Below are 57,671 nucleotides of genomic sequence, written 5' to 3' on the forward strand. Positions count from 1 at the left end.
CTTGACATTGTATTTCAGGTAATTCCCCCCAATTTTTACACCTGTTTTCACAAACTGTGTTGCACGCGCAACTTTGGAGGTGGGTATTGATTGTTGTTCTTTCATGGCCGACGATTTTGGTACACAAATTTGGCGAGATCCAGCACGGTATCTACCACCGATTTTCCCATGAGATCAAAGGAAGTATTTACCATTTTTTCAATGGCCGTATCCGAACTTTCAAAACCCCGACTTGTGTCTTTAATCCAGAAATCCAGAATATACAGGCATTGCAGCCACAGGCCATCGACGTAACGATCTGAAATAACGGGGCGAATGACGACTTCTTTACTTTCGCGTCCTTCCAGAACAATCTCGGTGGCATAATTTTGAAATCCGTTTTTGAAAGCGTGCAATACGCCAACGTGCCGGGCCACGGGCTGTGGCAAAGATTTGTAACTATAAACCACAAAACTCCTGTCCTTTTTCAGAATTTCTATAAGGGTATAGTAAAATGACAGAAACTTTTCCCGGACCGAGTAGCCCGCGTAGACTTCGTCAGATTCCAGGGTTTGCAGCGTATCTTTCAAATAGCCCAGCCAGATGTCCGAATCAATCGATTCAAAATTATTGTAGTATTCGTAGAACTCTGCTTCGGGAAATTTTAATTTTTTAGTAAAAATATACACCGACGGGGGTTGAGTTCCGTTTTCGAGGACATAATCTTTGTATGCCTTTTGGATTTTTTCAATCTTTTCCATAGTATATCAATAACCAAAGGTGAAGTAAAAAGTTTTGAAACCGAAGGAATAAACCTTTGTTTTATTTTAGAACACTTTTGACCCCGAAATAAGCGGATCCTGAAAGTTATTTTTACTTTCGATCAATACCTTTTCCCATTCTTTTCGGGTTAAGTAACCCAATTCAGGACTCAATACAAAGACAGTATTAGTGGCCGTAGATAATCGGGCCTTTTGGGGAAATCGTTTGTTTCGTACTATCACCACTTGCGGCTTTTGAGTTTCCGACAATGCATCCATTTGAATAGCCGTACGTGGGGTACGCAACAAAAAACTCTCGTTAAGTTCTTTGGGTGGCAAGTCCAGCCATTCAATAGTTTTGATGCCAAGTGCAGTAAAGTAGTTCGCCAAGTGGTAGTCAAAAGCTCCCGAATCTTTTCGGAATTCGGGATTGGCTGCTACAAAAGCACTTTGCCCCTGCGTAAAAGTCAAAACCGTGTGCCGGGGAATTGCGTGAAAAACCAACCGCGACGTGGCGAAGGAATCAACAAGTTGGACCGTCGTGTAAAAGGCGTACAGGAATAAAACTGCGGCTACCGCTTTAAGATATGTATATTCTCTCGCTGAAAAAAGTTTGTACAGCAAAAGCAGGATGATGAAAAGTAAACCTACCTCAACGAAATCTATATGTAGATTTTTCAAAAGACCATACGGCATGTTTGATGGAATCTGAGCAAATCCATTCATGAGTCGGGCTACAATATCTACCCCGAAAGCGAACATCGTGGCCAACAACTGAAACGAAAGTAGCTGTGAAACCAGAATGGCAATGGTGCCGTAAATTAGAAATGTGGTCAGAAAAATAACGAAAGGATTGACCAGCCAAAAGTAAAGCGGGAATTGATGAAAGTAAAAAACGCTGATTGGAAAGGTAAACAGCTGCGCCGCAAACCCAACTGCCGATACTTCCCAGAACAGTCGGAGGTATTTATTTTCGATTTGAAAAAGATTTTTTAGTAACGGATAAGCCAGCATAATGCCGGCTACGGCTGCAAAAGATAGCTGAAAACCTACTGTAAATAGTGCATACGGATCCAGTAGCAACAAAAAGAACGCTGTTATGGAAAGGGTATTCAGGCCAAATTGCCGGCGTTGAAAAACTTTTGTCAGAGCAAACAGAAAACACATAATCGACGCACGAATGACCGACGCGGGCAAACCGGTAATCAACGCGTAACCACCCAATGTTAGTCCTATAAAAAGTATATACGCATAACGTCCGGTTGGGTGTTTCGCCAAAGGCGCTAACAACCAGGACAATAAGGCAAATAAAATCCCGACGTGGAGGCCGGAAACTGCCAAAACGTGTACAGTGCCCGAGCTAACATAATCATTGAGTTGGTCTTGCGCTAAATCTTCCCGGCGTCCCAGCAGCATGGCTTTTACGAGTCCGTACGCTTTGGGGTTGTTAAGATGATTTTTCAATGCTGCATCCGCATGTTCAGAAACCCGCATGGGCCATGTGGTCCAGGGAGTCTCCCCTCCTTCCAGAATTATGAGCGATTGTTCATTTACGTACATTGTCCAGGCAATCCCCTTGCGTTCCAGGTACGCACGATAATCAAATTCTCCCGGATTTAGCGCTTTGGGTGGTCGTTGTAGTTTCTGATTTTTGACAAGAATCAAATCGCCGGCACGGGGAAATTTCTTTATTTTATCCGAAAGTGAAAGTCGAACGGCTATTCGAACGGGCTTCCAGTTTTCATTTTCCAGGGTTTTTAAGAGTTCAGCTTCAAAGCGATAGGTCGATTTTCTCTTTTCTCCGGGAGTTTTTATTTGAAATACAAACTGGGTTTCTGCTTCTGAAACGGCTGACAAATCGTCCTGAAATTCAATATGTTTAACACCCGTAGCCAGAAAACCAAGTGCCCCAAGTGTTATGGCCAACACAACAGCCCGCTGAGTAGATTTGTTCTCCCAGGCATACAAACCGACACATCCCAAAAAAACAATTCCCCCGCTGAGCTGCAAGGAAAGAGGCAGAAATGCAGGGGAAAGATTCAGAAAATCAAAAGTTAAAATCCCCGCCAACAGCGGAAATAATAGCCGGATGGAGGGATGTGTATCAGACATGCTAATTCACGACAAATCGTTTGGTAACGGTTTCATTGTTCATTTGTACCCGCAACAAATAATTACCGGGAGGAAGTAGCCGAATATCGGGCGAAAGCCTGCGGCTCCACACCTGAGTAAACGATTCTTGGTAAAGAAGCCTTCCATTCAGATCAAAGATTGCGTAAGTAAAATCCTGAAAATCAGGAAATCTAACTTCCACTGTTAAATCTTCATCTGCCGGATTAGGATAAATTTCGACTGTGAGATTGTCCGTTGATTCCAGGCGGCTTTCCCTCGCATACTCAACCAACAAAGCACGGCGCGGACTCAGCGCTAACACTGCACGCATACGTGCAACCTGATCATTGGTGAACACATTCATGCAGGAGTCAGGCGAGTAGTCGAGGTAATTTTCGATCATATTCCGGGTGACCGTTCCATTGCAGTTCGAGAATTTAGGAATACAAACCGTTGTTCGATTCGGTTCTTCGGTCGGTGGAGTATCTGCGCAATAGTCTGTCCCACAAAAAGCATCGCCCCAGGTATGTATCAAACCGAGCCAATGCGCAATTTCATGCGTGGCTGTTCGTCCCAAATTATAAATTCGACTCGTAATCGCACCCGTATTTCTTCCAAAATTCCGGAAATCTATAATAACTCCGTCCGTTTTAGCTTTATTTTGATCAATAGAATTTAAACCATCCACGCCTTCTACCGATGGAAACTGAGCTACACCCAAATAGCTGTTTGTGAGTCGGCAGGTCCAGATATTCAAATATTTCTCCGAAGGCCAATAACTAATAGAGGCCAAAAGTTCGGCATCGTTATACGGATTAAAACTCGTTTTGTCCGTATAAAAATTTCGCGTTATCCCGGTAGTTGGTCTACCATCAGGATCGTACTCCGCCAGGTAAAACTCAATGTAGGCATCAGCGCCAACAGGGCTGGTATTAAAACCCGGCGTACCAGGTTTTCGCCGATAATCTTCATTCAGTACGTCAAGTTGCGAGCGGATTTGCTCATCAGAAATATTGGCATTGTTAAGTCCACCCGTTGTATTTCCGGATTGATTATGAATTACATGCACAACAACCGGAATTCTTATTACCTCTTCAATAGCTCCGTTCCTAAACCTTCGCTCCGACTTCACCCATTGGTTTACCAGTGAATCCAGTCGCTCGCGTTTGGTTTTCCATTGTGGATCAGTAGTTTTGAGCAGTTGATCCCGCTCAAAACTACCGCAACGCTGAATAAACCCTTCGTTAGTCTGAGCCACGGCTTGAAACGATGCCAGAAAAAGCAAAAGATAAATTCCGGATAAATACTGCGCAGACTTACTTTTCGGACGTTTCATAAGCAGCCAAAATATCCTTGACAAGACGATGTCGAACAACATCAGAACCGTCGAGTTCCACAAACGAGATTCCTTTGATGCCTTTCAGGATAGTTAAGGAATCAATCAAACCCGATTTTTGATTTTTTGGCAAATCCACCTGCGACTTGTCACCCGTGATTATCGCCTTGGAATTTGGGCCCATACGGGTCAGGAACATCTTCATTTGCATCGGAGTTGTGTTTTGGGCTTCATCCAGCAAAATAAAGGCATTATTCAGAGTACGTCCGCGCATGTAGGCCAACGGTGCAATTTCGACGATGCGATTTTCGACAAAGAATTTTAGTTTTTCCGGCGCAATCATATCATCAAGTGCATCGTAAATTGGCCGCAGATACGGATCAATTTTCTCTTTCAGGTCGCCGGGCAAAAAACCAAGATTCTCTCCTGCCTCCACGGCCGGGCGGGTTATAATAATTTTTTTTACCTCTTTATTCTTTAACGCCCTGACCGCCAAAGCCACAGCAGTGTAGGTTTTTCCGGTTCCAGCGGGACCTACTGCAAACACCAAATCATACTTGGCGGCAGCCTCCACGAGTTTTTTCTGATTCTCGGTTTTTGCCTTTACCACTACCCCCTTATTCCCATAAATAATGACATCTTCATCATTCTCAGGTTTTTGAGTTTGACCCGTTGTTGACAAATAGCCATTGAGATAACGCACCACGTGGTCGTTTGTAATGCGGCCATACTTCTGATAGTGACTCAAAAGTGAATCCAGAAGGTCTGTAATTTTGACAATTTCGGAGGCAGTACCCTGTATCCGAATTTCATTGCCACGGGAAAGGATTTTACTCTCAGGAAACGCTGCTGCAACTTCCCGAATGTTTGAATTGTGCACGCCCAGAAAATCAACGAGCGAAACATCTTCGAGTGTTATTATTTTCTCTACCAAACGATTAGAATTTTGTTGACTAGTTAATAAGGATAAAATGTAGTAATTTAATTCAACTATTTCATCAAATATAAGACTCAATTTTTTGATAAAATCAACACTCTACCAACGTTAAATAAATGTATGAGGTTCAACACATTCAGAATCAGCTAGTGTAGCGTTTAACAAAAAAAATACTTCTCCTGCCTCCTTTTCATACTCCCCGGCAATTTGTAATATTGTACTTACTATGGACAACGAAAAGACATTCAATTTTTTGAAAAAATCAGGCAGTCCGGCTCAGTCCGCCACTCGCCCGACAGGTGCTAACCGATGGTTAGGCAATGATTCGGGCATGGGCAAACTCCCGCCGCAGGCTGTTGACATGGAAGAAGCAGTGCTGGGAGCTCTGATGATTGAAAAAGAAGCGCTGTCGGCAGTTGCTGATATTTTGAAGCCTGATAGTTTCTACAAAGAATCTCATCAACGTATTTACAGTGCAATTATTAATCTTTTCGTAAACTCCGAACCGATTGATTTACTCACAGTCACGGCAAAGCTGAGAAGTACCGGCGAACTGGAAATAATTGGTGGAGCCTCGTTTATTACCGAACTGACGTCCAAGGTCAACTCTGCTGCTAATATTGAATACCACGCCCGCATTATTTCGCAGGCAGCTATTAAGCGGGAACTCATTACGATTTCTTCCGAAATTCAAAAAGAAGCGTTTGAAGACACAACGGATGTTTTTAAGCTGTTGGATAAAACAGAACAGGCACTTTTTCAAATTTCTGAATCCAATATAAAAAAGAACTATGCTGACATGGGTGCACTCATGCGGCAGGCGCTGGAAGAGTTGGATCAGAAGAAAAATAATAAAGACGGACTAACGGGAGTGCCCTCAGGATTTAGTAGCCTGGACCGTCTTACGTCAGGCTGGCAAAAAACTGAATTGATTATTTTGGCGGCTCGACCCGGTATGGGAAAAACCGCCTTCGTGGTGTCTTCCCTGCGAAATGCAGCCGTAGAGTTTAATATGCCGGTGGCCATTTTTTCTTTGGAAATGTCGTCGGTGCAGCTAGTCAATCGTCTGATTTCTGCGGAGGCGGAGATTGATAGTGAAAAAATAAGAAAAGGAAATTTGGCTCCCCACGAGTGGGCACAAATTCACCACCGCATCGGTCGACTTACGAATGCTCCTATTTTTATTGACGATACGCCTGCTTTATCTATACTTGAACTACGCGCCAAATGCCGGCGTTTGAAGGCGCAGCACGACATTCAAATGATTGTGATTGACTACCTCCAATTGATGTCGGGAGACACAGGAGGAAAGTCAAGCGGAAACCGCGAACAGGAAATTGCCTCGATTTCCAGATCGTTGAAAAATTTGGCCAAAGAACTTGACGTTCCCGTCATTGCCCTTTCACAGCTGAGCCGGGCCGTTGAAACGCGCGGAGGTGAAAAACGTCCGCAACTCTCTGACCTTCGTGAATCCGGTTCGATTGAGCAGGATGCCGACATGGTACTTTTCTTGTATCGCCCTGAATACTATGGGATTACGCAGGACGAAGCTGGTAATTCTGTTGCAGGAATCGGAGAAGTGATAGTGGCTAAAAACCGGGGAGGTTCACTTGATACTGTTCAGTTGAAGTTTATCGGTAAGTTTACCAAGTTTACGGATGTGGATGCCTACTTTGCGCCATCACCAACTCCCACCGACCGCCCTCTGCCACCTGCTTCTACCAATCCTATTCAATCGTTTGAAAATAATTCCGGTGGCGGTGGAGCTACCTTTAAAAGTAAGGCCAATAATTTATCCAACTTTGATTACAAAGGCCCAGCCGAAGAACCACCTTTTTAAAAAATAGACTTGTCATTCAGTCAAAAGCCTGTATTCCAGCAAGGAGAATACAGGCTTTTTTTGGAAAGATTTTTTTGGAAAAATGCTTTCAGATTATTCCTTACGATACAGCAACGTCACATTCTCCACATGGTGCGTATGCGGAAACATATCTACCGGGCGGGTCTTTACAACTGTGTAACGCGCCGAAAGGAGTTCAAGGTCACGGGCTTGCGTAGCCGAATTACAGCTGACGTATACAATGCGCTGAGGCGCTACGGCAAGTAAGGTTTCCACCACTGCCGGATCCATGCCTGCCCTCGGCGGATCAGTAATCACCACATCCGGACGTCCATAGCGGGTAAGGAAGTTTACATCAAGCACTTTTTTCATATCCCCGGCAAAGAACTCCGTGTTGTCAATTCCATTCAGGGCAGAATTTCGACGAGCACCCTGTACAGCTTCTTCAATATATTCAACACCAATTACCTTTTTGGCCATTCTTGCCACAAAATTTGCAATTGTTCCCGTTCCAGTATACAAATCATACACCGTTTCCTGTCCGGTCAGTTCTGCATATTCACGGGCAACCGAGTATAACTGATACGCCTGTTCCGAATTGGTTTGGTAAAAAGACTTGGGACCAACCAAAAACGTCAGGTCTTCCATTTGTTCCCGTATAAACTCCTCCCCTGAAAAATGAACGACTTCCTGATCCTGATAGGAATCATTTCCTTTTTGGTTGACAATATAAAATAAGGACGAAATGACCGGGAAATTCTCCTTCAAAAAATTCATTACCGAAGAAATAACCTCCGTTTGATGTTCGGCAAACTGAACAATCACCAGCACATCACCCATGTTGGATGTACGAATTATGACGTTGCGCATCATGCCTACATTCTTTTTCACATCATAGTATACGTATCCCTGACTTTCAGCAAAGGCATGCAGGCTGTTTCTGATGGCATTGGAGGGGTCGGGTTGTAAATGACATTTTTCAACGTTGAATATTTTGTCAAATCTTCCCGGAACATGAAACCCAAGTGCGTTTCGGGTAAAGTCACGGTCCGAATGAATTTCATCATTGGTCAGCCACCGGCTATTTGAAAAGGTAAATTCCAGTTTATTCCGATAAAACTCTCGATTTTGAGCGGGTACTATTTCCTCAAATAGTACATTTTTGAGTTTTCCAATTCTCTGAAAATGATCTACAATCTGTTGATTTTTAAACCTTAACTGTTCCTCATAGTTAATATGCTGCCACTTACACCCACCACAAACTCCGAAATGTGCACAGTAGGGTTCGGTGCGCAGGCTTGAATACGAATGAAATTTGGTGATGACTCCTTCCCTGAATTTTTTCCGTTTATTGGTAATTTCAATATCCACGACATCTCCCGGCGCGGCATTTCCCTGAATAAAAACTACTCCTTCCTCTGATTTATAGATGCATTTTCCTTCGGCAGCAAAATCGGTTATGGTAATCTGTTCGTATTTTTTTCGGTTAAGCATAAAAATGATACAATTGAATTCACGAAATTTAATAAAATTTTGAATAGACGTGTATGAGGTCAACTTTACTGGTACTTTCTTTTTTTCTGCTATTTATCAAGGTACAAGCCTCTCACATTGTTGGTGGTGAACTGGTTTTTAAAAAGTTAACTGGAAATAATTTAGCCACTCATCAGCTAGGTTTGAATTTGTATTTTGACCAAATCAACGGAATTCCTGCTGCTGAGGATAATTCCGTCACCCTGTTTATTTTTCGAAAAGCAGATAATAGACGGGTTGGCTCGGTTCAGGTTCCAAAAGTAGGTCGAAAAAACATATCCTACGCTAACCCACTCTGTGGAAATTCTGGTTTAAGAACCTTACTAATAACTTACTCGGTTGATGTGGCTCTAAAACCGGAAGATTTTAGTGATCCTGAGGGCTATTACATTGTGTGGGATCGGTGCTGCCGAAACAACGTTATTGATAATATCCGCACGCCGGGCGATGTGGGCAGCCTTTTTCAGGTATTTTTTCCACCACTCATAAAAAATGCCGCAGTTTTTGATAATTCTGCTCCTGAATTTACCGAAATTAAAGGCGATTACGCCTGTTTAAATGCGGACTTTTACATTGATTTTAGTGCTACTGATGCAGATGGCGATAGTCTGGTATACCAATTAACACCGCCTGTAACTGGTTTCAGCAACCGTGCTGTACCTAATCCACAAGCGCTGGGATCGAGTAATTATCCCATAGTTTCGTGGGTTGAAGGAATATCAATGGCCAATGTCATTCCCGGAAGCAAGCCCTTGCGGGTAGATCCTGTAACGGGTCGGGTTTCCTTCAACGCCAGCAAATTAGGCCTTTTCGCCTTTGCCATCACCGTTACGGAGTTTAGAAACGGAGAGAAAATTGGTGCCATAACCCGGGATTTTCAACTCAAAGTGATTGATTGTTTCGAGGTTTTACCACCTGAAATTATTGTGGTGGAATCTGAAAACAGAACCCGCTACTTTACCAATGATAGCATTCAGATTTCAGTGGACGACCCAACCTGTTTCACCATTCAGGTTACAGATCCTAATTTCAATCAGCTCTTACGTATTAAAGGTCGGGCGGTCAATGCACCAACAAATAATTTCTCCCTCTTTCCCACAGAGTTCCGAACCCGGAAAAGTCGTGATACTTTATCTTTTCAGATTTGTCTCGATGATTGTTTTGCCTCGTCAGGCAATCGCCCTGTAAAAATTGAATTAATTGTAGAAGATGAAAGTTGCCCGGTGCCACTGACGGATACGCTAAATCTTTACATATTTCGTAAGGCTGCGCCAAATGAAGTTCCATTAGTTACTACAACCTCCCCACAATCCTTAATTGAAGCATTTCCGGATGAAAGAATTCTCTTCGATGTACTTGGCTCAGATAGTGATTCTGACAGCATCCTCCTGTCAGCGCAGGGCCGAGGCTTTTTACTATCTGAGTATGGTATCAATTTCCCTCAAAAATCGGGTGTAGGCTCTGTCTCACAACCTTTCTCCTGGCTCCCACCCTGTTCACTGAAAGTTTCAGATACCTTAATGGTTGATTTTATTATAACTGATTTGCGCTGCGGAGGAGGCGGACTTTCATCTAGAACCACAATTAAATTTGTAGTTCAAAACCCAATCAATATTCCACCTTCTGTTCAGAGTACTGCTGCAAATGATACAATTGTTTGGCTCTTGGGAGAACCCCTGAATGAAAGGATCTTTTTTGACGTCTTGGCCTCTGACCCGGATTCTGCACAACTTTCTTTATTTGCCCTGGGCCGGGATTTTGACCTGGGATCCGAAAAAATGAATTTTCTTAACAAATTAGGATTCAATCAATTAACGAGTAGCTTCGAATGGATTCCTACCTGCGAATCACTCAAAGGATTACCTGAGCGTTACTTCACGCTTGATTTTATATGCGAAGACCAAAGTTGCCTGGCGGAACGTGATACGATTTCAGTAACGGTTTTGGTAAAAGATCAACTATCAGATGCCATCCTGAACCTACCGAATGTGTTAACTCCAAATAGTGATGGTAAGAATGATTGCCTGGATTTGTCGGTACTTCCACCCAATAACTGCATTGAGCAATTTATCGGGATTAAGATTTTCAATCGCTGGGGTACAAAGGTTTTTGAATCAACTGATCTTTCGCAAACATGGTGCCCCAATGAACTTCCGATGGGCAGTTATTTTTATCATTTATCGTACACCAAACGTACTGTAAAGGGCTCAATAGTGATCATAAAATAAAAGGAAGCAGTTTGCCATAAAATGGGAACTGCTTCCTTTTTGCAGGAAAAATTTCAAAAATATTAGAACTCAACCAACAGCACCTGACCACGGATTTCTCCTGCGGGATATTCAGCCGAATGTATATTTATATACATATTTCCAAGCATTAAAAGATTTTCCTGATCCTGCGAAAGTACCGTCGAACCGGTAATTGGCGATGTGCCGATATTCGCAAACGGTACCTCTACCGGACCTGTTTCCCAGGCTGGCTTTGCCGAGTGAATATGTGCAGCAGTCGGTGTAATACCCTGATAGGTAACATTATAGCTTAACGTATTTGTTCTTTTGTTATATTCCAGAACAGCAGAACCCTGAGCAGAAGAAGTTGACCTCGGTATTGTATTGTTACTATTAATAGTTGATTCAAATCTAACAATATCATCTTTATCCGGCCCTTCCTCTTTACAGCTTAGCGTACTCACCATCAAAGCAGCCCCCATCACTAATAAACCTAAATTTTTAATCGTTTTTCTCATAGAAATAATCAGTTTTGAATTGATGCCGAAATATACGTTAAAACCTAGTTATAACACGCAAACAAGGGTAACTTGTTTCAACTTTTTAGCATAAAAACAAACAGGAGTACTCATTCTAAAAGGATTAACTTTACAAAGCCCATAAATCATTTTCGCGAATATACCCTATTTCTCCATCCCAAATTACCCGTTTCCAACGGTCTCGGTTTCCGATAATCGTTAACTTATTTCCTTTTTGGATCACTTCAACTACCGGCGCTGCCGAGGAAGGAAAGCCTCTCATAAAGGTACGTTCGGTTTTAACGACGCCTGTTGTGTAGTTTGCGGGAATATTAAGCAAACCTAAAAGTGCAATAAGATACATAAATACAGCGATTTTGTGGCGCCTCTGTATCCACTCTCCACTCCGGACTTTTATTACCATAACCACCACTACATACAGCCCCAAAGACAAAAGTAGAATAGGAATGTATCCCCCGTATCTTCGATAGAAGACCATGAAGTAACTCAAATCATTGAATATATATCCATCCAATTGATTCATTTCCGCTATTTGATTCATTTTTTCAAAGAGTGAAATCGTGGGCTTAATCTGAGAAAGCAGGCTCAGATAATAAAGGGTCTTCCCTGGGTCATTAGCCTTCTCAGCCAAAAATGACAGTTTTATGAGTACATTGGGATTGTATTTTTCGCTGTTTTTAAAGTTTTTTTCATAAATTTTTTCAGCTTGTGAATACTTACCGATAGTAAACAGAGAATCAGCTACATTAAGCGCTGAATCCTGCGCAAAAAGTGCATCACAAATTGCGCTAAAAAAGGCCAGTAAGCTGAGTAAGACAAGATATTTATTGCGTAATATTTGCATAATAGGGCATGAAATTCTAATTTTGCATCGCAATTACGGAAAAGGATTACACCTCTCCAAGTAATTTAACGATTCTGTAGCTCAGCTGGTAGAGCAATACACTTTTAATGTATGGGTCCTGGGTTCGAATCCCAGCGGGATCACGATAATAATAAAGAGAGTACAATATTTCAATACGATTCTGTAGCTCAGCTGGTAGAGCAATACACTTTTAATGTATGGGTCCTGGGTTCGAATCCCAGCGGGATCACGATTCTTTGAAAAACATTACGAGCAATACACTTTTAATGTATGGGTCCTGGACGGTAGACCGCTGCCGTTCGAATCCCAGCGGGATCACGATAGTTCTAAAATAAATTAACCAATACTGAATTGCTCCAGTGCACTTTTGTCCAGGTGGTGGAATTGGTAGACACGCTACTTTGAGGGGGTAGTGCCCGTTCGGGTGTAGGAGTTCGACTCTCCTTCTGGACACCCTTGAAAAACCGCATTCAGAGCGTCTGAATGCGGTTTTTATGCTAGAAAATAAAATTGCTGACAAAATACTGACAATTTCGGTCAAGGGATCAACTCAAAAGTTGTGGAGTTGATCATAAATAATCTAAGTATGACATCAACTTTTCGAAATGATCATTAAGAAATAGAGAATTGCCCCCTCACACATAAAACAACTCCTTATTCATAAGGTCGATTATCGACTTGAAATCGTCTTCATTATTTGCAAAATCCATCTCGTTGACATCCAAAACCAACATTTTACCATGTTCGTAGGAAGCAGCGAAGTTTTCGTAATAGCTGTTAAGGTTAAGTAAATACTCTTCCGAAATCTCTGATTCAAAATCTCGGCCTCGTTTTTTAATTTGTTGCACGAGTTTTGGTATATCCGCTTTTAGGTAAATCATCAGATCCGGAGGTGGCACTGCTCCAATGATTGTTTCAAACAACATCAGGTAACTTCTGTAATCGCGCTCAGTCATGATGCCGGATTCGTACAAATTGCGGGCAAAAATATAGGCGTCTTCATAAATCGTGCGATCCTGAATGACAGTGGTGTAAGTCAGCGAGCGGATTTTTTGAACCTGTGCAAACCGGCTGTTCAAAAAATAAATTTGAAGATTGAAGGCCCAACGCTCCATATCTCCGTAAAAATCAGACAAATATGGATTTCCTTCTACTGCTTCGTACAAAACTCCCCATCCATAATGTTCTCCTAATTTTTGGGTAAGAGTAGTTTTCCCAGCCCCTATGTTACCAACAATCGCAATATGCATCTTCCTGAAATGATAAAAAGTTAAACGACAAAGGTACGGGTCGAAACCTAAAAATGCACCTCCGTTTGCGACTTCTATCAGTTTTCTGATTGTGCACAAAAGTTTTCCTATTAGTATCTTTGCACCCGGACACAAAGCGTACCCATTCATGAAAGCGTATCAAGTATTATTATATTATGTCTATGTCCCCATTGAAAATCCAGAGGAATATCGGGACGAGCACCACCTTTTCTGCATTGAACACAACCTTTTGGGCAGGATTATCGTATCGCCGGAAGGCTTAAATGGTACTGTTTCCGGCCTTGCTGCCGATTGTCAGGCCTACATGGACTATTTACATGCAGATCCCCGTTTCAAAAAAACAGCATTTAAAATTGATGAAAGTGAAGGACATACCTTCAAAAAATTACATGTGCGTGTCAAAGATGAAATCGTTAATTCGGACCTTCCTGTCAATCCCATAGTTCGTACCGGAAAGCATCTTGAACCTGCTGATTTTAAGCAATTGCTCAACGATCCTGACGTTGTTCTGGTCGATATGCGTTCGAACTATGAGCATTCTTTGGGCAAGTTTAAAGGGGCCATTACGTTTGACATGGAGAACTTACGGGAACTACCAGCGCATGTTCAGGAAATTGAACATTTAAAAGACAGAAAGATTGTTACCTATTGTACGGGCGGTATCAAATGCGAAAAAGCAAGCGCGTATCTGCTTGAAAAAGGGTTTGAAAATGTGTATCAGTTGCATGGTGGCATCATCCGCTATGGTATAGAAGAAGGTGGAGAAAATTTTGACGGAAAATGCTACGTGTTTGACAACCGCATTGCGGTGGAAGTGAACAAGGTGAATCCTGAAATAATATCTTCCTGTCACGTATGTGGCACTCCCTCGGACCGGATGGTCAACTGTGCCAATGCTGCCTGTAATATTCATGTACCAATTTGTGAAAATTGCGGGGTCACGCTGGAAGGGGCCTGTTCAGATGCCTGTAAAAATCATCCGGACAAACGAGCTTACGATGGCACCGGAAACTACGCTATCCACAGCAATCACTACAACCCTTTGCAAGGTTTCAGAAGTTTAAAAAAGAAAGAAAAAGTGTGAATGGGCTAAAATTCCTGTATACTCGCACTGTTCAACTTACTTTTCTTACTACTATCAAAAACAACTGAATGAATCTCGAAGAAACTATTCCCATTGATCCAAAACGCCCCCTCATTCTGGTCACGAATGATGACGGAATAACATCGTTAGGTATCAGAACACTCGTAGAAGTTATGCTCAAACTTGGCAATGTCGTGGTTGTAGCACCCAATAGTCCACAATCAGGCATGGGGCATGCGATTACAATTGGCGAACCGCTTAGGCTATATTCTACCGAACTTTTTGCAGAAGTTGACGAATATGAATGCTCCGGAACACCGGCAGATTGCGTCAAACTTGCCAAGCACTATGTGTTAAAAGACCGCGCCCCGGACCTTGTGGTGAGCGGAATTAATCATGGAAGCAATAGCTCCATCAGCGTTTTGTACTCTGGCACAATGTCAGCAGCGATTGAAGCAGCAATTGAGGGTATTCCGGCAATTGGTTTTTCTTTGTGTGACTATCGGGAACAAGCCAACTTCGAGCACGTGAAAGAATATGTGTACTCGATCACGAAAATGGCCCTTGAAAATGGCATCCCAAAAGGAGTTGCCCTGAACGTAAATTTCCCGGCGCTGTCCGATGTACCGATAAAGGGAGTTAAAATTTGCCGGCAGGCAAATGCCAAATGGCAGGAAAAATTTGATTATAGAAAAGATCCTTACGGTCGTGGATATTTATGGATGTCGGGCGATTTTGTCAATTTCGATCACGATAAAGAAGACACCGACGAATGGGCTTTGGCCAATAATTACGTGTCGGTGGTACCCTGTCAGTACGATTTAACCTCCTATCCTGCCCTCGAATCAATTGCTCATTGGGTCAATCAGGAAGTAGTTTAAAAATCGAGGAGAGCGATAAACATTTTTGTTTTTAGTTTAAGATTATTTTAAGATATGGCAGTAATTGGAAGTTTGTTAAAAAGAGGAATACGTTTTGGAAATCTGCTGGCAAACCGGGCAAAGATTAACCCTCTGAAACAACAGAAAAAAACGCTTTCCAAATTGGTAGCAAAAGCTCGCTATACTGCTTTTGGCGAAACGTATAATTTTGAAGAAATATTAAGCAGTTGCCTGTTTGGTGAACCTCGGGAATTCTACGAAAAATACAAAGCGAACGTTCCGATTTATGACTATAATAAAATTCATGCCGAGTGGTGGAGCCGATTGCTGGAAGGTGAAAAAAATCTAACCTGGCCGGGTCGGGTCAAGTATTTCGCTTTAAGTTCAGGCACTTCTGAGGCTGCTTCCAAGTACATTCCGGTTACGAATGCAATGTCAAAGGCGATGCAAAAAACCAGTATTCGCCAAATCCTGAGCCTGGGGCAGTATAAGGACCTTCCCGATAAGCTCTATGAAAAAGGTTTTTTGATGCTGGGCGGGAGTACCAATTTACGTGAAAAAGGAAATCACTACGAAGGCGATTTGAGCGGCATCAACGCAAGTCAGATTCCATTTTGGTTTAAACCCTACTACAAACCGGGCGAAAAAATTGCGGCTGAGTCAGACTGGGCTCTTAAACTTGAAGAGATTACGTTACAGGCCAAAGATTGGGACATTGGGTTTGTGGTAGGCGTACCGGCATGGATTCAACTTTTGATGGAAAAGATTATTGATCATTATCAGCTTAAAAATATACACGAGATTTGGCCAAACCTGCTGGTTTTCGGCCACGGCGGTGTCTCGTTTGAACCTTATAAAAAAGGATTTGAACGTCTTCTAGGCAAGCCACTCATTTATATTGATACCTACCTGGCTTCCGAAGGTTTTCTGGCGTATCAAACCCGCCCGAGTGCTACGGGCATGCAATTGGTGCTTGACAATGGCATTTTCTTTGAGTTTGTACCATTCAATGAGACCAATTTTAATGCCGATGGAGAAATTAATCCAAATCCCGAAACACTCATGATTGACGAAGTGGAAGAAGGAAAGGAATATGCACTTTTGATTTCTACCTGTGCTGGTGCGTGGCGTTACCTGATCGGTGATACGATCAAATTTGTGGACAAAAAAAATGTAGAAATCATCATCACCGGACGCACAAAACATTTTCTGAGCCTTTGCGGAGAACACCTGTCGATTGACAACATGAATAAAGCAATTGACCTGGTTTCAAAAGAAATCGGAATAACGGTGAAAGAATTTACTGTTGCCGGAGTTTCGCACGAATCTTTGTTTGCGCATCATTGGTACATTGGAAGCGATGAAATAGTTGACAGTTCCAAAATAAAATCACTCATTGACAACAAGTTAAATGAACTCAATGATGATTATGCCGTCGAACGCAAACATGCGCTGAAAGATATTTTCGTAACAGTGCTGCCCAATTCAGCGTTTTATGGCTGGATGGAAGTAAAAGGAAAACTCGGAGGACAGCATAAATTCCCGCGAGTGATGAAGAAAAACCTGATTGAGGATTGGGAAACATATTTGAAATTAAATGGCTATCAATAGCTCAATTATAAATATTTGTGCTTCAAAGCTTTGCTATTTTAAAAATACCGAATAAGCAATCTGAAACGCAATCCCGATAAACACAACTCCTGTAACTTTATTAAAGATTTTTACCGTTCGTGGGGTAAAAATCTTTTTTAGTTTATGAGCCGACAAAGCGATTCCTGATTCTGTAAGAAATATAGTTACGAGGCTTGCTCCAAAAAATAGTATTACCTGATCCAAAGTATAGGCATAATTTGAACGAATGTAGGAGGCAATAGCGACCCAACTGATGAAATTGACTGGGTTTAAACCATTTAACAAAAAACCTGTGGTAAAATAGTATAGCAAATTCCCGAATCTTGTTTTAGGGTAAGCAAGTTTTGGCTGCTGACGAAAGAGATTATTGAGGCCAAGAATCAGAAGAAAAATAATTCCTGCGCCTGCCATCCATTTTTCGAAATTTTCGATATGCGGCAATAGAGTGGTTCCGAAAATAGCAAAAAACACAAAGATGGCATCGCACACCAAAACGCCAAACGCAATTTTGATACCGCTGCGATACCCGTTGTCTACGCTATTTTGAACCAAAGAAAAAAACACAGTCCCGAAGGTAAAGCATAATACAAAGCCGGTGACTGTTCCGTAGAGAATTGGGGACAGCATATTAGATTCCTTTGAGGCGGGCGGCCATTAATATGGCGCTAACAGAAAGCGAATCCGTGATTTCGGACCGCATCACCATGTCAACAGCTTCTGACAAGGGTATTTTTCTAAGTTGCAGTTCTTCGGTTTCCTCAGGTTCCTGTTCAAATTGACTCAACTCTTCTGCAATGTATAAGAACCCTTCCTCATCGGTCGCTGAATTTGAGGTATGAATTCGGGCCAAAAAAGTCCACTTTTCGGCTACCAGTCCCGTTTCTTCTTTTAATTCACGTTTAGCCGCTTCCAGCGGTAATTCATTAAGCGGTCCGCCGCCTTCGGGAATTTCCCAGGAGTACTCATTAAGCGCATAACGGAATTGACCAACGAGATAAATGTTATTTTCCTGATCCAAAGGAAGTACACCGATTGCCTTATTTTTAAAACTAACTACTCCATAAATACCTTCTTTCCCGGCTGGATTCAGGACGTCGCGGTGATGAATCTTTAACCATGGATTTTCGTATACAACTTTATCGGTCAAGGTTTTCCAGTTATTTTCGGTACTCATAGGAGAAGATAGTTAATGAATTTTCTTAATTTAATCTTAGTAACTTTGTTGCAAAAGGAATTCCTTTGAAGATGCAAATAAACCAAAATAAGCGTAAAATTCGTCTGATTCTGCTTTCTTTCCTGATGAGTATTATCTTGTCGGGCATCAAATTTTTTGCTTATTTCCTTACCCACTCCAACGCGATCCTGAGCGATGCGCTCGAATCCATCATCAACATTTTTGCCAGCGGCTTTGCGCTTTACAGCGTCCGGTTGGCGGCTATGCCCAAGGACAGTAACCATCCCTATGGCCACGGCAAGGTAGAATTTTTCTCGGCAGGTTTTGAAGGTGCGCTCATCATCATTGCATCCTTCATCATTGGGTACGGAGCCGTTTTGCGCCTGCTTGATCCGGCACCTTTATCCAATTTGTCCAGCGGTTCGGGGCTTATCGTTCTGACAGTTATCCTTAATACTGCTTTGGGTTTTATTCTAATTCGCGAAGGACGCTCATTAAATTCACTTGCCTTAACCGCCGATGGCAAGCACCTGCTATCCGACAGTATGAGCAGCGTATTGCTCCTGCTAAGTATCGGACTTGTGTTGATTACCGGGAAAGTTTGGATTGATAGCGTGGCTTCACTTGTTTTCGGAGCTTTGATTGCCTACAACGGGTATCAGTTACTTCGTTCATCCGTTGCCGGATTGATGGATGAAAGCGACCTTACCCTGATGAAAAAAGTGGTGGATACCATTGAAACCCATAAAAATGAAAACTGGATTGACGTGCATAATTTACGCGTACAGCAATACGGTTCTGATTTACACGTAGATTGTCACCTTACATTGCCCTACTATTGGCCGTTGCAGCAGGCTCACGATGCAGTTCATGAGTTTGAAGATGCCCTGAAAGCAAGTCATGCCGGTGAAATGGAAATTTTTGTTCATGCCGACCCATGTTTGCCTCAATGCTGTTACTTTTGCCGGGTGAACAATTGCCCGGTACGTCAGCATGATTTCCAGCTGGATTTGGTGTGGGACGTGGAGAATCTGGCAAAAAATCAAAAACTTTTTAATGAAGTAAAGATTTCCACCTGATTCATTCAGACGAAAACTTTAAATTTTATTTTACTTATTCCGTTTTCCCTTATCTTTTTACCTATCATAACCTCTACAACATGTCTCAATCAAGAAGAGATTTTATCAAGAAGCTCGGCCTCGGCGCCATTGCTTCGACAACACTTACAGATTTGCTGGCCGAATCTGCCAAAAAGAAATTATTTTTTGATATTTCACTCGCCGAGTGGTCGTTGCACAAGGCATTGTTTGCCAAGAAAATCACAAACCTGGATTTCCCTGAACTGGCACGGAAAGAATTTGGTATCGAAATCGTAGAATATGTGAATCAGTTTTTTAAGGATAAAGCGCAGGATACGAATTACCTGAACGAACTTCTGAAACGGTGTAAAGACAATGGCATCAAAAACCATTTGATTATGATTGACGGAGAAGGTGGTTTAGGCGAACTAGATAATGCGACCCGTAACAAAGCCGTAGAGAATCACTACAAATGGGTAGAAGCAGCCAAATATCTTGGCTGTAAAACCATCCGCGTCAATGCATTCGGCAAAGGAACTGCGGAAGAAGTAGCAGCAGCGGCTGTGGATGGTCTTGGTAAATTGGGTGAATATGCAGCCAAGGAAAAGATAAATGTGATCGTTGAAAATCACGGCGGCTATTCTTCGGATGGAAAATGGCTGAGCGGAGTGATGAAGCAAGTCGGACAGAAAAACGTCGGAACTTTGCCTGATTTTGGCAACTTCTGCATTGAACGCAAGCCACGTTCGTTTGAATGCGAAAAATCATATGACCGCTACCTCGGCACCAAAGAACTCATGCCTTTTGCCAAAGGGGTTAGTGCCAAGTCATATGATTTTGATGAAAATGGGAATGTCATTGAAACTGATTACCTGCAAATCATGAAAATCGTGAAAGAAAGCGGTTTCAAAGGAATTGTGGGAATTGAATATGAAGGGAGCAAAGTGGACGAATACGAGGGAATCAAGAAAACCAAAGCCTTACTCGAACGCGTAGGCGCTCAGGTGTAAATCCGATTCTATATAAAAATAGCGGAACGTGGCTTCTCCACGTTCCGCTATTTTTATGTTTGTGCAAAAAATTATTTCAATTTTCCCAAACCACCATCCACTCCCAGGACCTGCCCGGTAATCCAGCTCGCTTCGTTACTTAAAAGAAAAACGGCGGCGGAAGCTATATCCTGCGGATCGCCAATGCGGCCCAACGGATGCCGCTTGGCCGATGCTTCACGCTTATCATCTGAGGCCAGCAATTTACCCGCAAGCGGTGTGTCGGTCAGCGACGGGGCCACGACATTAAACCGGATTCCCGAATCGGCGTACTCTGCCGAAAGGGCTACTGACAAACCTTCCAGTGCACTTTTGGACACCGAAACAGAGGCATGAAAACTCAGTCCGGTGGATGCAGCCACGCTGCTAAAAAACACAACGCCAGCTCCCTGCGCCTTTTTAAGCCGATTGATAACAGCCTGCAAAACAAACACTGCGCCTAAGGTATTAATCTGAAAATCATCCGAAAAATCCTTCACACTCAACCGATTAAACGGTTTGAGATTAATCGTTCCGGGACAATAAACCAAACCATCCAATACAGCAGGCAACGAATCAAAGGCCGCAGAATCGGGTTGGGTAGCGTCCCACGGAACAAACGTTACGTCCAAATCAGGTTTGGATCTTCCTGCCACAAATACAATGGCTCCTTCGGCCAGCAAGTGAGTAGCAATGGCGTGGCCAATACCTGTACTTGCCCCAATAATCAGGATATTTTTTTGTTCAAATCGCTTTGACATAACTACTTAGCATTTAGGGATTAGGTAAAAATCACATCCCCAAATAACTCAGGAATTCACGTCTTGTTGCTTCCTTTTCAAATTTACCACCATAGTAGGACGTAATTGTGGAGCTTCCGGTATCCTGCACGCCCCGCGAATGTACGCACATGTGCTGCGCATCAATAACTACGGCCACATCTTCGGTCTTCAAAACTTCCTTCAATTCATTGGCAATTTGAACCGTAAGGCGTTCCTGTACCTGCGGACGTTTGGAATAATGATGCACAATACGGTTCAACTTTGAGAGGCCAATCACTTTTCCACTTGAAATATACGCCACGTGCGCTTTGCCATGAATGGGTACAAAGTGATGTTCACAGTTAGAAAAGACCGTTATGTCTTTCTCCACAAGCATCTGATCGTATTTATATTTATTGTCAAAAAGAGTAATAGACGGTTTATTCTCAGGATTCATACCGCTAAAAATCTCCTTTACGTACATTTTGGCCACGCGTCTCGGTGTACCTTTCAGGCTGTCGTCGGTCAAATCGAGGCCCATAATTTCCATAATATGCCGGAAATGCTTTTCAATTAACTCTATTTTGAGATCATCGTCCATCTCAAACGCATCTACCCGCAAAGGGGTGTCATAGGAAGTAAGGATATGATCGTGCCCGTTTTCGTCCATATTTTCTTCGGAAAAGGAGGTTTCAGCCATGGGTTGGGTATTCAACAAAATTCCGTTCGGTTTCATAGAGTCGTATTTTCAAATCTAAATTGGTACTAATTTCTTTTCTTAACAAATTGTAAATGACAATAGCGATGTTCTCGGCAGACGGATTTAAATCCTTAAACTCCTCTGTATCAAGATTTAAATTTTTATGATCAAATTTGTCGGTTATATGTTCGCGGATCAAATCGCCCAGAACTTTCATATCAAACACATAGCCTGTTTCCGGATCAACCTCTCCCGTTAACTGAACAATCAGATCGTAATTGTGGCCGTGGTAGTTGTAATTATTACACTTGCCATACACACGTTCGTTCTTATCATCAGACCAATTTGGATTGTGAAGGCGATGCGCAGCATTAAAATGTTCCTTTCGAAACACTGATACCCGTGGTAAAATCATGGATCAATTGATTGAATAGAATAAATGGCTTAAATGTCGTTACAAAGTTTGTGTACAACACATTCGAGGCCTTCGTATCCGTACGTTGCAGACACGTTGGTATATAAATGCACAGTATTAACGGGTGGAGGGAAAGTTTTGTTCAGGCATTTAAGTAAAAGATTAAACAAAACAGTCAATTTTCCCTGACCCTATTCCTTAAATCCTTACTGGTTAAGCAGTTAGAGTTTCACTTTTTTCGGGGATGAATTATTAATAAAAAAAATTAATATTCAGGCAATAACTACTATTTTGCGGGTTCTAATCTCTGATCCTTTTCTGCCCGAATGAACCGAAGAAACTTTCTCCAAAAAGCAAGTCTTGCAACCTCCGCCGGAGCTGTTTTGCCATCCCTGAAATTTAAAAACCCGGTCGTCGCCGACAAAGTTCGTTTGGGCTTTATCGGGGTGGGTATGCGGGGCCGCAATCACGTCGAACAGGCCCTTTACCGCTCCGATGTAGAAATCACGGCAATCTGCGACATTGATCCGCTTTCCGTGCAGGAAACACTCTCCATGATAAGCAAAGCTGGCAGAAAAGCTCCTGCCGTCTACTCTACCGGGAATGAAGATTTTCTGAATATGGTGAAGCGCGACGACCTCGACGGTATTGTGATTGCAACCCCCTGGGAGTGGCACGTGCCAATGGCCGTAGCATCCATGAAAGCCGGAAAATATACAGCCGTGGAAGTTTCGGCAACCGTTACGCTGGAAGAATCCTGGGAACTTGTCGATACCTTTGAAGAAACGGGCTCGCACTGCATGATTCTTGAAAATGTTTGTTACCGCCGCGACGTAATGGCCGTTTTGAACATGATCCGTAAAGGAATGTTTGGGGAAATGATCTATACGCATTGCGGCTATCAGCACGATTTGCGTGAGGTAAAATTCAATAACGGAACACAAGCGTACGGCGGCGGTGTCGAATTTGGCCCAAAGGGTTTTTCGGAAGCAAAATGGCGAACCCAGCATTCCATTGATCGGAATGGAGATATTTATCCAACGCACGGCCTTGGCCCCGTTGCGCATTGGCTGGACATCAATCGGGGCAATCGTTTTACGTATCTGACTTCTACGGCCACCAAAGCACGAGGTTTACATAATCACATTGTCGCCGAAGGCGGGCCCGACCATCCGAATGCGCAGGTAAAATTCAAACTTGGTGATGTCATTACGACGGTCATTCAGTGTATCAATGGTGAAAATATCGTCCTAATTCATGATACTAATTTACCACGCCCCTATTCTTTGGGCTTTCGTGCACAGGGTACCGAGGGGGTTTGGATGGATGATGGCGATGTGATTTACCTGCAAAAAGAAACCCAAAAGAAACATTCCTGGGAGCCTGCCGCTCCGTACCTCACCGAGCACGATCATCCACTTTGGAAAAATTTTGAAAAAGATGCCGAAAGTGCCGGCCACGGCGGCATCGACTATTTTGTCATTCGAGGATTTATTGAAGCCATCAAACGCAAAACCCCTCCCCCAATCGACGTTTATGATGCAGCCGTATGGAGTGCGATCAGCCCGCTTTCGGAGCAGTCTATTGCCCGGGGAAGTTCTCCTGTCGAAATCCCGGATTTTACCCGTGGCAAATGGAAAACCAACAAACGAATTTTTGGGCTTAATGATCAGTTTTAATTAACGTATTTTACTCATAATCATCACCTTTTACTCTTCCTAACCAAATTAATCTAAATTATACAATGACTCAAAAGAAAGAAAATTACCTGGGCCCACTCGTCATTATTGGTGTTCTTTTTTTTATTCTAGGCTTTGTTACCTGGGTAAATGGCACGCTCATCACCTTTTTCAAAAAGGCATTCAATCTTGATAATGCGACTTCGTACCTTGTTACGTTTGCCTTCTTTATATCGTATACCTTGATGGCGATCCCGTCATCGGTGGTTTTAAAAAAGGTAGGTTTCAAAAATGGCATGTCTGTTGGTCTACTGGTGATGGCCGTAGGTACAATCATTTTTATTCCTGCTGCCAAAATGGCGTCTTATTCGTTATTCCTCGTAGGTCTTTTTGGCATTGGAATTGGCCTTACAATCCTGCAAACGGCGATTAATCCGTATGTAACAATCCTAGGTCCCCGCGAAAGTGCTGCCGCTCGAATCAGTTTCATGGGTATTGCCAATAAAGGCGCAGGCATTATCAGTCAGGTAGTATTTGGTGGTCTTTTGCTTGCAGGAACCACCAACACAACACAGGCCGAAGAATTGGATAAAGTCGTGGGACCATACCTTACGCTTACGGCTATTTTGGTAGGTTTGGCTTTATTGATCCGAATGACCAAAGGACTACCGGAAGTTGAAGAGGAAGAAGAGGAAATTATTACCACCGGCGACACGCTTTCCGTTTCAAAAACCAGTATTTTTCAATTTCCCAACCTGATTTTGGGAGTTATTTCGCTGTTTTGCTACGTAGGAGTCGAGGTAATTGCCGGAGACACAATCATCAGCTACGGAGTTTCACTGGGCTTTCCCGAAGAAGATGCCCGGCTCTTTGGCACCTACACGCTTGTAGCCATGATGGTTGGCTATGTGATGGGTATCGTCCTGATTCCCAAGTTTGTATCTCAGCAAGTTTGGTTAAAGTATTCAGCACTATTTGGAATTCTCATTACCCTAATTGCCATCTTCACGACCGGATTTACCTCCGTACTTTGCATTGCCCTGCTCGGATTATCCCATGCCATTATGTGGGGGGCGATATGGCCGTTGGCGATTGACGGACTAGGCAAATTTATCAAAACCGGTGCCGCGCTACTGATTATGGGTATTTCGGGAGGCGCAATTTTGCCACTCGTCTATGGCTGGCTGGCTGATTCTATCGGAAGTACTCAGCAAGCTTACGTTATGATGGTTCCGCTTTATTTGTTTGTGTATTACTACTCAGTTGCGGGTTATAAAAAACGTTCCTGGTAAGTATAGGGCATCAACTAATCAGAAGGTATACCTCATAAAATTTGAGCGACACGGACTGAACAATTGATTTCTTCGGATTGTTTGTAGGATAAAGGATTACGAATGCGGTATTTTTGCCGAGTATTCGTAATCCTGTTCCAATACAATTTCTGCATGAAAGCCAATCCTATCATTTCTGAAACTGAAAATTTACGGCTGTATAGCCCCTCTCTGACCGAATATATTCGCCGAAAAACTATTTCCGTGCACATTGGCGACTTGCCGATGGGCTCCGAGTATCCGATTCGGGTGCAATCCATGACCACCGTAGATACAATGAATACGCTGGGATCGGTGGAAGAAGTCATTCGAATGGTAGAATCCGGTTGTGAATACATCCGAATTACGGCTCCAAGCGTCAAGGAAGCGCAGAATCTGGAAAATATTAAAAAAGAACTTCACCAAAGAGGAATTAAAATACCGCTCATTGCGGACATTCATTTTACTCCCAACGCGGCTGAGCTCGCCGCCCGCATCGTAGAAAAAGTTCGGATTAACCCCGGTAACTATGCCGACCGAAAGCGATTTGAAACCATTGATTATACCGACGATTCTTACGCAGCCGAACTGGAACGCATCCGCGAGAAATTTATTCCGTTAATCAAAATCTGCAAAGAATACGGTACTGCCATGCGAATTGGCACCAACCACGGCTCACTTTCCGACCGAATTTTAAGCCGCTACGGAGATACACCCGTCGGTATGGTTGAATCAGCGCTGGAATTTTTGCGCATATGTGAGGAATTGAACTACTACAATATTGTCCTTTCGATGAAGTCAAGCAATACACAGGTGATGGTAGAAGCCTACCGATTACTTGTTCAGCGGCTTGACGAAGAAGGACTCAAACCCTATCCCCTGCATCTGGGAGTTACCGAAGCCGGGGAAGCCGAAGATGGCCGGATCAAATCTGCAGTTGGAATTGGAACACTTTTGGAAGATGGCCTGGGCGATACCGTCCGGGTTTCACTTACCGAGGCCCCCGAAAACGAAGCCCCGGTGGCTCGTGCGCTGATCAATCGCTACACCAATCGAGCGCCACATGCGCCTATCGAACCGTTAAAAATTCTGCCAATAAACCCTTTTCAATACCATCGGCGCGAAACGCAGGAAACGTATAATTTCGGTGGAGTTAACGTACCGCGTGTCATTGCAGATTACTCAAACATTACCGTAGAATCCCACGAAGATTTGCGCAGTGTCGGGCATTTTTTTCTGCCTGTTCCTGACAAATGGCGCATGAACGATCAGGGAGTAGATTTTATTTATTCCGGCAAAAAAACGATTCCATTTATGCTGCCCAATGGTTTAAAGGAAATCGTTGATTTTTCAGCGTGGGTAAATCTGGAAGATCAGATTCATAAGTTTCCTTTATTTACAGTCAATGAATTCTTACAGGCTTCTCATCATCCTCTGCTAAATTTTGTAGAAGGAACTCGCGAAGAATTTACGGAGTCATTTTTGAATCAGATTCAGAAAATGACTCATGTAATTTTAGTTGTAAAAACGGAGAATAAGCACGCAATGCCTGACATGCGCCGCTTTTTCTTTACACTTCTTGAAAAGTACTGCAATGTTCCGGTGTTGATCAAACGAAACTACCCGGCTGGTTCACAAACGCTAACACTCGATGCAGCGACAGATGTGGGTGGATTACTGATTGATGGTTTCGGGGATGGAATTTGGCTGTGTCCCGAATTTGATGAAGCTGCCACAAAAGCGAACCGTCTGGGAGCTGCATCGGAATTCAACTCCATTGCCTTCGGAATTTTGCAGGCAGCGCGCACGCGTATGTCAAAAACAGAATACATCTCTTGCCCGTCCTGTGGACGTACGTTGTTTGATTTACAGGAAACTACGGCTATGATTCGCAAACATACCGAACACCTCAAAGGATTGAAAATCGGAATCATGGGTTGCATCGTGAATGGTCCCGGTGAAATGGCAGATGCGGACTATGGCTACGTGGGCATGGGAAAAGATAAAATTGCGCTCTATCGCGGGCAGCAGGTGGTTAAACGTTCGGTTTCGGCAGAAAAGGCAGTGACTGAACTTATTGAATTAATCCGGGAAGACGGACGCTGGATCGAACCTGAATCCGTCGAGTTGGTACAAGCCTGATGTTTAACTAAATGTTTTAAATAATATAAATTTTGTAACAATGAGTAATTTAAAAAACTATTTCCAACTAGGCGATGTGTTCAGTTACTTCATCCGGGTTTTCAAAAAACCTTCATCTGACGCACCCAACTCGTTCAGTTTGCGCATGATGCACGGCATCAACCGTATTTCAATTGTCATGTTTCTATTTTGTGTAGTAGTAATGATTATTAGAGCGATCATGCGATGAACCTGGAACAGCTCCGTGACTATTGTTTGAGTTTGCCGGGAACCTCAGAAGATTTTCCATTCGGCGAAGAAACGCTGGTGTTTCGTGTCAAAGGCAAAATCTTTCTTTTGACGCCCGTTGATAGCGAGCAACGCCGCTTTAATGTAAAATGCGATCCGGAGAAAGCAATTGAACTTCGGGAAGAGTATCCGAGCGTTAAGCCAGGCTACCACATGAGCAAAAAACACTGGAACACGATTTTGGACGAAGGCAAGGTTCCGGACTCCCTTTTAAAAACCTGGATTAAGGATTCCTACGACCTGATTGTGGAAAGCTTGCCCGCCAAAGCCCGGGCTGAACTCCGTTAAGTTTTCGTTCGGCGTTTAGGCAAATCTTCTAATTTAAACATAATCAACCGCTTACTACAAAAAAAACTCATTGACCAACAGCCCAATCCAATTTTTGCCTGTATATGGAAATTTCCCTGCTTGTATTGTTATTTATACCTTATCTGATCATTAAATATTATTTGACTGATCACGAAACGAAGGCAGAAAAAGATCTGAAACGGTTTGAAGAAGGGGTTTCATTGGTGAAGAACGGGAACTATGAAGAAGCTTTTGCATTTTTTGATCAAATGGTAAAAGCAAATCCTAAATCAGCCGTAGCCTATGCATTGCGGGGAAAATGCAACCTGCACGATGAGAATTACTACTCGGCACTTTACGATTTTTCCCAGGCGCTGAGTTTTGACAATACCCTTGCCGACTGCTATTTAGACAAAGGTAAGGCACATATGGCCGTGCTGGAATTTAAAGAAGCTTTTCGTGAATTTGACAAGGCCGTTTGGTTTTTCAGGAATGTAAATCCTGACGCTTTACGGTTACGTGGGATGGCTCGTTTGCGGATGCATCAGTTTGTTCAATCCGAGCGGGATTTTCAACGCGCCATGGAGCTAGGCGATGAGGACGCCCGGGTGATTCTTTCCCAAGCGCCCTTTAATCATACGTTTGTTGTCAAATAACGACAAATTATCTAACCATTAGTTCTCAAATCGTACGTAGGAACGTATCAATTTTTCCGGTTTCTGCCTTGGCATTTCGCGCAATAGTAAGCGCTTGATCTGCCATTTTTTTCGCCTCGGCAATGTTGTTGGCTCGTTTTTGGGCCACAGCCATTGAATAATACAGGTCAGCTTCTTCTGCTGAATTTTTGGTAATTAAAGTCAATGCATTTTCAAACCATTTTTGGGCAGAAGCCACATAGCTCGCATCCGGGCATTTGTCATTAAAAAACTGTAACAAGTACGCATAATCAGTCGCCTTCATTTGAACTTGCGTAAGGTGCGTATTCACGTGGGCAACTGCTTTCCCCGGCGCCTTTTCTCTAAAATAGGCATTGATAAGGGGAAGAAGAATTCTATTTTTGGCAACCTGAGGATGAATTTCTGCGGCAATCAGGTAATCTCTGATTTCCAGAACTTTTGCACTGTTGTACTGCGCACCAAAGCTGCTGTACAACGAAGACATGACTAGATTTTCGGCTACATTTTTAACCCGCGTGGGGTCAATTGTTTTTCTGAATTGCGGTAAATTTTTGATAAAGTACTGCCCCATCGGATTGTACACATCCATGAGTAGTTTTTCGATAGCCAGAAAATTTGTTTCCGAGCCATAACTACTTACGGGCTGCTGTTGGGCATAAATCTCCATTGCTTTGCGATTCATAACTGTATCCATTGTAACCTTACTAAACATAGCGAAATCAATCAGGAATTGCGTATTCTTTTCTCCTTCTTCAAACCGCTTTTTCATGGAGCCTGAGCGCAGTTGAGGATTTTGCGCCAATTGCCCCTGTTCGATCAGCTTCTGAGCATCAGCTTCGATCATTCCCAAATGCGTCAAATTCTGGTTTTGATCAAAATACAAAAGCAAAGGCAACGAAGGAACAAAGATCTTTCGCGCCAGCACAAAGCTCTGAAATTCAGGAGAGTTGACCTCTATTTTGTAATTCAGGAAATTGGTATTGTAAAAATCTCTTACCTGCTTTTCCTTAAAAATTGGGATGAAACTTTGGCAAACGTGGCACGATTCGGAGTAAATCTCCACAAATACAGGCTTGTTTTGTGCACGTGCGGCTGCAAATGCCTTGTCGACATTGTTGGCATAAAAAATAACGCCTTCCTGCGTCACCGGCACCAGGTCTGTGGCAGCAACTGCGGCACTATTCCCCTCATTTTGAGTAGACTGTTCCTTTTTTTTAGCGCAGGAAAATAAGGTAAATGTAAAGAATAACAGGTAAGCGATTCTAGTCATGAAATTTCAGGTTAAGGAGTAAAACCAATTATAATACAACTATTGAGCCGATTTTATCTCCTCTTCGAGTGCCTTGCTGAGCTGCTGACACAACCCCTCAATACTATCGGCCATTTTTTTGTCATTTGTAGCCGTAAGCAGCGTATCTGCAATACCACTCATGATTTCAATGTAAAAGCGTTTCATGTCAAAGACCTCCATATCTTTGGTCCAAAGGTCAATTTTGAGCGTTCCGCGGTGATAATGATCCCACACGGCCACGGCAATTGCCCGGGTATCGTTTATACCTTCGTTTGGATTGTCGGTAGCATTCCAGAATATTTTGTCAGGAACGTTCTGATTATCAAGCTCTATCGAAAAATTAATTTCTGATTTTTTCATTAAAGTAGGTTTAATTAATTTGTACAAAAGTACGCACTAAGGCTTCGCCTGACCAAATACCCGGCGCAAAATATCATTTATACGTGCAGCGGGGTCCTGCCGGATTTTCTTTTCTTCCTGAGCAATCAGCACAAACAACCCGTCCATTGCTTTTTGGGTAGCATATTGCTTCAAATCCGGATTTACTTTTTGTACAAGTGGAATTTTGTTGTAGGTATTTACAAGATCTGCATAGTATTTAGTAGCCTGATTCAAATTCAGGGTACTATCTACAACCGGAAAAAACGTCTGATACAACTCGTCGTTGGTGGTTCGACGGAGATATTCGGTAGCTGCGGTTTCGTCGCCTTTTAAAATTCCAACTGCATCCGTAATTGTCATGGATGTAATGGCCGAAACAAAAATTGGCTTAGAACGCTTGGCAGCATCTTCGGCCGCCCGGTTGAGCGACATTACAAACCGATCTACTTCATTGCCCAAACCAATCTGCCGCAGTCTTTCTTCTACCCGCCGGGCATCCGGCGGAAAAAGAATTTTGATGAATTCATTTTTCAAATAACCATCAGTTTGCGAAGCCTGCTCAGAACCATTGCTGATTCCGACTTTCAAAGCCTCCTTCAACCCCATGGCAATTTCATTTTCTGATAAAGCGCCACCCTGTGTCTGAATTTTTTCGAGTGCTTTGCCCAATTTTGTTTTATTAAACTGAGCCTGTGACGAACATCCTGTTATCAAAAACAGAATTGACACAATAAACCATTTCATAGTCATAATTTTGGATTTTAGTGTAAACGGGAACTACCCTTCAAACGTAATCATTACCGATAAATTTTACGTATTTTTGGGACAAATAGCCGCATTTAATTTGAGTTGGACCAGTATGAGTGATCTGATTAAAGCTGAAATAATGACCATTGGTGATGAAATCCTGTTTGGCCAAATCACCGATACCAACACCCAATGGATAGGTACCGAACTCACAAGACTGGGCATCCGGCCGATACGTAAAACCTCCGTAGGCGATCAGACTGCTGATATTTTGTCTGCCATTGGTGAAGCTCTTTTACGTGCCGATGTCCTGATTATTACGGGTGGTTTGGGCCCCACCAAGGATGATATAACCAAGAAAACCCTTTGCGAGTTTTTTGATACGACCCTTGAAATCAATGAAGTGGCACTTTCATTAATTACCGATTTTTTTACAAAAAGAGGTCGCGAAATGACGGAGTTAAACCGGCAACAAGCCGCACTTCCCAAGGTTTGTACCTACCTGCAAAATGATTGGGGAACGGCCCCGGGCATGTGGTTTGAAAAAGACGGTAAAATTATCGTTTCATTGCCCGGTGTACCTTTTGAAATGAAAGCGTTGATGACCCACCGGGTTTTGCCAGCTTTGAAAGCCTATTTCAATCCACCGCTCATTATTCATAAAATAATAAAAACCATCGGAATTGGGGAATCCTTTCTTGCCGAAACAATTGAAAGTTGGGAAGACAGTTTACCATTGCACATAAAACTGGCGTATCTGCCACATTTTGGGCAGGTTCGACTGCGGCTGACTGCAAGCGGTACTAATGCAGACCAACTGAATCAGGATCTTGAAGAAGAGGTTACTCGGGTGCTACCGCTAATTAGTCAATATGTGTATGGATACGATGCAGAAGAACTTGAAAGTCTTATTGGTAGCATGCTTATAAAGGAACAAGCTACGCTGAGTATCGCCGAAAGCTGTACGGGCGGGTTTGTTTCTCAGAAAATTACGAGTGTTTCTGGTTCGTCGCGGTATTTTGAAGGCTCAGTGATTAGTTACAGTAATGCGGTGAAGATGGAAAGCCTGGGTGTCTCGGAGTCGGATTTGATTCAATACGGGGCTGTAAGTGAACAAACCGTAAAAGCGATGGCAGAAGGAGTCCGCAAAAAACTGAATACTACCTACGGTTTGGCAACAAGCGGGATTGCCGGGCCCGATGGTGGAACCCCCGAAAAACCTGTTGGCACGGTTTGGATTGCCTGTGCTACGCCGGAGTTTACAACCGCCCGGCTATTGAAACTTTCCAATCACCGCAGTGTTAATATCGAACTGGCGTCGGCTTATGTTCTTGATTTATTACGAAAAAGCATTCTTCAAACGGCACATGCCTGAAAATGCTCCTCAAACTATATAGCCTATTATGAAAGTTGTTGAGATGGTCATGCCCCAAATGGGCGAAAGCATCATGGAATGTACAGTGTTGAGCTGGCTGAAAAACCCAGGTGATTTGGTGGAGGCAGACGATTCTATTCTGGAAGTTGCTACGGATAAAGTGGATACCGAAGTTCCCTCCCCTTTTTCGGGCACGTTGGTGGAAACTCTGGTAAAAGAGGGCGATGTCGTAGCGATTGGCGCTGTGGTTGCCCGAATAGAAGTTCAGAATGATGCGGGTACAGCTATTGATTCAAAAGGAACTGAACCCGAACCAATGCCTATTTCTGAACCTGAAACGATGATTCCTTCGTTTGGTTTGCCTTCGCTTTCTACCTCAATGGAAGTAGATTCCGGTAAAGATTTAGAAGGAAATGCAGATTCAAACAATGGATTTTTTAGTCCGTTGGTATTGAGTATTGCCAAAGAAGAAGGAATTGATAAGGAGGAGCTTAACCGGATTTCTGGAACTGGGGCCGAAAGTCGAGTGACCAAAAAAGATGTATTAAACTATATTGCCCAACGAAAAGCACCTGCTCAGGCGATTTCTGAAACTCAGCCTTCTACTCCCAAAAAAGTAAAAGCAGGATCGGTAGAAATTGTAGAAATGGATCGCATGCGCCGTATGATTGCGCAGCGAATGCTTGATTCCAAAAACATCTCGGCACATGTCACTTCATTCATTGAAACCGACATGACGACTATCGTTCAGTGGAGAAACGCAATAAAAAATGATTTCAGGAAACAAAACGGTGATTCAATTACCTTCACGCCTATCCTGATTGAAGCTGTTGTAAAGGCAATTAAAGAATATCCGCTCATCAATGTTTCAGTAGAAGGAGAATCGCTACTCCTTAAAAAAGATATTAATATCGGAATGGCAGTAGCGCTGCCCGATGGCAACCTGATTGTACCCGTAATTCATCAGGCAGATCAGTACAACCTGATTGGTTTGGCAAAAAAAGTAAACGAACTGGCCCGAAGGGCACGTGAAAATAAACTCAAAGCGGACGACCTGGCTGGCGGTACATACACCATCTCGAACATCGGAACTTTCGGAAACCTGATGGGGACACCCATTATTGTGCAGCCACAGGTAGCGATTATGGCTTTTGGAGCCATTGAAAAAAAGCCCTCTGTTATAGAAACCCCTCAGGGTGATTTATTGGGAATTCGCCACAAAATGTTCATATCGCATTCGTATGACCACCGGGTGGTAGATGGTTCACTTGGGGGAATGTTTTTGAAAAGGGTTTCAGATCACCTGCAAAATTTTGACCCTAAACGACCCATAGTTTGATGGTGCGAATTACCCTGGATATGGACGATGTTCTGGCAGATACCTACGGTAAACTCGTAGATTTTGCCCTGACTGATTTTAACACCTACCACAGCCGGGAAGATTTTTACACGAAATCACTCAAAGAGTTGCTGCATCCCAGGCAGTATAAAAAACTGCTGACCCGAATGCAGCAGCCTGGTTTTTTTAAAGATTTGGCTTTAAAAACCGACGCTAAACCCGTGGTGCAAAACCTTTCCAACTATTACGAGCTATTCATTGTGTCAACAGCGATGGATTTTCCACACTCTTTTTCGGAAAAATTCACCTGGATACAAACTCATTTTCCAACATTTCCTAAAAAAAACATTGTTTTTTGTGGGGACAAAAGCATTCTCACTACTGATTATCTGATTGATAATCAACCCCATACACCCATAAAATTCACAGGAAAGCATATTCATTTTTGCACACCTGCAACACGCACAACCAACACAGCACCGCGCGTTGCCAATTGGGCCGAAATTGCCGATTTATTTTTACCTGCCCTATGAAACTACTACTGATTGAAGATGAACCCAAAACGGTACAATCGCTCAAACAAGGGCTGGAAGAGAATGGCTATTTGGTAGATGTGGCCTATGATGGCCTGATAGGAAAACAACTCGTTTTGCGCAATCAATACAGCCTGATTATCAGTGATATTATCGTACCCGGTCTCAATGGCATCGAACTTTGTCGGGAATTGCGGAACATGGGCAATCAAACGCCCATTCTGATGCTGACTGCCCTGGGCACAACCGATGACAAAGTAGTTGGTTTTGATGCAGGAGCTGATGACTATCTCGTTAAACCGTTTGAATTCAAGGAGTTGCTCGCTCGGGTACGTGCGCTTACGAAGCGCGGCGGCACAATGACTCAGACTTCTACGATTCTTCGTTTTGCGGATTTAGAGGTAAATCTTGATGCTAAAACCGTATTTCGTTCGCAAAAGAAAATTGAACTTACCGCCCGTGAGTTTAATCTTTTGCTTTATCTGATTCGGAATCAGGGTCGGGTGGTTTCCAAAGCTGAAATTGCAGAACAGGTATGGGAAATTGATTTTGATACGGGTACCAACATTATTGAGGTTTATGTAAATTATTTGCGTAAAAAAATTGATAAGGATTTTGATACCCGACTCATCCACACTCAATTTGGAATGGGTTATGTACTTAAAAATGAGTAACTTATGCAGATCCGCTCACGTTTGACTATACAGTTTACGCTTCTCGTGAGTGGTATTTTGTTTGTGTCTTTTGTGGCTATCTACTATTTTACCTACATCTACACGATAGAAGATTTTTATAGCCGATTAAAATCAAAAGCAATTTCAACGGCAGAGTTGTTACTAAAAGTACAACAAATAGATACTGAGCTTCTTAGACTATTTGATCGCTCCAATCGCGACCTGATTTTCAATTCCAACATTCTGATTTTTGACGAACGAAACCGGCTCATTTACACCAACACGGATTCGGCGATCATTCATATAAGTAACTATTGGTTGGATGAAATTCGTCGATCCGATCAAATTTTCTATAAAGATGGCGATTATAACGTAGTTGGAATCTACTATAAATACCCTTTCAATAAGGCCGTCGTAGTGATGGGTGCGCCTGACTTATATGGCAAAGCCAACCTCAATAACCTTCGAACGCTGCTAATTATCATTTTTGTGTTCATAACCACTATTGTCGCTTTTGCCGGTTGGATTTTTTCAAAACGAGCACTTTTGCCAATCTCGAAGGTTATGAATGAGGTAGAGGGAATGCTGCCTCAAAAGCTGGATACCCGGCTGGAAGTCCCCAATCAACAGGACGAAATCGGGCGGCTGACGGCTACTTTCAACAAGTTATTGGATCGGATTGAAAATGCCTTTCGAATTCAGAAGACATTTGTCGCCAATGTTTCGCACGAATTAAAAAATCCTTTGACCAAAATCAGCTCGCAGCTGGAAGTAAGTCTGCTGAATGAACGGGAAAAAGAAGAGTATAAATCTACGATTCGGTCAGTATTGGAAGATATTAAAGAACTGTCGCAGTTGTCAAATTCCTTACTGGAACTGGCCAAAGTAAGTGAAAATCAGCGCGAAATGCTTACTGACCGAGTTCGGCTCGACGAGATTTTGTGGGATGTACGAACCAACATTGGTCAGGCAAATAAAGCCTATAAAGTTCAGTACCTCATTCATGAACTGCCGGAAGACGATACGTGGCTGGAAATAATCGGTAATCCTACGTTGCTGAAAACTGCTTTTTTTAATTTAATGGAAAATGCATGTAAATTTTCCGGGGACGGCAGTGTGGTGGTTCAGTTGTTTGCCAATAAAAAAAGCATCATTATTGAGTTTATTGATTCTGGCAAAGGAATTTCACCGGAAGAGCAGGCAATGGTTTTTCAGCCCTTTTATCGCGGAATCAATACAGCTAATGTCAAAGGGTCAGGTATTGGGCTCTCGCTCGTGGAACGAATCATTAAACTTCATAACGGAACCATTCAGATTAAGGATAACATCCCGCACGGTTCTAAATTTGTGTTAGAATTTTTTCATTTCTAAGCAAATTCTAATTTCATTTTAACTCCATTCTAAGTACTGCATACGTATTTTGTATCAGAGGCTAACGCCTAAACCCCTAACTGAATTTACGAAGTGATTGATAGATATTGATTTTTCATTTTTTGTGGTGTTAATATCCAAACTTGGCAGGTGTAACTCACACCTGCCAAAGTTTTTTATGGACCTATCCCAAAAAACAAGCGGTCATCCTGAATCAGGATGACCGCTTGTTTTAAAACGTATTGGAGCAATTATTTCTTTCTAAATTCAATAATCTTCATTTTCGCCAATAGTTTAATCACCGGATAGGTAGGATCAAACTCAAACCATTTGGAACCAAAGTTCAGAGAATTGGGACGCTTGTGATGATTGTTCTGAAACAATTCTCCCATCATCAGGAAGTCAATGATTAAGGAATTTTTTGATTTATCCTGATTATCAAAATTCTGATAGCCATACTTATGCCCGCTCCAATTGACAATTGCACCATGAATTGGCCCCATCAAAAAGTGAATCGGTAAAAGGAAGAAAAAGGCCCAATGCATATCAAGATACAAGTAAGCCACAATATAAAAAGCGACGTAAAGCATCACCCATCCAATTCGAGAAAGCCATGAATCGCCAAGTTTTTCAATAAAATTCCATTCGGGATAATTTCGCTCAAATCGGGTTTCGATTGCGCGCTTGCGACTCAAAACAGCATTGTAAATATCCTTGGTTTCCCACATCATAGTAAAGACGTTTTTGGTATGATGCGGCGAATGCGGATCTTTTTCGGTATCGCTAAATGCATGATGCATCCGGTGAAGTATAGCATAAGCCCGTGGACTGAGGTAAGATGAGCCTTGCGAAAGATAAGTTAGCAAGTAAAAAAAACGTTCCCAGAATTTGTTCATCTGGAACATCTTATGCGCCGAGTAACGGTGTAAAAAAAACGTCTGACAGAAAAGCGAAAGGTACCAATGTCCGACAAAAGCAGCAATAACAGCGTACATGAATTAAATTAGTTATAAATAATACAAATAGAAATACAAAAGTACGGCTAACTAAGTTAATGTCAACTTAGCACGCAATTTTCAATAGACGGTGGTACAATAACTCAGCAAATTGGCACCCATTTGCAGAGCCTGCAACCGCACCGATTCCGGATCATTGTATACACTTTGATCTTCCCAACCATTACCCAAATCACTTTCAAAGGAATAATAACAGATTAATCGGCCTTCATACAGCAATCCAAATCCCTGCGGTGGTTTTTCATCGTGTTGATGAATCTTGGGAAGTCCTTCCTTAAAAATAAATTTCTGGCGATACACCGGATGATCGTAGGGTAATTCGACAAAAGATAATTCTGGAAAAACTTTTTTCATTTCCCGACGAATGAACGGATCTAACCCATAGTTATCGTCGATGTGCAAAAAACCTCCCGCCAATAAATAGTTGCGAAGATTCCGTGCTTCGGAATCGGTAAAGACGACGTTCCCGTGCCCAGTCATGTGCACGAACGGGTATTGAAAAATATCAGTACTGCCAACTTCCACAATATCTTCTTCCGGGAAGATATTCATTTTCAGTTGACTATTACAAAACTTGATAAGATTTGGAAGTGACGTTTTATTGGAATACCAATCTCCGCCGCCACCATATTTTAGCTTGGCAATTTTAAAAGAAGATTGGGACATTCCGGGCAAAGCGCCAGAAATACTCAAAAACACCACTAAAAATATTCTTGTCAACTGCATATACTGATGTACGAATCGTTTAATAAAAATGTTTGATCACCTGACTTATCTTTTATCCAAAACCTGTGCCAAATGCACAGCATGACAAGCCATAACCGCAGCCGTTTCGGTTCGCAGGCGAGTGCTACCCAAAGAAACAGGTTTAAATCCGGCTTCTACTGCCTCTTTGATTTCCGTTGAGCTGAAATCTCCTTCCGGACCAATCAAAACACATACTTCCTGTGCCGCCTGTACCTGATTCAGGAGATGTTCAGGAACGTTATGATCTGTTACGTATGCAATATAACGTTGAGGTTGGTCAACTTGTGCAAGAAAAGCGGGAAAACTACTTTGAATAGATATTTTGGGCAAGAAATACTGTTGCGATTGTTTCATTGCTGAAAGGGCGATTCTGTTCAATCGCTCTAAATTAACGACTCGGTTCAATGTCTCGCGGTGCGTGTGTTCAGATACTACAAACTGAATTTGCAGAACGCCAAGTTCGGTCATTTTTTCGACCATCCACTCATTCCTTTCCGCTTTTCTTGTGGGGCAAATCGCCATATGAACCGCATAGGCTGATTGCTCCATCGAGATACTTTGAACAATATGAAAATCTACGCGATTGGCATCTACCTGCGTAAGCACTGCCTTTGCGAGCCTTCCCTTTCCATCGGTAATTTGAATTTGGTCTCCGAGAGTCAGACGCAAAACCTTGTAACAATGCCGGGCTTCCTCTCCTGTCAGATAAGAAATTGCAAGATCTTCCGAAAAAAATAAATGCATAAAGTTTGACTATTGACTCAATTACCAGACCAAAATTCCGGACGAGTACTATAAAAAATTGGATTAATCTATGAAACCATAAAGATAACGAAAAGCAGTCAGTCACTAAACCTTCATTAGAAATGTCACAAAACTTCGTTTTTCAGAATTCTTGATTTATCAGTGCGGAAAGCCTGCATTTTATACTTAATTTTCACTAAATGAAACTTTTTACCTACAAATACCTCAAATTTAAAACAGAAGCTATACCAAAAGGAAAAGCACATAAAAAACTTGAAATATTACAATAAACATATAAAAGATATGGCAAATTGAATTTTTTGTTAAATAATATTTTATAAAATTAACTATATCCATTATTATTGTAGTGTAGTTTAAAAAAGTATTTAATATTTCTTCTTTTAGTACCATTATGGCAAAAGCTAAACTTGAGTACATTTGGTTGGATGGATATAAGCCAACCCAGAGCCTTCGCAGCAAAACAAAGATTGAAGCTGATTTCAGTGGTAAACTTGAAGACTGCTCCATGTGGTCTTTCGACGGATCTTCTACTGAGCAAGCCCTTGGTGGATCTTCTGACTGTTTGCTGAAACCTGTTTTTATTTGTCCTGATCCTCAGCGCAAAAATGGATATTTGGTTATGTGTGAAGTACTCAATGCTGATGGTACACCGCACGAATCAAACGGACGGGCAACAATTGAAGATGACGATAACGATTTCTGGTTCGGATTTGAGCAGGAATATTTCCTGTGGGATCCTGAAACGAACCGCCCCCTTGGCTTCCCTGCTAACGGCTACCCTGCCCCACAAGGACCGTACTACTGCTCAGTAGGCGCAACCAATGCGTTTGGTCGTGACATCGTAGAAGAACACCTTGATGTGTGTATCGACGCAGGCCTGAACGTAGAAGGGATCAATGCCGAAGTAGCTGCCGGACAATGGGAGTTCCAGATTTTTGCAAAAGGTGCTGCTGATGCAGGTGACCAAATTTGGGTGGCGCGCTACCTGTTGGAAAGAATTGGCGAAAAATACGGATTAGCAATTAACTGGCACTGCAAGCCTCTTGGCGCTACCGACTGGAATGGCTCAGGAATGCACGCCAACTTCTCCAATACAACCTTGCGCACTGCCGGAAGCAAAGAAACTTACGATATTATTTGTAACTCATTTGCGCCTGTTGTTGCTGAACACATCGCTGTGTATGGTGCAGACAATCACCTGCGTTTGACAGGAAAGCATGAAACTCAATCAATCGATCAGTTCAGCTACGGAATTTCCGACCGTGGTGCTTCCATCCGTATTCCTATCGCAACGGTAGAAAGAGGCTGGAAAGGTTGGCTGGAAGATCGACGTCCTAACTCTGCGGCAGACCCCTATAAAGTAGCAGCTCGCATTATTAAGACTGTAAAGACAGCAAAAGTGTAATTTGGAATACTGATAGTAGAAAAGCCTCCGAAATTTTCGGAGGCTTTTTTTGTTGGTCAAAGTCAAAGATTTTAAGCAAAAAAGAAAAAAAATGATTACTTAATCATCATCTTCCTCATCGCTGCTATGAAACGTATAAACGTCCGGATCAAGTTTCAGGCGGTCCGCATTAAAATGCGCAATAAAGTCATCAATTACTTTTACGGTAATTTCTGGCCGATTTAATCCCACTTCGAGGCCGATACCGTATTCAAATTCGGTATCAATTTCTACATGTTCCTGAACCTTTACTTCCTCATTTTCCTCAATTTCCTCAATAAATTCGGTCAAAAGGAGTTCTGCTTCTTCGTCCTGTTCGGGGTCTTCGGGGTAGTCGATGCCACGCTCGTCGGGTGAAATGTAGTCAGGCATTTGTTTTTGGAGACGTTCCAAAGCCAGGTCATACACGAGGGTAGCATGATGGAGCCGGAGGGTGTAAATCAGTGCATCGTACACTACCTCACGGGTGTTGTGATAGCCAATAAACTGAATATGAGCATGTTCGTCATTGCCTTCCTCTTCTTCCTCAAAACCATCCTCAACATAAACAAAATTCTTTCCTTCTGCCCTGCATTCTTTTTTCAATTGGGCAATTTCTGCGGGATCAAATCCGGGATTCATAGTTTTTATTAATTGTGTTAAATATCCTTTACATAGAATAATCAGGACAAAAATACACCCTATTTACCTATAAATAAATAGAATCTTAAAAGCCGTGCCATAGTTTTGCAGGAATCAGACCTTAGCTTCAACTAAAAGACAAGGATGAGATAAAAAACACTCGTAAATCAGGTCAAGAACCAAAAATGCCCGACCTTACGGGCCGGGCATTCCGATTGGCGACTACCGGATAAATAGCATTTCGCGGTATTTGACCAATGGCCAATCCTCATCATCAATTACCAATTCAAGTTTGTCTACATGATACCTGATTTCCTCAAAGTATCCCTTTACGTCCAAACTGTACATTTTGGCCTTTTCGACCAAATCTTCCAAATTGTTGGCTACTTTACGACTTTCGGTCATTTCGTACACTAATTTCTTAATAATGATCACGTGCTCAGATATTTCCCGAATAATCTCTTTGATGGGTTCAGCTTCATTATTCATGTCCAAATCTGAGAGTGAACGGGCCGTTTGAGCAAGTTTAAACTGGTATTTTACAGCCGTGGAAACTATATGATTCAAAGCCAGGTCGCCCATCACACGAGATTCAATCTGGATTTTCTTGATGTAGTTTTCCAGTTCAATATCGTAACGTGCGTGCAACTCACGGGCATTCAGCACCTCCACACTTTCAAAAAGCCTGATCGTATCTTCATGCGTATATACTTTCAGCGCTTCATAGGTAGTTTTGATATTGGAAAGTCCACGCTTATTGGCTTCTTCTACCCATTCCTCCGAATATCCATTTCCTTCAAAAAGAATTTTCTTTGAATCGGTATAGTACTTTTTCAAAATTTCGACTACCGCAATTTTCTTTTCTTCTCCGCGGTTCAAACGTTCGTCTAGTTCTTTTTTGAAATCCATAAGTTGCCGGGCTACAATTGTATTGAGGACAATCATAGGCGAAGCGCTATTGGCATTTCCACCAACGGCCCGGTATTCAAATTTATTTCCGGTAAATGCAAAAGGCGACGTCCGGTTTCGGTCAGTATTGTCTCTAAACAAGTGCGGAATACGATTTATTCCCAGTTTATAGTAAAAATTCTCCCCTTTTTCGAGCGTTATTTCCCCGCTGCTGACGAGGTCTTCCAACATACGGGTTAACTGCGTTCCGAGAAAGACGGAGACAATGGCCGGCGGCGCTTCATTGGCACCCAACCGGTGTTCGTTACCCGACGACGCAATTGAAGCACGCAGCAAATCAGCGTTATCGTGCACGGCTTTAATGACATTTACCAAAAAGGTCAGAAACCGCAGATTCTCTTTGGGTTTTGTCGTAGGCGCAAGCAGGTTAATACCTGTATCAGTAGACATCGACCAGTTGTTGTGTTTGCCACTTCCGTTGATTCCGGCAAAAGGTTTTTCATGAAAAAGGACTTTAAAACTATGTTTTTCAGCCATTTTTTGCATCAAATCCATCAAGAGCGCATTATGATCAATCGCCAGATTGACTTCTTCAAACGTTGGTGCGCATTCAAACTGTCCGGGGGCAACTTCGTTGTGTCGGGTTCGGACAGGAATCCCTAGTTTTAATGCTTCAAACTCAAAGTCTACCATAAAGGCATTTACTCGGGGAGAAATTGAGCCAAAATAGTGATCTTCAAGCTGTTGGCCTCGCGCCGGTCCGTGTCCAAATACCGTACGGCCAGCCATCACCAAATCAGGTCGGGCATAATACAGCGCTTTGTCTACCAAAAAATACTCCTGCTCAATTCCCAGCGTAGGCGTTACTTTGGCTACATCCCGATTAAAATACTGGCATACGCTTGTAGCTGCTTTATCAAGCATGTTGAGTGCTCGCAACAGGGGCGCCTTGTAGTCTAATGCCTCACCGGTATAGGCGATAAATACTGATGGAACACACAAGGTTTTGCCACCGGCACCATTGTCCATCAAAAACGCGGGCGAACTTGGGTCCCAGCCGGTGTATCCGCGCGCTTCAAAAGTAGCGCGAATTCCGCCGCTTGGAAACGAAGAGGCATCGGGTTCTTGTTGTACCAATGCGCTGCCTTTAAACTTTTCAATAGCCTTGCCACTTGGAGTAAGGTCAAAGAAGGAATCGTGTTTTTCGGCGGTCGTACCTGTTAAGGGTTGAAACCAATGCGTATAATGGGTAGCGCCTCGTGAAATTGCCCAGGATTTCATGGCCGTTGCAACTTCTTCTGCTACTTCGCGGTCTATATTAGAACCGGCCCGAATGGCGTTTGAGATTTTAATATAAGCCTCCGGCGACAATAGCGTACGCATGGTATCTTCGTGAAACGTATTGGTTCCATAGAGTTCGGTGATTTTTTCAACGGGTGGAACGAGGGGAATAGGTTGCCGTTGCAGGGCAACTTCGATTGCTTTGGATCTGAATGTCATAAGAATACTGATAGAATAAATAGTTATTATTAGCTATAAGCCGTAAAGAGAATAAAATTAATTGTACGTATTTAAATTTTTACAATGAATTTTGTAGAAATACCAAACACCAATGATTCAGAGAGTAACTTTTGCCGGAATTCTGGGCCTGACCTGGATTCTTTTTTTTCAGTTTTGCCGCCTCATTTTCTTTTTTTATCAGACTAGTCACGGAGAAACATCAACTGTATCTATTTTAGCGGAAGCGGCATGGAGAGGTTTGCGAATGGATGTTTCGTTTGCCGCCTACTTGCTGGTGATTCCCGTTTTTCTTCTGTCTTTTACAGCGCAAAACTGGCGATGGTTTCAGACATTTTTTTGGGGCTATTCCATCCTCATTGCCGGTTTAATAGCTCTGCTTGTAACCAGCGATCTGGAAATTTTCCGTGCGTGGGGTTTTCGCATAGACACTACACCACTGCGCTATTTGGCAACTCCTCAGGAAGCTTACGCATCCATGAGCTCTTCTCCCCTGTTGTTTCTGGTGATAGTATTCCTGTTTTTAGGGTATTTAATTTACAAATTTTCAGTATTAGTTATAAATTATTTTCTTTCTGACTTTACAAAAACCCATCAACTGCTTACTCCCGTTGTCTTTTTACTACTGACAGGAAGTCTCATTATTCCCATTCGGGGCGGGTTGCAGCTTGCGCCGATGAATCAAAGTGCGGTCTATTTTTCCAACCAACCTTTTGCGAATCAATTGGCGGTTAACCCTGCCTGGAATTTTTTCAGTGCATTAGTCAATGACACAGGCCGCAAAGACAACCCTTTCGAAACTACCTCAAACGAGTACGCCACTGAGCTCATTTCTTCGCTTTTTCACCCAGTTAATAATTCATTTTCACTTCTCCGGCAGGATCGTCAGCCTACTAATGTACTACTAATTATTTGGGAAAGCTTTACGGCAAAGGCCGTCGGTTCGCTGGGAGGATTGCCCGACATTACCCCACAATTTGATTCACTCACGAAGGAAGGTTTACTTTTCAGTTCGATTTACGCAAGTGGCGACCGGTCCGACAAAGGTCTCGTGGCGCTTTTGAGTGGCTTTCCGGCACAGCCTATAACCTCTATTATAACCATTCCAACAAAAACGGCCTCTCTTCCATCATTGCCCAGGCAATTTAAGTCGGCCAACTATCAAACCTCGTTTTATTATGGCGGAGAAACCGAATTTGCCAATATTAAATCCTTTCTGCTGCAACAGGGTTTTGACCGAATTGTTGATAAAAAGGAATTCAATCCAGCCGACATGAATTCCAAGTGGGGAGCTCACGACCATGTGGTTTTTGAGCGTCTATTAAATGATCTTGATTCACAGAAAGCACCCTTTTTCTCAACTATTTTTACGCTTAGTAGTCATGAACCCTTTGAAGTGCCTGCGGCACAGGCAATTGCAGGAACCGATGTGGAACACAAATTTCTGAATTCATTACATTATACGGATGCTAGTTTGGGAGAATTTATCAGGAAGGCAAAAACCAAAAAATGGTGGCAAAATACCCTTGTTATCATCATTGCCGACCATGGCCATCCTTTACCAAAAAATAAAATCAGCAAGCATAGTCAATTTCATATCCCGATGCTGTGGCTAGGCGGCGCGTTGATTCCAAGCGGAGAAATTTGTGACTCCCTTGGTTCGCAAATTGACCTTGCGGCAACGGTTCTTGGACAATTACATCTAAGCACCAAGGACTTTCGGTGGAGTAATGACCTATTTCTGCCGGCTCGAACTCCTTTTGCCTACTATTCGTTCAACAATGGCTTTGGTTGGACCAATCCTGGCGGACATGTGGTGTTTGACAATATCGGGAAACGGGAAACTGAAAAAGAGGGTGTTTTAAGTGCTCATGATGTTAAACTTGGGCAGGCCTATCAGCAGTTGGTATTTGCTGATTTTTTGAACCGATGAATCCAATTCTGTACCTTTGTACATTAATTTATACTGATAATGAAAAGAGTAGCATTTTATACCCTTGGTTGCAAATTGAATTATTCGGAGACATCTTCTATTTCCAGGATGTTTGAGGAGAAAGGGTACCAAAAAGTTGAATTTAATCAGAAGCCGGATATTTTCATAATCAATACCTGCTCGGTTACAGATAATGCCGACAAAAAATGCCGTAAAATTGTTCGTGAAGCACAGGCTATTAATCCCGATGGATATGTTGCCATCATTGGTTGTTACGCGCAGCTCAAACCACGTGAAATTTCAGAGATTCCGGGAGTTGATGCAGTACTCGGTGCTGCCGAAAAATTCAGACTGGTAGAATTGCTTGATACCTTTCAAAAATCTCCCCAAAATGAACCCGCGCTCGTATTGGCTTCACCGATTGAGGACGCCTATGACTATCATACCTCTTACTCTCTCAACGATCGAACCCGTACTTTTTTGAAGGTGCAGGACGGCTGCGATTATCCCTGCTCCTACTGTACAATTCCACTGGCTCGGGGAAAAAGTCGGTCGGATAGTATTGCCAATGTAGTAGCCGCAGCGCATGAAATTGCGGCACGTGGTGTAAAAGAAATCGTGTTGACTGGCGTAAATATTGGAGATTTCGGAATTCAGCAGGGAATACGTAGTTCTACCTTTCTGGATTTGATTCGGGAATTGGATCAGGTAGAAGGAATTGAACGCTTTCGGATTTCATCCATTGAACCAAACTTGCTTACCGACGAAATCATTTCATTTGTAGCAAACTCCCGGCGATTTGTCCCTCATTTCCATATTCCGTTACAATCCGGCTCTAACACGATGTTAGGTTTGATGAAAAGGCGCTATAAGCGTGAATTATACCAAAATCGGGTTGAAAAAATCAAACAACTAATGCCCGATTGCTGCATTGGGGTAGATGTAATCGTGGGTCATCCCGGCGAAACTGAGGCCGAATTTCTGGATTCATTTCATTTTTTGAATGAACTTCCCGTTTCTTATTTGCACGTTTTTACCTATTCAGAGCGTGCCGATACACATGCTCTTTCGCTGCGTCCGGTGGTTCCCAAAAAAGTAAGAGCCGAGCGGTCGGGTATTTTGCATAGCCTTTCCGAAAAGAAAAAACGAGCTTTCTACGAAACCCAAACGGACTCATCCCACGTGGTACTATTTGAAAATGATGTAGAGGATGGTCACATGCAGGGTTTTACAGAAAACTATGTTCGGGTTATGGCCCGTTATGATCCGCTTTTAATCAATGAATTGAAGGCCGTTCGACTTACACAGATTTCGGCAAATGGGCTTTTTGAGGTGATTGATGAGGAAATTTTTGAACAATATGTCTGATTTATTTACTTCATCATTAAGAAGTTAAGAAAAGTTAAGTTTTTTCTCCTGCATCCAAAACACAAAGAAGTTGCCCACTAAAAGTGGCCAACTTCTTAAAGTACAACAAAACCACAGAACCACTGTGGTGTTGTTGTGGGTTTTGTATAGAAATTCGACTTATTAGGCTTCTACTAAAAACTCGTCATGTTGGCTGATATCAAGACCAACTTTCTCGTCTTCTTCTGATACACGCAAAGGCATGATGATGTCAGTAACTTTGAGCAATACGAAGGACATTCCGAAAGCAAATGCAGATACCAGAACAAGAGCGATCATGTGATTAAAGAACAAAGTTGTTTCGCCATAGGCTAAACCCTGATCTACAACTCCGCTGTTCACACCGCTGTTTGCGAAAACACCGGTCATAACCATACCGACCATACCACCTACACCGTGGCAAGGAAATACGTCAAGCGTATCGTCAAGCGTTGATTTTGTGCGAAGATGTGCAATATAATTACTTGTGATTGAAGCGATTACGCCAATAAAAATGGAAGCAGGAATTGTAACAAATCCGGCGGCGGGAGTAATAGCCACAAGACCTACAACGGCACCAATACAAAAACCTAGTGCTGAAACCTTCTTGCCTTTGGCTGCGTCAAACAAAATCCAGGCCAAACCTGCTGCACCAGCGGCGGTGTTGGTTGTGGCAAAAGCAGATACTGCCAATGCAGAAGCTCCTACTGCCGAACCGGCATTGAAACCAAACCAGCCAAACCATAGTAAACCTGTTCCCAATAATACAAAAGGAATGTTGGCAGGAGGCAAAACGCTTGCTTCCACGTGCGACTTGCGTCTTTTGAGGTACAAGGCACCCGCAAGAGCAGCCCAACCTGCGGACATGTGAACAACGGTACCGCCGGCAAAGTCAAGCACACCCATTTTGAACAATAAACCTTCGGGGTGCCAGGTCCAGTGGGCAAGTGGGGCATAAACGAAAACACTGAAAAGAATCATGAAAAGTACATACGAACGGAAGTTGATCCGCTCAGCCATTGAACCAGTTACGAGCGCCGGTGTAATGACCGCAAATTTCAATTGAAAAAATGCAAAAAGCGCCAGTGGAATAGTTGGAGCAAGCGACCAGGGCTGACCGTCCAGGACATTGCTGAACATAAAGTAGGACAACGGATTTCCGAATAAACCTCCAATGGAATCGCCAAAGGCCATACTAAAACCTACCGTAACCCATAATACACTGATCACACCCATGGCAATAAAGCTTTGGAGCATCGTCGAAATAACATTTTTATTATTGACCATACCGCCATAAAAATATGCCAGTCCGGGTGTCATAAGAAGCACCATTGCTGATGCAACGAGCATCCAGGCAATATCGCCCGAATCAAGGCCTTCCGTCACAATTTGAGTAGGAACGGATGGCAAAAAGATACCTAATAAGCTGATAGCTACCAGGATGGCCAATGGAATGTAACTAGGTTTTTGCATTTTTCAGGATGGTTTTGGTTGTACTTAGATTACTAGTTCAGAATTTATTGTTGTACACGTTTGGTATTGAATACTATATCAGAAAGAATAGATGAAAGCCATTCCCAGCGTTGTTTGGCTGTTCTTGGTAAAGCGTCCGTCCGAATCTTCAAACTGTTGCACTTCGGCAGAACCTGCGATTTTTGGGTAAGCATCGATACGAAGCTCAGGCTTCAACAAAATGTGACCATCAGCCAGGGTAAAATTACCTGTCAACGTGAATGAGTTGACGGTGGTACCTTGGTCCAAACGGTTCAACACTGCACGGGCACCATCTTTGTTGTTGAAGTTTTCAAAACGAGCACCCAGACCAAATCCATCCGTAATTGCTACGTTAGCATAAACAGCTGCACCAGCCCATGTTTTAGTTTCGGAAGGACCGCCTGCTCCCTGATAATCACCTTTTTGTGCGCCATAAGCTGCATTAAGACCCAAAAGGAATTTCTCAGTAATTTGGTAACTAGTGGTGATATCAAACATTCTGTAAAAAGCATCATCAGCCGGAACAGAGGGAACAGCTTCATTTGCTTCGTTGCTATTGATAAAGTTCAGGTATACGTTCCAGTTTTCAGCAGGAGCAAGAAACAATTGGCTGATAAAACCCTTCTTGCGGTTATTGTCCCCAAGTCCATCGACATTATTGACTAGTCCTACCATCAAAGAAGCGCGATCCGTGAAAGCATAGGTTGCTTTCAAACCTGTGTGATAAAATGGTCCGTTATTGAAAAGATTGGAAAGTGAGTAGTTAAAGTTAACCGGAGCGTCAATTACTTCGTAACCAATATGCGTACCAAACTGACCGGCGGTCATCGAAAACTTATCTGTAAAGTTGTAGGTAAAGTAGGCTTGCTTAATGGCAAGTGCCATGCTTGTGCTACCCAACGGTCCAATCGCATTGCCGTAGTTTCCTAAATCAGCATTTGGGCCAAAGGTAAGATCAACGACTGCTTCCGACTTGTCCGTTGCATACGTCATTTTGGTTTGAACCAAACCCAGCTGAAACTGACCCGCTACCTGATCAAACGCACGTGCATAGTAAGGTCCCTGGTTTGAACGTGAGGCAGGTTTGTTAAAGTTACCAATGTAATAGGAATCCAAATACCCGGAGAAAGTGAAGGGGCTTTTGGCATCGCCTTCTTCTGTTACCTCTGTTGTTTTCTTAACATCTTCTGTCTGAGGTGTTTTTTTCTCTTCATCCTTGGTAAAACCCAAAAATGGTACTAAAATAGATAATACTGTGAAATAAAACTTCTTCATAATTTTATTTTGTTTAGTTGGGTAAATGGTTAATCCTCAAATCACATGGCAAATATTAACTATTTATGATTATTTTCAAATACCACCCCTATACAAATAGCACTTTTCGGGTAATTTTCATAGAATAGTATAATTTTTCGTTTCTTTAAGACCATAAATCCGATAATTTTAAATAAATTTATTAATCTATATTATTCTGCATTTCTTCAATTTTGCCAAATATTCAGTAAAATTCTCATTTATCGGACATAGTCAATTATATGCATTAAATCATAAATATGGTTTAGCACAAAAAATATAGGGCACAAAAAAATGGCTTACTTTCGTAAGCCATTTTTTTACTATCTATGTAGGTAGAAGCTATTACTCAGCGTGTAGCCAGGATTTTTTGGCGAGCAACGTTTCATTGTCTTCTTCGTGTTCAGGATCGGGAACACAACAGTCTACCGGACACACGGCAGCGCACTGTGGTTCTTCATGGAATCCTACGCACTCGGTACACTTATCGGATACTATATAGTAGAATTCATCTGAAACAGGAATTTGTTTTTCTTTGCCACTCACTATTGTGCCATCGCCAAAGTCTACTTCGTCCAGGCTTGTACCATCGCCCCAGGCCCATTCTACACCACCTTCGTAAATCGCTGTATTGGGGCATTCAGGTTCGCAGGCACCACAGTTTATGCATTCATCAGTGATAATTATAGCCATGCTCGTCGGATTGTTTATATTTGTTCCACAGTAACTAATACGGAATAACAAATATAACTATTTATAGTTTCACAACAATTAGAATAATTAGAATTAACCTTTCACCTAGTACTTTCCCGATAATTTTTAGAATGATACCCAGAAAAAAAAGAATTGATGCGTTTGTAAATTTGGGCAACTATCTAAAAGACCCTATACATTCGATAGAGTTAGAGGGGATAGCCGCTCAGGCACGCAATATAAATTCCTGGTTTATTCCGGAAAATGTGCGATTGGCCGTGCAAAAGATTAGCGAACAACTTCTTGCAGGGTCCGCGCTTCTATCTTTTCTTGATACCTATGAGGAAGTTTCCGAATCAAAGAAAATTGGCGTTGTTATGGCCGGAAATATCCCGGCGGTGGGTTTTCACGATGCGCTGTGCGTATTGCTGAGCGGGCATCATCTGCTTGCCAAAGTTAGTAGCGACGATGCGCCGCTGATGATGTACCTTCTGGAAACGCTTTTAAGAATTGAACCTGAGTTTGTAAACTACCTATCGGTCGTTCAAAAAATCAATGTTGCGGATGCGTATATTGCTACGGGTAGCGACAATTCTTCCCGTTATTTTGATTACTATTTTTCCGCAAAGCCACACATCATCCGCAAAAATCGTACGTCTGTCGCCATACTTACAGGTGATGAATCAGGTGAAGAACTGGAAGCCCTGGGCGATGATATTCTGCATTATTTTGGATTGGGCTGCCGCAATGTTTCCAAAGTATACGTGCCGGAAAATTATAACTTTTCGCCTTTTTTTGATGCGCAGGCTTCGAAGATGGAGAAGTATCAGTACCACCACAAGTATTTCAACAATTACGAATACAACAAATCCATTTTGCTCGTTAATCGGGTGCCTCATCTCGATAACGGCTTTCTGATCGTGAATGAAAATCAGGCGTTAGTTTCGCCATTGAGTGTATTGTATTTTGAAACGTATAGCTCAGACGAACAACTTTCGGAGGAACTTGGCAGTCATTCTGAAAAAATACAGTGCATCGTAGGTCCCTCAAAATCTACTTTGGCAACGGTACCTTTTGGGAAAGCGCAATCGCCGGGCATTGCAGATTATGCCGATGGCGTGGATACAATGGCTTTTTTGAGAAGTTTTTAAAAATCTACTGCCGGATAGTTGGTATCCGGCAGTAGATTTTTTTGATCATTCAATGTCTCCAGCTTCGCAAGTCCGCACCAACGGGGGCTGATTTTTCAAGGCGTTCGAGTATTTTGGGCAAATACATCCAATTATAGCGCAATCTCGTGATATGGTTTGGCTGCGTCGGATCGCCGTTCCAGCAGTGCTCCGCCCGGTCACCATAGGCTACTTCACCGTAGTAATGCGGAGCCTCCGTTTTTTTTAGAAAATCTTCCATGAGATACACCGCATTATTCAAATAGTAGTTGTCCATATCACCGCAATAAATATGGATTTTTCCGGTAAGTTTCGGACCAAGCGTTTTCCAGTCACGTTTCAGAATGTGCATTAAATCATAGTTTTCCTTCCAGTACTGCGCCACCGAAGGGTCAATTTCCCCGCTTAGTTTATCCCAAATGGGCTTAGGATAGCCATCTTGTCCGACGGGAGAATAAACCGCCTGCCAAATATCCCACTGATCGCCGGAACGGCCTTTACTTCCCAAAACCAGTTCCCGGTTGTTCATATCCTGCAAGGTACAGAGCATTTGACCCAGATAATTTCGCTTTCCGGGACGAGGCGTTTGTTTGAAAGGACCGTCCCAGTAGTACGCATTCTTATCTTTATATAGGTTAACCATTGTGTAAGCCTCAAACGTGATGGGGTCGGGACAGGCCGCAAAGCATCCGTTGAACTCGTCAGGATAAAAAACCTGAGCTGCCAAAGCTTCCCAACCGCCTGTGGAACCGCCGTAGGTAAAACGGGCCCACCCTTGCCCAATGCCTCGGTATTGGCGCTCGATTTCCGGCAAAAGTTCATACATAATGGCATCACCGTACGGCCCCAAATTAGCTGAATTGACCGCGTACGAATCGTCATAAAAGGGGTTGGCGTGCTGAATTTCTACGACCAAATAGCGTGGAAAATCGGGACTTGTCCATTTTTTGTAAAAGTCATAGGCTTCCTGAGCCACAATTTTGGAATACCCATAAATCCCGAACCGCTCACTGTACGCCGACGTGTCCATGTCCGCAGGAGGAGGCGTTTCACTAAACCCGGCGAAACTTTCAGGAAAGTGTCCGTGAAAAAGCGCCAACGGGTAGCGCGCCTCGGGATGTTCATCGAAACCATGCGGAATGAGCACCCACGCAGCCAAATGCATGTCGCGTCCCCAAAATTCGCTGAGTTTTTTTGATTTGATCTTTACGTATTTGATGTACTTGGTCTGTTTGCTGGCAGGATCTTCCAAATCGGGATTTACGAGGTCGAGCGTCAGCAGCTGCGATTTTTTGGAAGCCGGATCAAAGTAAATTTTCTTTGGAACACTGTACAGGTTTCCGGGAGCCGAGCGCCAATTTTGCCCTTCTCCCCGATCCATCGGCAGCTTGACCGTATGGCCATCGGCCCGTTTGAAGGTTTCATAGCGGTGAAAAAGTGCTTGTACAACATATTCTCCGGCAGGAATTTCGCTCATTTTTACTTTGGGATATCCTCGTGAAAGTTTATCAAACGCGACCTTTTGTCCGGCCTTTTTACCTTCCACATCCATCCCGAACATTTGCTGCGTATCGACTTCATCCTTAATCAGGTAGCGAGGCTCTGTACCTTCTTTGGTCGAAAGGAAAAGCAGCATTCGTCCGTCCAAATCGCCCTCGGTGGTTGGAGAAAACTGAATTTCAAAAGAGCCGACAGATTGCGCCTGCGCTGCCACCGCTACCACGAGCCATAGCAAACAAGTCAGAAGTTTGTTCATTTGTTTATCAAGTTTAGGTTAAGAAAATGGTTTAAATCGCTGTCAATTAGCTGTTAGCATTCAGGTTATTAGCGGGATGCCGTCAGGCTATTTGTTTTTTTTATTTATTTGATAATCAATATATTACATTTTACTTATTTAAATCAATAGTAAAAAAAATTTCATAGATATAGCCTAGGAGAGGCAACCTGTTTGTAGGAAACTTTTCAATAACTGCATACTAGCTCCGTAAGGAGCGGCCCAATTGTACTGAATTGGGGCTATTCCTGAAAGAACTCTGCCGGATAAGTTTTCTCATTCAGAACTATTTTTAACTTTATTCAATCGCCTCCTGCGTCCAATGCAGGAAATCCGGAAAAACCGTGGCCCATGTAGAAGGTGCATGCACACCATTTTTAACTTCAAGATACTGCACATTTTTGCCCCACTGATACCCTTTTCGTTCAATTTCGGCAATCAAATCCAGCGTATCCGCAATAGAATCAATCACGCCATCGCCGTCCCGGTCATCTTCCTCGTCCTGCGTGCCAACCTGAAACCAAAACGAAGAATCAGGTATTTGTTTGGTTGATCGAATCAATGCGTGCATAATTCGGTCGCTATCCTCGTAGCCATGATCCAGCGCTTTTTGTCGCCACCAAAACGAACCTGAAAAAACGCCGGCTTTTGAAAAATAGTCGGGGTGATTCCAGGCAATATCCAGAGCCATCAGTCCGCTGAGCGAAAAACCTCCAATTGACCAATCGGCACGATTGCTACTGAGCGGAAATTTTGATTTTAAATACACAATCAATTCATTCAGAACAAATTGTGTAGTTTGTGAGGCCCGGTCGCCCCGATTGGCATAATCGGCCTGAGCGGCCACACCATATTCATAAATACGGTTTTCGTTTGCATGAATGCCCACGAGCAGGCAATTTTTGCTGAGCCTCGATGCCAGCGAATGAGTCGCCTGTGAGGCATGCAGGGCCGGAAAATCCTGTCCATCAAACACAAGAATTACTGACCACGGCCTGGAAGTTTTAACTTCCATGGGTTCCGTAATCAGCATGCTGAGCTCCACAGAGCGCTGCAAATGTTGCGAAAAAATAAATTCTTTTTTTAGTTGAGAAAATACAGGAGTTGTCACAAATGTCAGGTGGAGAGCTTGAAATGAAAAAATTGGTTAAGCGATTGTTAATTTCTGCAAGGAAGTAAAAAAGTTGATTCAACGGCGAACTAAATTTCACAAACAAGGCTAAGAATTCTAACATTTCAATAGATTTGTGAAAATACTGTACCCAAATCCTCTATCGTTTTGCAGGAAAATCACATCAGCTACTACTCCCACGCGCTGGGCCGTTCCATCGATTTACTCGTGTATGGACACTGGGGCTACCCCATTTTGCTTTTTCCCACCACGTTGGGCCGTCACTATCAGGCCAAAGACATGGGCCTCATCGACTCGGTCCGGGGATTGGTCGACGCCGGAAAGGTGAAGATTTACTGCGTGGATAGCATCGATGCCGACTCCTGGTACGGGCGACACCTGCCTTCTCACATCAAGGTGGCCAATCACGCATTGTACGATTCTTTTTTGCAGCATGAACTCGTACCGTTTATTCAGCAACAATGTTCCGTTGATAAAATCGGCGTGGCTGGTTGCAGCTTTGGCGGGTATCATGCGTTCAACTTCGCCTTTCGTCATCCCGAACTAGTCGCCTACCTCATCAGCATGAGCGGAGCGTTTGACATCCGGAGTTTTTTGCACGGCCACTACGACGAGCAGGTATATTTCAACAATCCCGTTGATTTTGTGGCTCAGGAACAAGGCTGGCGCTACGGCCACATGAAGATTATTCTGGGCACCTCGGAATGGGATATTTGCCTGGCGGACAATCAGCGAATGTCGGAAATTCTCCATCAAAAAGGCATCGGACATTGGCTGGATGTGCGTGGCTGGGAAAAACACGATTGGCCGCTATGGAACGCTATGTTTCCGCAGTACTTGTCGAGCATGTTTTGATTTTTTAATTTGTTGACTTAAATAAATTTATTCAGTGAAAATCACGGGTAAGGCTGGTAATCTATCTATAAGATTTTTAAAATACTTCATGAGTATCAGGTGCGGCAACACACGGAAAATTTGAATTACTGCCTGCCATTTCTGAATCCAAAACTTCATTAGGAACCCTATCTGCGGTCCTGCTTTCATTTTTCTACTCAACGTACCGTTTACAGCTATTGCCGATTCTATGGATTGGTATGAGGCTGTTTTTGGTGATAAATTAATTCGTGGATAAACTCATTCACCATTGCTTGTCAGGCGGAGTCGAGCGGATTGCGACCTGGTCGAAGCTCAATAATGTTTTTACAAGCTTATGTTATTTTCAATAAAAATACTGATTATCAATAAATTAAAACAAGAAAAACCTAATCATTAATCAACTGACCTTCTTAAATAAACCCGTAAGCAAAAGAAAATTCAAATTCAAAACAGAGTATCGAATAGCAAACTTAAAATATTTTTTTTCTATTGACAATGCTTTTCAAACGATTCTTTTGCTTCTTTACTTTCCAGTTTAGCTGCTATTTCCCAATCCTGGCATGCGCCACTCTTATCAGATAATTCAAACTTGGCATTTCCTCTATTATTATATGCGAATGTAAAAGTACTATCTAATTCCAATGCTTTATTTAGATCAATTATGGCAGCCAAATAATCTCCTTTATTTATTTTTGTAAAACCTCGATTATTCAAGGCGATAATATTCTTTGGATCTAGATTTATCGCAGCGCTATAATCTTTTATTGCACCCTCAAAGTCTTTAAGTAAATCCTTATTAAAACCTCTTGATAAATAGGCTTGTATATACTTAGAATTTAATTGAATAATTTTCGTATAATCCTCATTTGATTTTAAATAGTCATTAATGCTAGCATTAATAAATCCTCTTATTCGAAACAATTCAACATTTTTGGGGTCAAGCTTTATAGCTGTATCAATATCAGAGAATGCACCAATAGTATCTTTCAACATTAATTTGGTAAGTGCACGATTCATAAACCCCTCAACTACGTACATATCAATAATTAAGACAGTATTAAAATCATTCAAGGCGTTTTGATAATCATTGAGATTATACCAAGACCTACCTCTTAGCAAAAGAGTATTTACATCATTTGGCAAAAAAATAAGCACATTATTAAACTCTTCTATTGCTGATTCATAGTCTTCAAACTTAAATAGTCTTATACCCCGATCATAGTGTTTATCTATATTAGTATAAATAGTTCTATTTTTTTGGCTAAGAGCAGGATATGCTAATAGAACGAATAGAAATATTGAAGTAAAAAAATACTTTTTCATAAATAATTTTATTTTTTTCTTTATGATTAAAAATATAAACAATCTTAAAGGCAAAAGTATTCTCAACTTTTGTTTTATCTAATTTATAAAAATATTTATTATTTTTATATTATGTTTAAATAATCATCAAAATAGATAAAAAAATAATTAATATACATTACAAAATAACTCTTGATGGCTGAGTAACATTGGAAATGTTAGTGAATCAAATACATGAATACAATATTTAAACCGCTACATTTTATAATCCTGCACTATCGATGCGTTAAGTTATTTATGAGTGAATAAATGATAAATCATTTACATACCTAGCTTTGCGGAATTATAACCCTTTGATACAATCGATTTTACTTCGATATGATGGTCGAATTACCTAAACTAATTTTTATACCAGCCCACACATGTATAAACAAAAGAATTTTATTTCCACTAAACTGCCAAAAATTCGGTCATCGTTCGAAGTTGTACTTTACCCTCACGATGAAGTTCAGCATCTTGCAGACCTTCTTTTATTTTTTCCTTTAAATCATCTTTTGACAAGGCAGGATCATCATCCAGAAGCATTGACGCCAACATTAACCTGTCTTTTTGGGGTAGTTGTCGAACTAATTCAACCAACTGACTAAGTGTGAGTTGAATGTTTGTATTAAAATTTAGCGTAGATTCCATAGGTATTTAAAGTACGTTTTTTTTACCAGGATAAACCTCTTACAAAAATACTTCTTTTGCATTAAAATGCGATAGAACTGATGGTCTTCCCCAATCCTTCGTCCGCGCTTTTCCTGTGGCCGTAATCTCCTCAGCACTTCATACAGAAAACTTTCACCTAAAAAAATGAAAACGTCCCGAAACAATTTCGGGCAAGTGCCCACCTTTCGCAGCTATACAATCCATGTCAGCACACAGACGGACGAATAGGAACATTTCCTAACCATGAAAAAAAACGCACTCGTCAGGGCCTGTGTGGTTAATTTTAATTTATTTTACACCAAAAATCCTATCTTGCAAATCAGGTCGGGTCAACTAGCGGGTCCGTTCAAGCCTAACCATAACAATCAGCAAAACAATGTTACCAATGAAAAAAATCGGCATCCTCCATGGCATGGAAAACACCTTTCCACAGGCCTTTATTGATCGTGTCAATAGTAAAAATATTCCCGGCATCATGGCCGAAGCGGTTTCCATCGACAAGGTTGTGCAGGCGGCGCCAACGGACTACGCGGTGATCATCGACCGGATTTCACAAGATGTGCCCTTCTACCGGGCGTATCTCAAAAATGCCGCTTTGTGTGGTACTGCTGTCATTAATAACCCTTTTTGGTGGAGTG

Annotated in this window: 53 protein-coding genes and 3 tRNA genes (2 of these 56 cut by a window edge); 27 read left to right on the plus strand and 29 right to left on the minus strand. The window is 42.4% G+C overall.

Annotated elements, in window-relative coordinates:
- The 5 genes from EZE20_RS07595 to EZE20_RS07615 all read right to left on the minus strand — a co-directional run.
- Positions 1-105, minus strand: the 5' portion of a protein-coding gene (locus tag EZE20_RS07595; RefSeq protein ID WP_132116151.1) for an ABC1 kinase family protein. The gene continues 1,227 nt to the left of window position 1, outside the view; only the first 105 of its 1,332 coding nucleotides appear in the window; its start codon is at positions 103-105; its stop codon lies beyond the left edge, outside the window.
- Positions 102-740 (minus strand): TetR family transcriptional regulator C-terminal domain-containing protein, encoded by a 639-nt coding sequence (locus tag EZE20_RS07600; RefSeq protein WP_132116153.1) that lies wholly within the window; start codon positions 738-740, stop codon positions 102-104. Before EZE20_RS07600 ends, EZE20_RS07595 begins: the two co-directional genes overlap by 4 nt.
- A 66-nt stretch (positions 741-806) precedes the next feature.
- Entirely contained in the window at positions 807-2,852 is a 2,046-nt protein-coding gene (locus EZE20_RS07605) for a ComEC/Rec2 family competence protein (protein ID WP_132116155.1), read from the minus strand.
- A 1-nt stretch (position 2,853) separates the two neighbouring features.
- Positions 2,854-4,188: a M43 family zinc metalloprotease gene (locus tag EZE20_RS07610; protein ID WP_165933435.1), complete on the minus strand. Its 1,335-nt coding sequence runs from the start codon at positions 4,186-4,188 to the stop codon at positions 2,854-2,856.
- Positions 4,169-5,122 carry a PhoH family protein gene (locus tag EZE20_RS07615; RefSeq protein ID WP_132116159.1) on the minus strand — a complete coding sequence of 318 codons (954 nt, stop codon included), beginning with the start codon at positions 5,120-5,122 and terminating at the stop codon, positions 4,169-4,171. The genes EZE20_RS07610 and EZE20_RS07615 overlap by 20 nt, the downstream gene beginning before the upstream one ends.
- Before the next feature lie 229 nt (positions 5,123-5,351).
- On the opposite strand from EZE20_RS07615, the gene dnaB reads away from it, so the two are divergent.
- A complete protein-coding gene (gene dnaB, locus EZE20_RS07620; protein WP_132116161.1) occupies positions 5,352-6,965 on the plus strand; it encodes a replicative DNA helicase in 1,614 nt (537 codons plus the stop codon).
- Positions 6,966-7,058: 93 nt separating this feature from the next.
- On the opposite strand, the gene rlmD is transcribed toward dnaB, so the two are convergent.
- Positions 7,059-8,459 (minus strand): 23S rRNA (uracil(1939)-C(5))-methyltransferase RlmD, encoded by a 1,401-nt coding sequence (rlmD, locus tag EZE20_RS07625; protein WP_132116163.1) that lies wholly within the window; start codon positions 8,457-8,459, stop codon positions 7,059-7,061.
- A 53-nt stretch (positions 8,460-8,512) separates the two neighbouring features.
- On the opposite strand from rlmD, the gene EZE20_RS07630 reads away from it, so the two are divergent.
- A complete protein-coding gene (locus tag EZE20_RS07630) occupies positions 8,513-10,726 on the plus strand; it encodes a T9SS type B sorting domain-containing protein (protein WP_132116165.1) in 2,214 nt (737 codons plus the stop codon).
- A gap of 62 nt (positions 10,727-10,788) precedes the next feature.
- Here EZE20_RS07630 and EZE20_RS07635 read toward each other — a convergent pair whose 3' ends face one another.
- Positions 10,789-11,244: a CHRD domain-containing protein gene (locus tag EZE20_RS07635; protein WP_132116167.1), complete on the minus strand. Its 456-nt coding sequence runs from the start codon at positions 11,242-11,244 to the stop codon at positions 10,789-10,791.
- 130 nt (positions 11,245-11,374) lie between these two features.
- Positions 11,375-12,109, minus strand: a complete 735-nt coding sequence (locus EZE20_RS07640) for an SH3 domain-containing protein (RefSeq protein ID WP_132116169.1) — start codon at positions 12,107-12,109, stop codon at positions 11,375-11,377.
- A gap of 70 nt (positions 12,110-12,179) precedes the next feature.
- On the opposite strand from EZE20_RS07640, the gene EZE20_RS07645 reads away from it, so the two are divergent.
- The 3 genes from EZE20_RS07645 (at position 12,180) to EZE20_RS07655 (ending at position 12,583) form a co-directional block, all read left to right on the plus strand.
- Positions 12,180-12,252 (plus strand) — tRNA-Lys (locus EZE20_RS07645).
- 34 nt (positions 12,253-12,286) lie between these two features.
- Positions 12,287-12,359, plus strand: a tRNA-Lys gene (locus tag EZE20_RS07650).
- 140 nt (positions 12,360-12,499) lie between these two features.
- Positions 12,500-12,583: transfer RNA gene (locus tag EZE20_RS07655), tRNA-Leu, on the plus strand.
- 182 nt (positions 12,584-12,765) lie between these two features.
- On the opposite strand, the gene EZE20_RS07660 is transcribed toward EZE20_RS07655, so the two are convergent.
- Positions 12,766-13,380 carry a deoxynucleoside kinase gene (locus tag EZE20_RS07660; protein WP_132116171.1) on the minus strand — a complete coding sequence of 205 codons (615 nt, stop codon included), beginning with the start codon at positions 13,378-13,380 and terminating at the stop codon, positions 12,766-12,768.
- A gap of 148 nt (positions 13,381-13,528) precedes the next feature.
- Here EZE20_RS07660 and trhO point away from each other — a divergent pair, with 148 nt between their 5' ends.
- The 3 genes from trhO (at position 13,529) to EZE20_RS07675 (ending at position 16,977) form a co-directional block, all read left to right on the plus strand.
- Complete coding sequence (gene trhO, locus EZE20_RS07665; RefSeq protein ID WP_132116173.1) at positions 13,529-14,485, plus strand: oxygen-dependent tRNA uridine(34) hydroxylase TrhO; 957 nt, start codon at positions 13,529-13,531, stop codon at positions 14,483-14,485.
- A 68-nt stretch (positions 14,486-14,553) separates the two neighbouring features.
- A complete protein-coding gene (gene surE, locus EZE20_RS07670) occupies positions 14,554-15,366 on the plus strand; it encodes a 5'/3'-nucleotidase SurE (RefSeq protein ID WP_132116175.1) in 813 nt (270 codons plus the stop codon).
- Positions 15,367-15,420: 54 nt separating this feature from the next.
- On the plus strand, positions 15,421-16,977 hold the full coding sequence (locus EZE20_RS07675; protein ID WP_132116177.1) for a GH3 family domain-containing protein: 1,557 nt from the start codon (positions 15,421-15,423) through the stop codon (positions 16,975-16,977).
- A 33-nt stretch (positions 16,978-17,010) separates the two neighbouring features.
- On the opposite strand, the gene EZE20_RS07680 is transcribed toward EZE20_RS07675, so the two are convergent.
- Positions 17,011-17,625, minus strand: a complete 615-nt coding sequence (locus tag EZE20_RS07680) for a LysE family translocator (RefSeq protein WP_132116179.1) — start codon at positions 17,623-17,625, stop codon at positions 17,011-17,013.
- 1 nt (position 17,626) lies between these two features.
- Positions 17,627-18,172, minus strand: coding sequence for an NUDIX domain-containing protein (locus EZE20_RS07685; protein ID WP_132116181.1), 546 nt, complete (start codon positions 18,170-18,172; stop codon positions 17,627-17,629).
- 71 nt (positions 18,173-18,243) lie between these two features.
- Here EZE20_RS07685 and EZE20_RS07690 point away from each other — a divergent pair, with 71 nt between their 5' ends.
- Both EZE20_RS07690 and EZE20_RS07695 read left to right on the plus strand, forming a co-directional pair.
- On the plus strand, positions 18,244-19,251 hold the full coding sequence (locus EZE20_RS07690; protein ID WP_132116183.1) for a cation diffusion facilitator family transporter: 1,008 nt from the start codon (positions 18,244-18,246) through the stop codon (positions 19,249-19,251).
- A gap of 80 nt (positions 19,252-19,331) precedes the next feature.
- Positions 19,332-20,261 (plus strand): sugar phosphate isomerase/epimerase family protein, encoded by a 930-nt coding sequence (locus EZE20_RS07695; protein WP_132116185.1) that lies wholly within the window; start codon positions 19,332-19,334, stop codon positions 20,259-20,261.
- Positions 20,262-20,332: 71 nt separating this feature from the next.
- Here the strand turns inward: EZE20_RS07695 and EZE20_RS07700 are convergent, their stop codons facing one another.
- From EZE20_RS07700 to EZE20_RS07710, 3 genes are read right to left on the minus strand one after another with little or no spacing between them, the layout of a single operon-like run.
- Complete coding sequence (locus EZE20_RS07700) at positions 20,333-21,040, minus strand: SDR family NAD(P)-dependent oxidoreductase (RefSeq protein ID WP_132116187.1); 708 nt, start codon at positions 21,038-21,040, stop codon at positions 20,333-20,335.
- 31 nt (positions 21,041-21,071) lie between these two features.
- Positions 21,072-21,776 (minus strand): GTP cyclohydrolase I FolE, encoded by a 705-nt coding sequence (gene folE, locus EZE20_RS07705; protein WP_132116189.1) that lies wholly within the window; start codon positions 21,774-21,776, stop codon positions 21,072-21,074.
- Positions 21,733-22,155, minus strand: coding sequence for a 6-pyruvoyl trahydropterin synthase family protein (locus EZE20_RS07710; protein ID WP_132116191.1), 423 nt, complete (start codon positions 22,153-22,155; stop codon positions 21,733-21,735). The genes folE and EZE20_RS07710 overlap by 44 nt, the downstream gene beginning before the upstream one ends.
- Positions 22,156-22,481: 326 nt before the next feature.
- Between EZE20_RS07710 and EZE20_RS07715 the strand changes: the two genes are divergently transcribed.
- From EZE20_RS07715 to EZE20_RS07740, 6 genes are all read left to right on the plus strand, one after another.
- Entirely contained in the window at positions 22,482-23,834 is a 1,353-nt protein-coding gene (locus tag EZE20_RS07715; protein WP_132116193.1) for a Gfo/Idh/MocA family oxidoreductase, read from the plus strand.
- A 65-nt stretch (positions 23,835-23,899) separates the two neighbouring features.
- Positions 23,900-25,126, plus strand: coding sequence for a sugar MFS transporter (locus tag EZE20_RS07720; RefSeq protein WP_132116195.1), 1,227 nt, complete (start codon positions 23,900-23,902; stop codon positions 25,124-25,126).
- A gap of 153 nt (positions 25,127-25,279) precedes the next feature.
- Entirely contained in the window at positions 25,280-27,286 is a 2,007-nt protein-coding gene (ispG, locus tag EZE20_RS07725; protein WP_132116197.1) for a (E)-4-hydroxy-3-methylbut-2-enyl-diphosphate synthase, read from the plus strand.
- Positions 27,287-27,326: 40 nt separating this feature from the next.
- Entirely contained in the window at positions 27,327-27,515 is a 189-nt protein-coding gene (locus EZE20_RS24375; protein ID WP_132116199.1) for a DUF6728 family protein, read from the plus strand.
- On the plus strand, positions 27,512-27,862 hold the full coding sequence (locus EZE20_RS07735) for an MmcQ/YjbR family DNA-binding protein (protein ID WP_132116201.1): 351 nt from the start codon (positions 27,512-27,514) through the stop codon (positions 27,860-27,862). The genes EZE20_RS24375 and EZE20_RS07735 overlap by 4 nt, the downstream gene beginning before the upstream one ends.
- A 104-nt stretch (positions 27,863-27,966) precedes the next feature.
- Positions 27,967-28,518 carry a tetratricopeptide repeat protein gene (locus EZE20_RS07740; protein ID WP_132116203.1) on the plus strand — a complete coding sequence of 184 codons (552 nt, stop codon included), beginning with the start codon at positions 27,967-27,969 and terminating at the stop codon, positions 28,516-28,518.
- A gap of 25 nt (positions 28,519-28,543) precedes the next feature.
- On the opposite strand, the gene EZE20_RS07745 is transcribed toward EZE20_RS07740, so the two are convergent.
- Genes EZE20_RS07745 through EZE20_RS07755 form a run of 3 tightly spaced genes read right to left on the minus strand, consistent with a single transcriptional unit; the run spans position 28,544 to position 30,955 of the window.
- Entirely contained in the window at positions 28,544-29,809 is a 1,266-nt protein-coding gene (locus EZE20_RS07745) for a thioredoxin family protein (protein WP_132116205.1), read from the minus strand.
- 39 nt (positions 29,810-29,848) lie between these two features.
- Complete coding sequence (gene gldC / locus EZE20_RS07750; protein WP_132116207.1) at positions 29,849-30,190, minus strand: gliding motility protein GldC; 342 nt, start codon at positions 30,188-30,190, stop codon at positions 29,849-29,851.
- A gap of 36 nt (positions 30,191-30,226) precedes the next feature.
- Complete coding sequence (locus EZE20_RS07755; RefSeq protein ID WP_132116209.1) at positions 30,227-30,955, minus strand: DUF4197 domain-containing protein; 729 nt, start codon at positions 30,953-30,955, stop codon at positions 30,227-30,229.
- A 115-nt stretch (positions 30,956-31,070) separates the two neighbouring features.
- Between EZE20_RS07755 and EZE20_RS07760 the strand changes: the two genes are divergently transcribed.
- From EZE20_RS07760 to EZE20_RS07780, 5 genes are read left to right on the plus strand one after another with little or no spacing between them, the layout of a single operon-like run.
- Positions 31,071-32,333 carry a competence/damage-inducible protein A gene (locus EZE20_RS07760; protein WP_132116211.1) on the plus strand — a complete coding sequence of 421 codons (1,263 nt, stop codon included), beginning with the start codon at positions 31,071-31,073 and terminating at the stop codon, positions 32,331-32,333.
- A 28-nt stretch (positions 32,334-32,361) separates the two neighbouring features.
- On the plus strand, positions 32,362-33,672 hold the full coding sequence (locus tag EZE20_RS07765) for a dihydrolipoamide acetyltransferase family protein (protein ID WP_132116213.1): 1,311 nt from the start codon (positions 32,362-32,364) through the stop codon (positions 33,670-33,672).
- The gene (locus EZE20_RS07770) at positions 33,672-34,205 is read left to right on the plus strand and encodes a 5' nucleotidase, NT5C type (protein WP_132116490.1); all 534 of its coding nucleotides are present in this window, start codon (positions 33,672-33,674) and stop codon (positions 34,203-34,205) included. Before EZE20_RS07765 ends, EZE20_RS07770 begins: the two co-directional genes overlap by 1 nt.
- The gene (locus EZE20_RS07775; protein ID WP_132116215.1) at positions 34,202-34,879 is read left to right on the plus strand and encodes a response regulator; all 678 of its coding nucleotides are present in this window, start codon (positions 34,202-34,204) and stop codon (positions 34,877-34,879) included. The genes EZE20_RS07770 and EZE20_RS07775 overlap by 4 nt, the downstream gene beginning before the upstream one ends.
- Before the next feature lie 3 nt (positions 34,880-34,882).
- Positions 34,883-36,250, plus strand: coding sequence for a HAMP domain-containing sensor histidine kinase (locus EZE20_RS07780; RefSeq protein ID WP_132116217.1), 1,368 nt, complete (start codon positions 34,883-34,885; stop codon positions 36,248-36,250).
- A 251-nt stretch (positions 36,251-36,501) separates the two neighbouring features.
- Here EZE20_RS07780 and EZE20_RS07785 read toward each other — a convergent pair whose 3' ends face one another.
- From EZE20_RS07785 to EZE20_RS07795, 3 genes are all read right to left on the minus strand, one after another.
- A complete protein-coding gene (locus EZE20_RS07785; protein WP_132116219.1) occupies positions 36,502-37,245 on the minus strand; it encodes an acyl-CoA desaturase in 744 nt (247 codons plus the stop codon).
- An 81-nt stretch (positions 37,246-37,326) separates the two neighbouring features.
- Entirely contained in the window at positions 37,327-37,932 is a 606-nt protein-coding gene (locus EZE20_RS07790) for a DUF4159 domain-containing protein (protein ID WP_228713641.1), read from the minus strand.
- A gap of 105 nt (positions 37,933-38,037) precedes the next feature.
- On the minus strand, positions 38,038-38,757 hold the full coding sequence (locus tag EZE20_RS07795; protein ID WP_132116223.1) for an RsmE family RNA methyltransferase: 720 nt from the start codon (positions 38,755-38,757) through the stop codon (positions 38,038-38,040).
- A gap of 412 nt (positions 38,758-39,169) precedes the next feature.
- On the opposite strand from EZE20_RS07795, the gene EZE20_RS07800 reads away from it, so the two are divergent.
- Positions 39,170-40,183 (plus strand): glutamine synthetase beta-grasp domain-containing protein, encoded by a 1,014-nt coding sequence (locus EZE20_RS07800; protein ID WP_132116225.1) that lies wholly within the window; start codon positions 39,170-39,172, stop codon positions 40,181-40,183.
- Between the two features lie 99 nt (positions 40,184-40,282).
- On the opposite strand, the gene EZE20_RS07805 is transcribed toward EZE20_RS07800, so the two are convergent.
- On the minus strand, positions 40,283-40,843 hold the full coding sequence (locus tag EZE20_RS07805) for a hypothetical protein (RefSeq protein ID WP_132116227.1): 561 nt from the start codon (positions 40,841-40,843) through the stop codon (positions 40,283-40,285).
- A 222-nt stretch (positions 40,844-41,065) separates the two neighbouring features.
- Positions 41,066-43,252: a glutamine synthetase III family protein gene (locus tag EZE20_RS07810; protein ID WP_132116229.1), complete on the minus strand. Its 2,187-nt coding sequence runs from the start codon at positions 43,250-43,252 to the stop codon at positions 41,066-41,068.
- A gap of 112 nt (positions 43,253-43,364) precedes the next feature.
- On the opposite strand from EZE20_RS07810, the gene EZE20_RS07815 reads away from it, so the two are divergent.
- Together EZE20_RS07815 and mtaB are read left to right on the plus strand one after the other, a co-directional pair.
- Complete coding sequence (locus EZE20_RS07815) at positions 43,365-45,203, plus strand: LTA synthase family protein (protein ID WP_132116231.1); 1,839 nt, start codon at positions 43,365-43,367, stop codon at positions 45,201-45,203.
- Positions 45,204-45,242: 39 nt separating this feature from the next.
- Positions 45,243-46,571, plus strand: a complete 1,329-nt coding sequence (gene mtaB / locus EZE20_RS07820; RefSeq protein ID WP_132116233.1) for a tRNA (N(6)-L-threonylcarbamoyladenosine(37)-C(2))-methylthiotransferase MtaB — start codon at positions 45,243-45,245, stop codon at positions 46,569-46,571.
- A 162-nt stretch (positions 46,572-46,733) separates the two neighbouring features.
- Here mtaB and EZE20_RS07825 read toward each other — a convergent pair whose 3' ends face one another.
- The 3 genes from EZE20_RS07825 to EZE20_RS07835 all read right to left on the minus strand — a co-directional run bounded on the left by EZE20_RS07825 (position 46,734) and on the right by EZE20_RS07835 (position 50,069).
- A complete protein-coding gene (locus tag EZE20_RS07825) occupies positions 46,734-48,062 on the minus strand; it encodes an ammonium transporter (RefSeq protein ID WP_132116235.1) in 1,329 nt (442 codons plus the stop codon).
- A 78-nt stretch (positions 48,063-48,140) separates the two neighbouring features.
- Complete coding sequence (locus EZE20_RS07830) at positions 48,141-49,358, minus strand: porin (protein WP_132116237.1); 1,218 nt, start codon at positions 49,356-49,358, stop codon at positions 48,141-48,143.
- Positions 49,359-49,721: 363 nt separating this feature from the next.
- The gene (locus tag EZE20_RS07835) at positions 49,722-50,069 is read right to left on the minus strand and encodes a 4Fe-4S dicluster domain-containing protein (protein ID WP_132116239.1); all 348 of its coding nucleotides are present in this window, start codon (positions 50,067-50,069) and stop codon (positions 49,722-49,724) included.
- Positions 50,070-50,200: 131 nt separating this feature from the next.
- Between EZE20_RS07835 and EZE20_RS07840 the strand changes: the two genes are divergently transcribed.
- Complete coding sequence (locus EZE20_RS07840) at positions 50,201-51,220, plus strand: acyl-CoA reductase (RefSeq protein ID WP_132116241.1); 1,020 nt, start codon at positions 50,201-50,203, stop codon at positions 51,218-51,220.
- A 49-nt stretch (positions 51,221-51,269) separates the two neighbouring features.
- Here the strand turns inward: EZE20_RS07840 and EZE20_RS07845 are convergent, their stop codons facing one another.
- Entirely contained in the window at positions 51,270-52,994 is a 1,725-nt protein-coding gene (locus EZE20_RS07845; RefSeq protein WP_132116243.1) for a hypothetical protein, read from the minus strand.
- A 316-nt stretch (positions 52,995-53,310) separates the two neighbouring features.
- Entirely contained in the window at positions 53,311-54,123 is an 813-nt protein-coding gene (locus tag EZE20_RS07850; RefSeq protein ID WP_228713634.1) for an alpha/beta hydrolase, read from the minus strand.
- 168 nt (positions 54,124-54,291) lie between these two features.
- On the opposite strand from EZE20_RS07850, the gene EZE20_RS07855 reads away from it, so the two are divergent.
- Positions 54,292-54,999 carry an esterase family protein gene (locus EZE20_RS07855; protein WP_132116245.1) on the plus strand — a complete coding sequence of 236 codons (708 nt, stop codon included), beginning with the start codon at positions 54,292-54,294 and terminating at the stop codon, positions 54,997-54,999.
- Between the two features lie 507 nt (positions 55,000-55,506).
- On the opposite strand, the gene EZE20_RS07860 is transcribed toward EZE20_RS07855, so the two are convergent.
- The gene (locus EZE20_RS07860; protein WP_132116247.1) at positions 55,507-56,343 is read right to left on the minus strand and encodes a tetratricopeptide repeat protein; all 837 of its coding nucleotides are present in this window, start codon (positions 56,341-56,343) and stop codon (positions 55,507-55,509) included.
- 429 nt (positions 56,344-56,772) lie between these two features.
- Complete coding sequence (locus EZE20_RS07870) at positions 56,773-57,012, minus strand: hypothetical protein (RefSeq protein ID WP_132116249.1); 240 nt, start codon at positions 57,010-57,012, stop codon at positions 56,773-56,775.
- A 406-nt stretch (positions 57,013-57,418) separates the two neighbouring features.
- On the opposite strand from EZE20_RS07870, the gene EZE20_RS07875 reads away from it, so the two are divergent.
- Positions 57,419-57,671: the start of an ATP-grasp domain-containing protein gene (locus EZE20_RS07875; protein ID WP_132116251.1), read on the plus strand. It continues 794 nt past the right edge of the window; only the first 253 of its 1,047 coding nucleotides appear in the window; its start codon is at positions 57,419-57,421; its stop codon lies beyond the right edge, outside the window.

Origin of the sequence: Arundinibacter roseus (assembly GCF_004348825.1) — a bacterium.
GTDB lineage: Bacteria > Bacteroidota > Bacteroidia > Cytophagales > Spirosomataceae > Arundinibacter > Arundinibacter roseus.

Coding starts and splice junctions, on each gene's coding strand:
- ispG (WP_132116197.1), top strand. CDS start 25,280: ATGAAAGCCAATCCTATCATTTCTGAAACTGAAAATTTACGGCTGTAT.
- EZE20_RS07680 (WP_132116179.1), bottom strand. CDS start 17,625: ATGCTGTCCCCAATTCTCTACGGAACAGTCACCGGCTTTGTATTATGC.
- EZE20_RS07810 (WP_132116229.1), bottom strand. CDS start 43,252: ATGACATTCAGATCCAAAGCAATCGAAGTTGCCCTGCAACGGCAACCT.
- EZE20_RS07605 (WP_132116155.1), bottom strand. CDS start 2,852: ATGTCTGATACACATCCCTCCATCCGGCTATTATTTCCGCTGTTGGCG.
- gldC (WP_132116207.1), bottom strand. CDS start 30,190: ATGAAAAAATCAGAAATTAATTTTTCGATAGAGCTTGATAATCAGAAC.
- EZE20_RS07795 (WP_132116223.1), bottom strand. CDS start 38,757: ATGCATTTATTTTTTTCGGAAGATCTTGCAATTTCTTATCTGACAGGA.
- EZE20_RS07870 (WP_132116249.1), bottom strand. CDS start 57,012: ATGGAATCTACGCTAAATTTTAATACAAACATTCAACTCACACTTAGT.
- trhO (WP_132116173.1), top strand. CDS start 13,529: ATGAAAGCGTATCAAGTATTATTATATTATGTCTATGTCCCCATTGAA.
- EZE20_RS07635 (WP_132116167.1), bottom strand. CDS start 11,244: ATGAGAAAAACGATTAAAAATTTAGGTTTATTAGTGATGGGGGCTGCT.
- EZE20_RS07785 (WP_132116219.1), bottom strand. CDS start 37,245: ATGTACGCTGTTATTGCTGCTTTTGTCGGACATTGGTACCTTTCGCTT.
- EZE20_RS07775 (WP_132116215.1), top strand. CDS start 34,202: ATGAAACTACTACTGATTGAAGATGAACCCAAAACGGTACAATCGCTC.
- EZE20_RS24375 (WP_132116199.1), top strand. CDS start 27,327: ATGAGTAATTTAAAAAACTATTTCCAACTAGGCGATGTGTTCAGTTAC.
- surE (WP_132116175.1), top strand. CDS start 14,554: ATGAATCTCGAAGAAACTATTCCCATTGATCCAAAACGCCCCCTCATT.
- EZE20_RS07630 (WP_132116165.1), top strand. CDS start 8,513: ATGAGGTCAACTTTACTGGTACTTTCTTTTTTTCTGCTATTTATCAAG.
- rlmD (WP_132116163.1), bottom strand. CDS start 8,459: ATGCTTAACCGAAAAAAATACGAACAGATTACCATAACCGATTTTGCT.
- EZE20_RS07745 (WP_132116205.1), bottom strand. CDS start 29,809: ATGACTAGAATCGCTTACCTGTTATTCTTTACATTTACCTTATTTTCC.
- EZE20_RS07805 (WP_132116227.1), bottom strand. CDS start 40,843: ATGAATCCCGGATTTGATCCCGCAGAAATTGCCCAATTGAAAAAAGAA.
- EZE20_RS07695 (WP_132116185.1), top strand. CDS start 19,332: ATGTCTCAATCAAGAAGAGATTTTATCAAGAAGCTCGGCCTCGGCGCC.
- EZE20_RS07830 (WP_132116237.1), bottom strand. CDS start 49,358: ATGAAGAAGTTTTATTTCACAGTATTATCTATTTTAGTACCATTTTTG.
- EZE20_RS07835 (WP_132116239.1), bottom strand. CDS start 50,069: ATGGCTATAATTATCACTGATGAATGCATAAACTGTGGTGCCTGCGAA.
- EZE20_RS07710 (WP_132116191.1), bottom strand. CDS start 22,155: ATGATTTTACCACGGGTATCAGTGTTTCGAAAGGAACATTTTAATGCT.
- EZE20_RS07765 (WP_132116213.1), top strand. CDS start 32,362: ATGAAAGTTGTTGAGATGGTCATGCCCCAAATGGGCGAAAGCATCATG.
- EZE20_RS07700 (WP_132116187.1), bottom strand. CDS start 21,040: ATGTCAAAGCGATTTGAACAAAAAAATATCCTGATTATTGGGGCAAGT.
- EZE20_RS07690 (WP_132116183.1), top strand. CDS start 18,244: ATGCAAATAAACCAAAATAAGCGTAAAATTCGTCTGATTCTGCTTTCT.
- folE (WP_132116189.1), bottom strand. CDS start 21,776: ATGAAACCGAACGGAATTTTGTTGAATACCCAACCCATGGCTGAAACC.
- EZE20_RS07735 (WP_132116201.1), top strand. CDS start 27,512: ATGAACCTGGAACAGCTCCGTGACTATTGTTTGAGTTTGCCGGGAACC.
- EZE20_RS07825 (WP_132116235.1), bottom strand. CDS start 48,062: ATGCAAAAACCTAGTTACATTCCATTGGCCATCCTGGTAGCTATCAGC.
- EZE20_RS07845 (WP_132116243.1), bottom strand. CDS start 52,994: ATGAACAAACTTCTGACTTGTTTGCTATGGCTCGTGGTAGCGGTGGCA.
- EZE20_RS07755 (WP_132116209.1), bottom strand. CDS start 30,955: ATGAAATGGTTTATTGTGTCAATTCTGTTTTTGATAACAGGATGTTCG.
- EZE20_RS07610 (WP_165933435.1), bottom strand. CDS start 4,188: ATGAAACGTCCGAAAAGTAAGTCTGCGCAGTATTTATCCGGAATTTAT.
- mtaB (WP_132116233.1), top strand. CDS start 45,243: ATGAAAAGAGTAGCATTTTATACCCTTGGTTGCAAATTGAATTATTCG.
- EZE20_RS07800 (WP_132116225.1), top strand. CDS start 39,170: ATGGCAAAAGCTAAACTTGAGTACATTTGGTTGGATGGATATAAGCCA.
- EZE20_RS07840 (WP_132116241.1), top strand. CDS start 50,201: ATGATACCCAGAAAAAAAAGAATTGATGCGTTTGTAAATTTGGGCAAC.
- EZE20_RS07715 (WP_132116193.1), top strand. CDS start 22,482: ATGAACCGAAGAAACTTTCTCCAAAAAGCAAGTCTTGCAACCTCCGCC.
- EZE20_RS07675 (WP_132116177.1), top strand. CDS start 15,421: ATGGCAGTAATTGGAAGTTTGTTAAAAAGAGGAATACGTTTTGGAAAT.
- EZE20_RS07640 (WP_132116169.1), bottom strand. CDS start 12,109: ATGCAAATATTACGCAATAAATATCTTGTCTTACTCAGCTTACTGGCC.
- EZE20_RS07760 (WP_132116211.1), top strand. CDS start 31,071: ATGAGTGATCTGATTAAAGCTGAAATAATGACCATTGGTGATGAAATC.
- EZE20_RS07660 (WP_132116171.1), bottom strand. CDS start 13,380: ATGCATATTGCGATTGTTGGTAACATAGGGGCTGGGAAAACTACTCTT.
- EZE20_RS07790 (WP_228713641.1), bottom strand. CDS start 37,932: ATGTCCCAATCTTCTTTTAAAATTGCCAAGCTAAAATATGGTGGCGGC.
- EZE20_RS07770 (WP_132116490.1), top strand. CDS start 33,672: ATGGTGCGAATTACCCTGGATATGGACGATGTTCTGGCAGATACCTAC.
- EZE20_RS07685 (WP_132116181.1), bottom strand. CDS start 18,172: ATGAGTACCGAAAATAACTGGAAAACCTTGACCGATAAAGTTGTATAC.
- EZE20_RS07740 (WP_132116203.1), top strand. CDS start 27,967: ATGGAAATTTCCCTGCTTGTATTGTTATTTATACCTTATCTGATCATT.
- EZE20_RS07600 (WP_132116153.1), bottom strand. CDS start 740: ATGGAAAAGATTGAAAAAATCCAAAAGGCATACAAAGATTATGTCCTC.
- EZE20_RS07860 (WP_132116247.1), bottom strand. CDS start 56,343: ATGAAAAAGTATTTTTTTACTTCAATATTTCTATTCGTTCTATTAGCA.
- EZE20_RS07780 (WP_132116217.1), top strand. CDS start 34,883: ATGCAGATCCGCTCACGTTTGACTATACAGTTTACGCTTCTCGTGAGT.
- EZE20_RS07720 (WP_132116195.1), top strand. CDS start 23,900: ATGACTCAAAAGAAAGAAAATTACCTGGGCCCACTCGTCATTATTGGT.
- dnaB (WP_132116161.1), top strand. CDS start 5,352: ATGGACAACGAAAAGACATTCAATTTTTTGAAAAAATCAGGCAGTCCG.
- EZE20_RS07815 (WP_132116231.1), top strand. CDS start 43,365: ATGATTCAGAGAGTAACTTTTGCCGGAATTCTGGGCCTGACCTGGATT.